The sequence below is a fragment of the Acinetobacter sp. YK3 genome, from assembly GCF_001729365.1.
Taxonomy (GTDB): Bacteria; Pseudomonadota; Gammaproteobacteria; order Pseudomonadales; family Moraxellaceae; genus Acinetobacter; species Acinetobacter vivianii.
The window spans coordinates 57,672-102,170 of record NZ_LZPJ01000013.1; the positions used below are offsets into that span (position 1 = coordinate 57,672).

The following is a 44,499-nucleotide window of genomic DNA, read 5'->3' on the forward strand; positions in this document are numbered from 1 at the left end:
TAGCGAATAAATAAACCTAGTCATTTTTAGAACTTTTAACTTATCGCCTCGTTCTGAAAATCCTTTCAAAATAGGACAAAACATCACCGACAAGTTATGACGTATCATTGCTTTTAAATGCTGTAAATATGAACACTTCGACACCATATCAATAAGGTGAGTTCCAAAAATACATTTCTCTCTCCCATGATTTAATCTTCGACAAGGTACAACTTCGTCAACTCACATCTCTGAAAATTCATTTATGGAGCATGTGATGCAAAAGCAACGCTATACAACCCCTTTCGCACAATACATGGGCAAAGATATCGATGGCTTCTACCATGTGCGTTTAGGCCCGAAAATCTATCTACTTAAAGTTTCATTAAATTACACACCTGAATTTAATACTGAATTTTTTGGTGGCGTTCAGGCTGCTCCTTTTGATTGGCATTCCGTTCTGGTCAAGGATACATCTGTCAGTGAACCTCGTCCGATTACTCCCGATGAACTAGCAATCAAATGGCTTAAAGGTAATTTGAAGAAAATTATTAATTATCAACGTGCCATAAAGCGAAATGCCAATAGCCAAACGATGCGCTTAAAAAAATCACAGTAGATATTTCCCTGCGCTATTAAATATTAATCAATATCACTCTCTCAATATCTGATTGACATAAAGGTATATTTTTATTGACATCTCAGGCTTTTTTCTAAAATTCATTATTCTTTTGCCGCTTTATAATTTAAATTTTCATTCAAGATAAATCTATTATGCTCTGTTTTGGCCTTTTACATTGATCGCAATAAATCAGTCATCGAATATTTACAATCAAATTTGTTAATACGAAAATATTTAGACTAATCTCTAAATAGTTTTATAAAAAGAGCGACTTAGAAGTCAATCAAGTAAAATGGTGTACAATGAACTGCCTTATAATTATATGTTTTAGTTAAAATTATTAAAACGTATTGATATAAAATGATTTTTACAACTATAAGGATAAATTATGGAGTAAAATTACACTCAAATAATAGAGTTTTATTGAAATTTTATTAAGAAACCTTATATTGGTATATACGTAGCGACCAACTGCCATATGGATCTATCTTCATAAAGCGTCGGTTTATACCTTTTTGATTAGAGGAACACCTCATGAATAAGTTAACAGTTGCAGTTTTTGCAGGCTTAATGACCCTAACTGGTTTTAGCGTACAAGCGGCAACCCCAGAACAAGAATGTAAAAAGTTACAGGATGACTATAACCTCATCTATGCATCTAAAGGATTCTGTTTTAAAGATGCTGATGCTAAAGCAAAATTTGGTAATGAAAACTGCCACACCACTAAGCCGAAGTTCTCTGACAAAGAGCAACAACGCCTTGATGACATTAAAGCTCGCCAAAAAGAGCTAAACTGCAAATAAGCAAATCTTTGCGAAGTGTTCAGCGCTCCGCTTTAGGCTATTTTATTTAATGCCTAAATTCTCAATGTTAAAGCACATACTCCCTATTTAAGGATGAATCATGGCATACGATGACCAAAATATTTTCGCACGTATCTTGCGTGGTGAATTACCTGCAATCAAAATTTATGAAGATGATCAGGTACTCGCTTTCATGGATATCATGCCTCAAGCTGATGGTCATGCTTTAGTTATCCCAAAAACACCAGCGGTAACTTTACTTGATTTGCCGGCAGATGCAGCGGCTTACACGATTCAAATCGTACAAAAAGTTGCTCAAGCGATGGAAAAAGCGCTGGATGTTAAAGGCATTGTCCTGATGCAACTTTCTGGAGCTGCGGCGGGCCAAACCGTACCACACGTCCACTTTCACCTGATTCCAAGTTCAATACATGAGCTTGGTCGCCATGCTGCACAAATGGGTGATCAGGAAAAAATTAAAGCATTTGCTGAAAAGATCAAAGCTGCTCTTTAAACGTCAGTTTTGTCAAAAACGGAGTTGTTACTCCGTTTTTTTATTTTCTAAGCCATTAAAAATAAATAAGAAATATAATTATTACCAAATATGAATCGTCATCAAACTGTCATTTTTCTTTCACTTCTCTGTCACAAAGTTTACCGATACTGCATACAAGTCAGTGAGCTGTGTAACTTTATGTACACAAGCAAGCTTATAACAGTAACTAAGGCATCGGCCATTTACAAAAAAGTGTTTTGGAGAAATCTCAATGAAAAAATTGCTTCTTGCTGCTACTGTAGCAACTTTAGCCATGAATGCAGCGCAAGCAGCACCAACATTGTATGGTAAGCTCAATGTGACTTTGGATCAAATTGATAAAAATGGCTTTAAAGACGAAAGCGTAACTAAAGTAAACTCAAACGCTTCTCGTATCGGTGTAAAAGGTGAAGAAAAACTGACTGAAAAATTAACAGCAGTTTATTTAGCAGAATGGGGTGTTTCAGCTGACGGTTCTGGTTCAGATACTGACTGGGGTATGCGTAACCGTTTTGTAGGTCTTAAGTCTGACGGTATTGGTACTTTAAAAGTAGGTCAATTCGACTCTTACCTTAAAACTGCTGCGGGTAACAACCAAGATATTTTTAACGATCACACTGAACTAGATATGACCAAAGTTCTTGCTGGTGAAGATCGTTTAAGCAACGTAGTTGGTTTTGAAACAGACAAGAAGTTACTAGGTGGTCTAGCATTCAACATCATGTTCCAGCAAGGTGAAGAATCTTCAGCTGTTAAAAATGATGCGAAAGGTCAAAAAGGCAGCCGTGATGGTTTTGGTGACGGTGTTTCAACATCTCTTACCTATGAAAATAAAGACTATGGCCTAGCAGCAGCTGTTGCAGGTAACTTTGGTGTAGCATCAACTTATAATGCTTATAATAAAGAACTTGGTGGCAAAATCTATTCTGATGCAATCCGTGTAACAGGTTCTTTAGACTTGGCTCCAGCTGGTGTTAACGGTTTAGTATTGGGTGCTTTATGGCAAACTGCTCAACCAACTGACGATACAGTTGTTGTTGCTGGTACACCAGCTGTTTCATACAAAGGCTTGAAAGAAGATGCATTTGGCGTAACAGCTGCATATGCGATCCCTTCTACACCTGTGAAATTAAAAGCAGAATACATCTCTGCAAAAACAGAAGTTGATGGTCGTGAAGATCGTAAAAATGACTTGTATGGTATCGGTGCAGACTACAACATCAATAAACAAGCTCGCTTCTACGGTGTTGTTGCTCAACAAAAAATTGACTGGCAGAAAGATGATAACAAGAAAACTGTTATCGGTTTGGGTATGGAATATAACTTCTAATTTGAAGTTAGCTTCTTAAACAAAAATAAAAGGGCAAACTGCCCTTTTATTTTTTTCATTTATTATTTTTAATTAAAAAAGCTTTTTACCGTTTTACGAAAATTTTGAATCACCAGCTCCCTTGTTCTACCACGCCTAAAAATAAGAGAAAATGGCGCGCAATAACCAAACATTGCGGGTAATAAGACTTTTAAACGTTTTTGCTCCACCCAAAACTGTGCAAAATGTTCGGGTAAATAACCAATGTATTGCCCAGATAAAATTAGAATGAGTTGTGCTTCCATTGAGTCAACTGTCGCAAATGAATGCTTAAATCCCTGTTTTGCCAGTTCAGTGTGACTCCAGTAACCACGACTCACCATTTTTCCTTGTCGAATAACGTCAGCAGTCAAATTCTGGTGTGCGAACATAGGATGTTTATCACTACAAAATAGCCACTGTTGTTCTTTATGGAGAGGCTGATACATCACCCCATTCATTTTCATAAAGAATGAACCAATCGCGACATCAAAACGATTTTCCAAAATTCCCATTTGCAACTCATACGGCGACTGCACCTGAATTTTGATATAAATATGAGGGTTTTGTTTTGAAAACTCACGAATCATTTGATCCAGAGGAATATTCTGATCCGTCACCATAGAATCTAGCATACCGATTCTCAATGTACCGGTTAACTCACCTTTAATCTGGGCAGTATGTCTGGAAAAGTTTTCCAGTTCATGCAAAATCCGTTTGGCCTCCTGTAGAAACATCTCTCCTTTTTGGGTTAAAGAAAAACCACCACGCCCTCGTTCACATAACTTAAAACCCACGATTTGTTCTAGTTGAGTCATATAGGTACTAATTGCGGAGGTTGATAGATTCAACTCCTGTTGAGCATTTGCAAAGCCTTTATTCCTTACAACGCTGACAAAAATTCGAATCAATTTAATATCAGAATAGGCCACTTCTTCCATCATATTTTCCTTATTTTCTCTACATTATTTTAAAACATCCAACATCAGATTAGTTTAGAAAAATCTGAACTAAGTTTTTTAAAAAAAGGATTTATTCCTACCTGAGACTGGTTGATAAATAAATAAAAGGAGAAATAAATGAACAAGATGTTAAATCAACCACTCGGTGGGAATGAAATGCCACGCTTTGGTGGGATTGCCTCGATGCTACGCCTACCAGTGGTAGAGCATGATGCAGGGCTTTCTAATCTAGATGCAGCTTTCATTGGCATTCCTTTAGATATTGGCACCTCCTTGCGTTCAGGTACCCGTTTTGGTCCTCGTCAAATCCGTGCTGAATCAGTCATGATACGCCCTTATAACATGGCAACTGGTGCGGCTCCCTTTGAATCCTTGAATGTTGCAGATCTTGGTGATGTTCCTATTAACACCTTTAACCTAGCTGAAGCGGTACGCATTATTGAAGAATATTATGACCGTATTCTGGCACATCCTATTATTCCGCTCACACTTGGTGGCGATCACACGCTGACCCTTCCCATCCTCAGATCTATCTATAAAAAACATGGTCCAGTTGGCCTCATTCATATTGATGCTCATGCCGATGTCAATGATGAAATGTTTGGCGAAAAAGTCGCACATGGCACCACTTTTCGCAGAGCAGCAGAAGAAGGCTTACTCGATTGTCAGCGTGTTGTTCAGATTGGCTTACGTGCTCAGGGCTATAGTGCAGACGATTTTAACTGGAGCCGTCGTCAGGGTTTTCGTGTCGTTCAGGCCGAAGAATGTTGGCACAAATCGCTTGCCCCTTTAATGGAAGAAGTAAAACAGCAAGTCGATGGTGGGCCTGTTTATCTCTCCTTTGATATTGATGGTATCGATCCTGCATGGGCACCCGGTACAGGTACACCGGAAATTGGGGGCTTAACCACAATTCAAGCAATGGAAATTGTCCGTGGTTGTCAGGGTTTAAATCTTGTTGGATGTGATCTTGTCGAAGTATCGCCACCATACGACACCACGGGCAATACATCCTTATTAGGTGCCAATTTACTTTATGAAATGTTATGCGTTTTGCCTGGAGTAAAGATACATAAATAATTGTATTTGCAAATGATAATAATGAAATAAGGGAATATTCAAGGATCTTATCGGATGAAGATAGAACAATCACAACGGGCTGCTGCGGCAGCATTTATTGGCACAACCGTAGAGTTTTATGATTTCTATGTATATGCCACCGCCGCAGCCTTAGTACTCGGTATCGTATTTTTTCCTCAAACTGATCCTGTCACTGGCACATTGGCTGCCTTTGCAACCTTTGCAGTGGGTTTTATTGCACGCCCTGTTGCAGCACTTATTTTTGGACATTTGGGGGATAAATTCGGCCGCAAAAAAATGTTGCTATTCACAATGCTATTGATGGGTGTTGCCACAACAGGAATTGGACTCATACCAAGTTATAACAGTATCGGAATTTGGGCACCTGTACTGCTGATTGTTCTACGATTTATGCAAGGTCTATCTGTCGGAGGTGAATGGGGCGGCGCCGTGTTAATGGCAAGCGAACATGCCCCCGCTCATAAGAAAACCTTTTTTGCTTCTTTTGCTCAAATGGGCAGTCCTGCTGGCCTGATTCTTTGTTTACTCGTTTTCAGAGCCATTACCTCATTGGATGAAAAAGACTTATTCACTTGGGGCTGGCGTATTCCGTTCCTGTTGAGCTTTGTTTTTATGCTGATTGGTCTTGCAATACGTCTAGGGGTTGAAGAATCTCCTGAATTTAAACAAATGCAGGAGAAACAGGAAATCGTCAAATTTCCAATTAAAGAATTGCTCAAAAATTACTGGCCTCAAGTACTTTTTGCGGGACTCTCTATCACAATCGGTACAGCAGGTTTCTTTTTTACCAATACATTTATGATTACCTACGTCACCCAATATGTCGGGATCAGTCGCCCAACTATTCTGGATGCATTATTTTGGGTAACTGTATTTGAATTTATCGCGATGCCAGTTGCTGCATGGTATGCCAGTAAAATTGGTTCTCATCGTTTTTTATTCTGGGCTGCCATTTTATGTATCGCTGTTCCTTATCCAATGTTTATGCTGGTCAGCACTAAAAATATTTATTTAATCGTTTTAGGCATTACATTGGCTGTGATTGCGCTGTCTTCACTGTATTCAGTCGTCGCTGGTTTTATGGCCGAAGCTTTTCCTGCCAAAGTTCGTTATTCAGGGATTTCCATTTCCTATCAAATGATTGCGGCGATCACAAGCGGTACTACTCCAATCATTGGGACTTTGCTTGCACAGCACTACGCTGGTGAATGGTTACCTTTAGCGCTTTTATTCAGCTTCCTATCTTTGCTTTCTTTGATTGGTATCTGTGGCATTACTCAGCTCAGAAGACAACAACTCCAAACACCGCAACCTACTCAGAAACAGGAAGCTTCAAGAGAGGCCGCTTAAAATTACAAACTTTAGAGACAAGGATGTCTCTTATAAATAAACAAGGAAAATCAAAATGAAGAAAGATCATTCTAAATCCATTACACACATTGAAAGTTATGGTATTGAAGAAATACCAACTTACGCGCGTACAGCAACGCCATTTGATCTATTCCGCCTGAGTTTTGGTGGCGCCAATACCTTTTCAACCTGTGTCTTGGGAAGTTTTCCCATTGTATTTGGTCTTTCTTTTCAAGCAGGTTTATGGGCGATTTTGTGTGGTGTTCTATTCGGTGCATGTATTTTAGCGCCTATGGGAGTTTTTGGTGCACGCACAGGAACCAATAACGCCGTGGCTTCAGGAGCACATTTTGGCATACACGGCAGAATTGTAGGCTCATTCCTATCCCTACTTACAGCCATTGCATTTTTTTCTCTATCGGTTTGGAGTTCTGGTGATGCACTCATTGGTGCAACTCAACGTTTGTTTGATCGTTCCTATCAAAATAATTGGGTTTATGGATTGGTGTATAGCGGCTTTGCCTTGCTGGTACTGATTATTTGTATCTATGGTTTCCGTTTTATGCTATTGGTCAATCGAATTGCGGTGATTACCTCAAGCCTACTCTTCTTTTTAGGCCTTTTTGCTTTTGCTCAACAATTCGATTCAGCTTATGCAGGACAGATTCAATTAGGTGAAACTGGTTTTTGGGCTGCTTTTACAGGCGCTGCGCTGATTGCATTTAGTAATCCAATCTCCTTTGGAACTTTCTTAGGTGGCTGGTCACGTTATATTCCCAAAGAGACCTCATCCTATAAAATCATGCTGGCAGTTTTTACTTCCCAGCTTGCAACCTTGATTCCCTTCCTATTTGGTCTTATGACAGCGACGATTGTTGCAAATCATGTACCTATCTTTATGCAACAGAATAATTATATTGGTGGGCTAATTCACATAGCACCTACCTGGTATTTTATTCCGCTGTGTTTAATTGCGCTTATTGGTGGTTTATCTACTGGAACTACCGCCTTATATGGTACAGGATTAGATATGTCGAGTATTTTTCCGAAGCTGCTTAGCCGTGTTAAAGCAACAATATGCGTTGGTGTCCTCTCTATCATATTTATTTTTATCGGTCGTTTTCTGGCAAATTTGACTCAAAGTGTCACGACCTTTGCTACCCTCATTGTCGTGTGTACCAGCCCATGGATCATTATTATGATTATTGGTTTCGTATCTCGTAGAGGCTATTATAAAAATGATGATTTACAAGTATTTGTAACTGAAATAAAAGGTGGCGTGTATTGGTTTCATCATGGTTGGAACTGGCGTGGTCTCATTGCATGGATTCCAAGTGCATTCATCGGCCTATGCTTTGTGCACTTACCTCATCAGTTCGTCGGGATCTGGGGAAATTTTTTTAATGGCCTCGATCTGAGCTTACCTATTAGTATAGTACTGGCGGCACTGCTTTATACTCTACTGCTCAAATTCTTTCCTGAACCAAGCTCAGTGTATAGTCCAACATTAACTGCTCAAAGCGCAAAACAGCAAACCAATCCATCACTGGTTTCAGACTAAGCATAATAAAGCAGATAGAGGGCTTAACCCATAAACATTCAGCCAGAAAAAAGCCTGCTCATATGAACAGGCTTTCCATTGAGATTAATTTATTTCTTTAAAAAACCACTCACAAGATTCAACACTTGCTGAATATCCTGATTGGCTTCTTGAGGATTGGTACTGCTGCCTTGGGGCGTCAATGAATCAATCACTTGTGGTAAAACCGAAGCAATGGCACCATAAATTGCCTGTTTAGGCGCTTGAGTTTGCTGAGCGACCTGTTCGACATCCTGATCATCAAATAAGCTTTGAATATTCTGCTCTGGCACATCTTGGGCATTTTGCTGTTGTGGATCAACCCAGCTTTGTACCTGATTGCTTAGACCAGCATTTTTCAATTTATCCAAAGCACCTTGTAAACCACCTTGTTTTTGAATCCACGCCAAAACTAAAGGTAAAACTGCAATCAACAACGTTTGTGCCGTGTTTCCACCCGTTGCATTACTTTGAGTTGAACCTGCACCACCGCCTAATTGACCCAACACAGAACCTAAGATTCCGCCTAGACCACCTTGCTGGTTTTGAGTATTTTGCTGTTGCCCACCCAACTGACCAAGTACCGAACCTAAAATCCCACCTAAACCGCCAGCTTGACCTGACTGTTGTTGACCGCCACCTAAAGCTTGCTTCGCTAAAATTTCAACAATATTGGTTAAATCTGTCATAACCTAAACTTTCCTTTTGGAATTATTTATTCCAAAAGCATACGCTGCTTTGAAAACACAGCACAAAGATAAATTGTTAAATTTTGCAAGGCTTTGCTGCGAATCTCCGACCGAAATCTCAATCAGATTTAAATCGCAGCATTCATCGTTTACCAGCGGAATTTATCCCAGTTTTCAGGATTGGCCCAGAACTTGGAGTTAAACCAGTCTGGTACATGTTTATAAGTTAAAATATTAAATTGCCATAATGCAAAATCGCTGTCATGAGTAGTTTTATCAATCAGTTGAGTGAAACCCAGTGAACGCAATAGCTTTTCATCTTCACGCTTACTCACTACCACAATCCGCTTCGCCATCAGGTCACGCAGCTTCACCAAAAGCTGCGCTTTTTGTGTTTCGGTAATATTTTGCATTTCTTCGGTATCAAATAATACAAAACCTAAATCATAACGTTGCGTAAATGGCAGACTTAAAAAGTCAGTTACGTTAAAATAATGCCATTGAATTGAAGCATTTTGGTCAATCTGCTGACCTATACAAAGTGCAGTATGAATGGGCTGTTCTTGAGATAAATCGTCTAGCATAGAAGTGATGACATTTTGTTCAGCCATAACTGCAACCCTTGATTGAGAAAGATGAGAGTTTATTAATGGAACTACAAGGCATTTGTCATAAAATGCATGCAGCGCTCAAAACGCATAGTGTAACTGATCAATCAACAAGCAAGGCAAATGTTGAATATAAATTTATATTAGATCGTACAGAAACTGACCTACCTTTTGTTTTAGGGCAGGAAATCGAGATCGAATGGACTGGTAATATTTTTTGTACCTCTTGCGGCTCAAAAACACCGAAGTCTTATTCCCAAGGTCATTGTTTCAAATGCTTTAAAACAAAAGCAGAATGTGATCTGTGTATTATGAAGCCTGAAACCTGCCATTATCACTTAGGCACTTGCCGTGAAGACCAGTTCGCTCATGATGTCTGCTTTCAGCCGCATATTGTTTATTTAGCCAATTCAAGTGCCTTGAAAATCGGGATTACCCGTATCGTGAATATGCCAACCCGTTGGCTGGATCAAGGTGCAACTCAGGCTTTACCGATCATGAAAGTGGGCTCACGTCGTTTGTCAGGCCATCTGGAAACTTTAATTGGGACACAAATCGCAGATAAAACTGATTGGCGTAAACTTCTTAAAGGTGAAGCTGAGCCATTAGATTTGATTGAAAAACGTGATCAGATTCTGGAAGAATTTGCGCCTAAGATTCAAAGTATTCGTGAAGAATTTAATCAAAACCTTGAGTTTAACGAGAATCTGGAATTTCTAGAGGACGAAAAACCAAGAGAGTTTATCTACCCTGTTGAACATTATCCTGAAAAAATTAAATCACTGAATCTGGATAAAACACCTAAAATTCGTGGTGTGTTGCAAGGCATCAAAGGCCAGTATTTGTTAATGGATATTGGTGTGATCAATATCCGTAAATACACGGGCTATGAACTGATCCTTCGTGCCTAATCCGCATCATAAAAAAGGTGGCTTTCAATGCCACCTTTTTTATTTATCCCGTTTTTAAACAGTTCAAAATTGCCTGTACAGGATCCTCGGTATTGCCTGAGATCAATTGTTTATGCATGCTTAAATGTTGCATCATTTGAATATGCGCTGTTTCATGATCCATTAAACGCTCAATTTCAGTGGCTAAATGCTGTGGTGTTGCATCGGCCTGAATCAGTTCCTCAATGACTTTTTTACCTGCAATAATATTAGGTAAAGAATAATACGGAATCTTGACCAAGAATTTGGCAATGATATAGGTCAGCCAATTCAACTTATAGAAGGTTACCATTGGACGATGCAATAACATTGCCTCGAGTGTCGCGGTACCAGAAGCCAAAGCCACAATATCACTGGCATTCATGACCATACGGCCAATCTTCGATTCTGCATCGCTATTTTCCAGCACATGAATTTTCGATTTTAAACCAGCATCCAAGTGTTGAATGCCCTGTTCAATCTGATGTTTACGTGCATCATTGATCGCAGGAATTAAAAACTCGACTTCAGGATGCTTGCGATGCAGGATGTCAGCAGCACCAGTCAACAACGGCAGTAAACGTTCGATTTCACCACGGCGACTGCCAGGTAATAAAGCGATGTGAGTCTTATGTGCGGATAGACCCAGTTGATGCTTGGCTTCGGCAATTGGATTTTTTAACGGTAACTGCTTTGCCAAAGGATGCCCGACGAATGCCGCAGCAACGTCATAATTTTCATAGAACGTTTTTTCAAATGGAAATAAACAAAGGACCAGATCGATACTGCGTTTAATGCCATGCACACGGCCTTGACGCCATGCCCATACCGATGGACTGACATATTGCACGGTTTTTATTGGTAAATTCTTTTCTTTAATGGTTTTGGACAAACGCAAATTAAAATCTGGCGCATCAATACCAATAAATATATCCACTGGATGCTCGGTCCAGCGCTCGACTAGACCATCACGGACAGCAAATAACTTTTTCAGGTCTTTTAAAACTTCCACGATTCCCATGACGGATAAAATTTCCATTGGATAGTAGCTATGGAAACCTTCCGCAATCATTTGTGGTCCACCAATCCCTTCAAATTCGACATCGATGCCTTGTTCACGAAAACTGCGCATGAGTTTCACCCCTAGCGTATCTCCAGAAACTTCTCCCACCACGATGCCAATTCTTAGTTTTTGCTTTGACAAGACCCACGCCCCACAGAAAGATTTAAATGATTCTAACAAAATGATTTTACACTGAATCAAACATGATCTGGCAATTTGTTCACGATTGGTGAACATCATTTCTCATCTAAGATGTCATTGTTTTACAGAAAACCTATCTAGATTTACGATGAAATGGCAATTGATTGAGATTGCAGGAATAGCTAATATGAACAAGAATCATTCCCATATGTGATTTATTTCTCCCTTCCTCCGTATCAAGACCCGTTATGGCTAAATCAACCTCGCTTACCTTTGTCTATCGACTGAGTATTTTCTATCGCTTTGCGTTGACCTTTGTACTGGGCTACCTCTGTATGATGTATTTAAGCCTTAGCCTGACCTCATTATTTGTCCGTGTACTTGATAAAGCAGAGGCGATTTATCTGGCGGCTTTTATCGCGATTCTCTTTTATCTCATTTTCATCATTATTAGTTTCTGCTCACATTCATTATTGAAACTCACGTTGATCAGTCTGGGCTTAACAGGCGTATTGTTTGGCTTATCTGTAGGTTTAAATTAAAAATGCAAAATAAAGGTGTTCGCCAATCAATGGCATGGTTACATGCATGGACGGGTCTGATTTTTGGCTGGCTTTTGTTTGCTATTTTCTTAATGGGCACAAGTTCATATTATCGACATCAGATTAATTTGTGGATGCAGCCGCAACTGGCTCAGGTTCAAGTGAATCAGGATACAGCCATCACAACTGCTGCCGATTATCTACAAAAGCATGCTGACGATGCCAAGTCATGGTATCTCAAAGTGGCAAATCACGAAGAACCTGTCAATAAAATGTATTGGCAACAAGCCAGCGGCAGTTATGAAAGTCGTAGTCTGGATGCCAATACTGGTCAGGAATTAAAATTGTCGGCAACTCAAGGTGGAGAGTTCTTTTATAACTTCCATTTTCAGTTGTATGGATTCCCGATCATGATCGGGCGTTTGATTGCCTGTCTTGCCGCTTTCGTTATGCTGGTGGCCTTAGTCTCAGGCATCATTACCCATAAAAAGATTTTTACCGATTTCTTTACCCTAAGAACCTTTAAATCGCAGCGTTCCTGGCTGGATTTTCATAATGTTTCTTCGGTACTCGCACTTCCCTTTTTCCTGACCATCACCTTTACAGGCTTGGCGATTTTCTTCTATCTCTATTTACCATGGGGAATGCAAAAACTTTATCCAGAGAATCCTTATCAGTTTTTCACTGAAATTAGAACGACTGAAAAGAGTGCCACAAATCAAACCGAGCCTCATAAAGCTGAGATGCTACCGATCAGCACCCTGCTGGAAAAAGTAAAACAACAATGGGGCGAACAAGCACTGGCATCAATTGAAGTCAAAAATCCGAATACTGACCAAGCAGTGATTACCTTTAAGCAGTTAGAAGATCGATCAATCACCTTAAATCAGGCACAAATCACCTTTGATGGCACAGGCAAAATTCTCGGCAATACCCGTAATGAAAGTGCAGTTGCCACCCTAAATGCAGGTGTCTATGGCTTACATATGGCGACCTTCGCCCAACCTTTACTGCGCTTCGCATTCTTTTGTTCAGGTATTTTGGGTTGTTTAATGATTGCTTCAGGCCTATTGCTGTGGAGCTTAAAACGTCAGATCCAAAACAAATCTGATCAATTTCATTTCGGTTACTATCTGGTTGATCGTTTGAATGTCGCTGCATTTATTGGTCTGCCCACTGCAATGCTCAGCTATTTATTTGCCAATCGATTTGTACATGTGACCGAAACCACGCCCAATTATGAAATCTATACATTTTTCAGCGTCTGGGGTTTAAGTTTCATTGTCGCCTTATTGACGAAAAAGCAATATTTATGGAAATCACAGGTAATAATTTTTGGATTAGTGGCTTTGATTCTCCCTCTTTATAACTTGCTCTATCTCATCAATCATCAGTTCATCATAGATCTGCAAAGTTATTGGCTATTTTTACGGATTGATTTATTCCTACTGGCCTGTGCCTTGTTTGCTGTATTTATTTTTAGAAATATCCAACCGATTCAGGAAAAATCCGCTCAGAAGATCAAAGCAAAATTAGCCAAAAATGAGGTGAAAGCATGATTCTTTTGAGCCTTGTATTGATACTTGTTGGAATGTTCCTGCTCTATAAATGTAGTTCTAAGCAGATGAGTAAATCAAAACAACAGTTTGTCATTCGCTATCAAATACAGCTCAAGGTACTGGCTTATCTATGCTTTTTGCTTGCAGGTAGCCTGCTTTGTTTAGAATATGGAAGTTCGATTGGGTTCGTAAGCTGGTGGATTTTCGCAACGCCCGTGACTTTCTTATTGGTACTCTGGGTTAATGAGCTTAAACCCGTAAAAAAATAAAATGAATCCGTCAGGCAACTTTTAGCTCCACTTGTAAAAAGTTGCCTAAAAAACCATAACTCAGTGATATATTTTATTTATAAAAATCATTATCCCTTTGCTGACAACGTCCAAACAGATTCCAGCCTGCTTTATCTAAATAAAGCTTTTGGTATTTTTATTCTGTCATTGCACCCTTATCTCTTAATCCAAAATAAATTTTAAGAGAACCTATCTTTTTCTTTAGCGTTTTTTTGCATAAGTAAATCACTATTCATCACAACGAGTTATCTAAAAAAAGCATAAGATATGCTGATTTTTGCATATTTAGGCATATTGTCGATGTTTGGTCCTATTGAATTTATTATGGCTGGGGTATTGGTTGGCTTCTGTGTTGGTATCACAGGTGTCGGCGGTGGTTCTTTAATGACCCCAATCCTGATCAGTCTATTTAAAATCGAACCTCATATCGCGATTGGTACAGACTTGTTATATGCCTCGATCTCTAAATTTTGCGGCTCTATTGTCCATGCTAAAAAACTCAATATTGTCTGGCCGATCGTACTCTGGCTAGCATTAGGCAGTATTCCAGCATCATTTGCGACCTCTTGGGCACTCGAACATTACCTAAGTCAATCCACGCATTATAAAGCTGTGCTGACTATGGTTTTAGGCTTTATGTTGACCTTGACCGGTATTTCAATTGTCTTTCGTGCACAAATTGAAAAATTCTTTGACCGTTTCCGTAACCGTGAACAAGCGAATATGGAAAGCGAACAACATGCTTTGCAACACAAACGTCATTACATTGTCATCATGGGAATCGTATTAGGTATCTTTGTTACCCTTTCATCAGTGGGAGCTGGTGCCTTTGGTATCATGGCTTTAGTTCTAATGTTTCCTAACTTGCCGATGATCCGTATTATTGGTTCAGACGTGGTGCATGCCGTTTTACTTACAGCAGTTGCAGGCCTTAGCCATATGTCTTCAGGGAATGTCGACTTTAGCCTGTTGATGTGGTTATTGGTCGGTTCTATCCCTGCCATTATTGTCGGGACTTTAATTAGTTCACGTATGCCAGAAAGGCTGATTCGTAAAATTTTAGGGATTACCTTATTTGCTTTGGGCGTGAACTTTATTGTGAACCCTGTGAAAGCCAAACCGAAGCCAGTTGAGACTCATCAGGCTGTCGTTGTACAGCAGACAAGTCATTCAACAACAATTGTTTAAGCCAACAAATGCCGCTGCTTTCTGCATAAATTATCGTTATTGCTAGTTAATCAGTCGGCATTTCATGCTATATTCGCAGACAAAATAACCTCTTTTTTCGATTGAATTTGTGACAGCAATGAATACTCTACAGTCAAATCCAGTTTCTCAGCCCGATATCGATGATGTAAACATTAAAAGCATTCAAACGCTGATTACACCAGCAGAATTGAAAGCTGATCTTCCATTATCTGAGGCTGCGTCTCAAACTGTGTTACAAGGACGTGCTACTGTACGTAATATTTTAGATGGCAATGACAAACGTTTGTTTGTCGTGATTGGCCCGTGCTCAATCCACGATCCTAAAGCTGCACATGAATATGCTGATCGCCTGAAAGTCCTGAGCGAAAAAGTAAAAGATACTTTATATCTAGTGATGCGTGTTTATTTTGAAAAACCGCGTACCACTGTGGGCTGGAAAGGTTTAATCAATGATCCAGATATGAATGACTCATTCAATATTGAAAAAGGCTTGCACATTGGTCGTGGCTTATTGATTGATTTGAATGAAAAAGGATTACCTTGTGCAACTGAAGCACTTGATCCGAACTCACCACAATATTATCAAGATTTAATTTCATGGTCTGCAATTGGCGCACGTACCACTGAAAGTCAGACTCACCGTGAAATGTCTTCTGGTCTTTCATCACCTGTTGGCTTCAAAAATGGTACCGATGGCGGCTTAACCGTTGCAACCAATGCGATGCAATCGGTTAAACATGGTCACAGCTTTTTGGGCCTGAATGAAAATGGTCAGGTTGCGATTATCAATACCAAGGGTAACCCATACGCACACGTAGTATTACGTGGTGGTAATGGTAAGCCAAACTATGATGCAACATCTGTTGCAGAAGCAGAAGCTGCTCTAGCAAAAGCGAAAGTGAGCAACAAGATCATGATTGATACCAGTCATGCCAACTCAAACAAAGACCCGTACTTACAGCCTTTGGTTTTGAAAAATATTACAGAACAAATTCTGGATGGTAATAAATCAATCGTTGGGATTATGGTTGAGAGTCACTTAAAAGGTGGTCGTCAAGATATTCCAGAAAATCTGTGTGATCTTGAATACGGCAAGTCAGTGACTGATGGCTGTATTGACTGGGAAACAACTGAAAAAGCATTGCTAGAAATGCATGAAGCGTTAAAAGACGTATTACCAAATCGTTAATCTTTAAATAGATGTAAAACAGGCTCTTATGGGCCTGTTTTTTGTTTTGAATTACACTGATATCTTTTGAATAAGCCTCTTTTTTTCATTATACTGCTGCCACATTTCCCCTACGACGTATCGCTGATATGAAGTCCAGTTTTCGTCAACATTTGCTTAAGTGGCGTGCCTCTCTTGGCGCGGTGACTTTGCTGTGTTTACTCTGGCATATCTTCTTACCAACGATGGTCCATACAGGTATCGTACCTGCACTTTATGCAATGCCAAGTCATTGTCAGGTGACAGTGATTCAAAATGCATCATTGATGACTCAGACTCACGCAGGCCACCAGTCACATGCAATGCATGACATGCACCATACCCAGCAACTGCAAAGCTCTAAACATGCACATCTTAGTGATCATGCACAGGAAGTTTTTGCGCTTGCCAGCCAGATCATGAAACATTGTCCTTTGTGTACACATGGCCTTGATGCTGCTGTTCTCATCCCATTGATTGCATTTATTTTTATTTTTCTACTGGCTTGGTTTAGTCGTGTACGCTGCCTCTGCTATTCGTGGACAGAAGATCTGCATATCCCCCGCATCTTTTATATTTTCCCAACTAAACAAGCCCCGCCACTCACTTTATAAATCGCAAATTTTACTTCGTGCCCAGTTACAACTACGGCGCGTCCTTATGTATTGCTTTTTATAGAGTTCAAAATGAATACTCAATTCCGTTTGTCTGTATTAGCGGCTGCTTGCCTTTCTGTCAGCTATAACTCCGTTGCTTTTGCTGAAACTGTGCCGTCTGATACGACCAAAACCTTAGCCACCATCGTTGTGACCGCCAGTCGTGAAGGCGAATCAATTAATAATACCCCTGCTGCGATCAGTAAAATCGGCAGTCAGGATATCGAAGATAAACATGCAACATTCATCGGTCAACTGGTCAATCAAAGCCCTGGTGTTTTGATGAATGATCTGGGCAATGAACAGCATATGATGTCGATTCGTCAGCCAATTACCACAGCGGCAGTTTATCAATATCTTGAAGATGGTATTTCAATTCGACCTGTGGGCGTGTTTAACCACAATGCCTTGTATGAAGTAAACCTTGCTGGAATTGACAGTATCGAGATCTTGCGTGGTCCAGCCAGCAGCTTGTACGGAAGCAATGCCATTGGCGGAACTATCAACTTCCTGACCAAAGCACCGAGTGCAACACCAACAGCAAATATAGGAATCAGTGCAAGTTCAGAAGGTTATCGCCGTCTGGATATTGATGCTTCTAATACCTTCGCAACTGAGTATGGTGAACAGGGTTTGCGATTATCTGCCTATGCCAGTGATCGTGGTGACAGCTGGCAAGACCATGCCGAAAGTAACAAGCAAAGTGTTACCTTACGACATGACTGGCGTATTTCTGATGCGACGCAAATTAAAAATATTGTGAGCTACAATCACCTCAAAGCAGACATGACAGGCAATTTAAGTCTGGAAGATTACCGTAAACGTCCTGGATATAGCTATCAGACCTTTACTGATCGTGAGGTTGAGGCCACCCGTATTTCTTCACAGCTGAATCACCAATGGAATGATCAGCAACAAAGCCAGTTCACCGTGTATTATCGTGACAATACCACGGAACAAAATCCAAGCTATAGCATCCGTACCGATGTCAAAAATGGTAAACCGACTGGCACATATAGTGGACAGACCACATATAACGCATTTCAGTCTTATGGCTTAAATATGCAGCATTCTGCCACATTGGATCAGGTCAAACTGATTGTTGGAGCAATGGCAGATTACTCACCAAATCAGGCCAAAACCAATGATATTGAGGTTTTTCGTGATCCAGACAGCCTGATTTATAAGGGTTATAAACAACGCCAGTTACTACGCGATTTTAATGTTGACGTCAATAATCAGGCCCTCTATGCACAAGCAAACTGGCAGGTTATTCCGACCTTAAATCTGGTTGGTGGTGCTCGTTATGACTGGATCAGTTATGACTACAGCAATAAATTAACCCCATCAAAAGTAACAGGTGCGCCTGATGAAAAACGTGATTTCCATAAAGCCAGCCCACAAGTCGGTTTTGTCTGGAATATCACGCCTGCTATGGATATTTATAGTAACTGGTCGCAAGGCTTTGTTCCGCCAGAAGTAAGCAGCCTGTACGGCGCAAATCTGGTCACGCCAAATCTGAAAGAAGCGACGTTTGATAATATTGATGCTGGTTTACGCTTCAAACTGCTGGATGACCGTGTCGATGGGGAGATTACCTTATACCGTTTACAAGGCAAAGATGAAGTCATCAATTACACCAAGCCAGATAATACCCGCGAACCACGTAATGCTGGTAAAACCCTGCATCAAGGGATAGAAATTGGCGGCACATGGAAGATCAATGCACTTTATGATCAGCGTTTAAAAGTTTCAGGTAGCTTTGCAAAACATGAATATAAAGCGTTTCAACCCTCAAGTTCACTCGATTACAGCGGCAATACCATGCCAAGCGCACCAAAAAGCTTTGGCACAGTTGAATATCAGATCAAACCGGTTCCTGAATTATTACTTGCTGTAGAAGGTGTCTATGTCGGATCTTACTGGATCAATGATGCCAATACAGAAAAATATGATGGCCATACCTTGCTGAACTTACGCGCTAACTATCGTAAAAATGCTTATGAAGTGTTTGGTCAAGTCATTAATGCCACCGATGTGCATTATGCCGAAAGTACATCTTTTAGCAATAATCAGGCAAGCTACACACCTGCCGCACCACGAACCTATTTATTAGGTTTGCGCTATCATTTTGAAAAATAAAAATGACTGAATAAAAGATATGGCTTCAACTGAGGCCATATCTTGAGGCTTAAATATAAAATGAGACAATAACAAAGCTCAGCATCAAACCCGTCTCACTCAATTCAATTGCAGCACCCACCGTATCACCCGTAATCCCGCCAATACGCTTGATAAAAAGCCCACGTAAATAAAAAATAATGATCAAAAAACTGAATAAGGCGACTAAACCTTTCCATTTGAATGCACAAAGCAATGCTATTGTAATGACAAAAATCATCCATATTGCTAGTCGTGGCATATTCTCAAGCATTGAACTTGCCAGTCCCTGCGCACGTACATAGCGTGTCGTGAGAAATAAAAATAGTGGCACACTGCGTCCAAGCATGGGCAATACAATAAGAAATGCTTCAAGCTTTTGTTCAAGCAACACATAGAGTGCGACAAATTTAAGCAGACATACCGCAATCAGGCTTAATACCCCGATCGGGCCACACGCTGGATCTTTCATGATTTTCAGGGTTCGTTCTGGATCACCAAAGCCACCCACCCATGCATCTGCGGTATCCGCGAGTCCATCAAGATGTAGGCCACCAGTCAGCCAGATCCATAGCACCAGAATGAGCCCTGCACTGAACACAATAGGAAGTTTTGCCAATATAAGCGCGAACGCAAATAACATCAGTCCAATCAATAAGCCAACGACAGGATAAAACAGCAATGCCTGACTATTTTGCTTTGCACTTGGCATATTTTTTAGTTCGATCGGCAAAACCGTCAAAAATTGCAAGGCAATCCAGAAAGGTGTCATGCGAAACAGCTCAATTCAAAAGATTTATCATGAAATGATTATGAAGAAATAAAATTGGGAATAGCAAGCGATTCCCAAATGAAAATATAGAATAAGTCAGCTTATTGAATTTGATAACATTGTTTCAGCTTCAAATAGTCATAATAGAAGCTGTTATTGCTATAACGCGCATAGTTACAGTCTGGCTTAAACAAGGTCTCTTTTTCGTTATAGAACATCTTCACCAAAGTTGTTCCTTGTGTATTCTGGTAAATATCCCACTGTAAGTTTGCAGCCATTGGCGACACAAACTCACCACGCCATTTACTATGGGTATAATTATAAGTTTGACGTAAAGGCAGCGGCTGCATCATGTCATGCAATTCCAGACTGGTTGCCAAAGGAATGATGATTTCGGCATGTGCAAAACGTAATACCGCACGATGCGTTTGCTGCTTATCAACTATCGCATCGACCTGTTTAAATAGATCCTGTTTTAAGCCTTGGGCAATTGCACTAGTGACATTCTTCGATTCAGTAAAGCTTGGCCCTTTGCTATAAAAATCATTGGCATCGTTAAATTCAGCGTAAAATTTTGCGGCTTCTAACGGCATATATTTATCAAAATCAATATTTTTTAGCTCTGTTTGCATGCCCCCAGCAATTGAATATAACTCATACACATACGCAGCGGCATCCACAGCACTGGCAATGGTATTTTTGCCTTTACCTTTTTCGGTAATGCTTTCACCATTTGGCGCTGTCACCGTATAGGAACCCGTATTGCTAAAAAGATATCCTGCCGAGCCTAATTTTTGAATAAATTCTGATTTGAAAATAGGAGTAAGCACATTCATGGCAATCTGTTCAGCTTTGCTATTTTGGGCAAGTTCACTTAGTTTATTTGCCAAATCAGCATCATCTTCCTCAAACTGCTGATAAGCCTGACTTGCATCATAGATTGCCTGTTGCTGTGTAGATAAGGGTTCAGTTAAATCACTGTCCTTATTCAAGCTGTGAAAATACAGTTTAAAACGATCTACGCCTCCATCTTTAACTGATGGCACACTGCTGCTGGCCAGACTAGTATAGGTCATTGGCGTAATCTGGTTTTTAAGCTGTGGTTGCTGCTGAATCAGTTCAGCCGTAAAGAATTTCGCACTATCCACAGCACGATCAACACCTGAACTTTGCACTAAAATTGAAGCAGGCTGTGTCGAAGCGGTTTTAAACAGATCTGGTAAGCGCTGTAATAGACGATCTGCAATACCTCGATGCTCCTGGATACCTTGCATGCTTTCATTGCCATATCCGAACTGACGAATCCCTTCCACGCCATAGCCCAACAGGATATTGGCCTTCATCATACTTTCCAGATCAGTCCCCAATTGCCCCCCTAACGGCGTTAAGGCGTTTTCTGCTTTGGCCTGTTTCCACAAGTTATAAAGTGCCAAATCATATTTGATACTCGACAAACCTCTAGAGCCATGACGTGCAACTAGCTCAGTAAAGACGGGTTGAAAACCTTGTGGAATAGCTTCGTATTTTTTCAGATCTTGCTGCGGTTGATACGGTGTTTTTGTTTGATAATATTTTGATTGTGGCGTGGTTTCAGGTGATGGCTGACTTTGTTGATGATCATCGTTATTACAGGCTGCCAATAAAATGCTTACGCATAACATACTGCTTTTAAATAATATATTCATGAAGGATTTGATTATAGGTCAAGAAATTGACCTGTATCATAGGCAGTGGCAATGACAGTTCGATTACAGCTTTCTGCTAAATCATAGCAACGACTGGCAAAGTCATTTTCCCATTCATTTATTTTCTACAAAATGAATCTCATTGTCGCGATGGATCATCAATTCGAGTGAGTAGATCTTTCCAAGCTCTGCTGGCATTTTTAATAAATCATCTAGCGCCTGTTGACGTGCTAAGCAGGTCAGTAATTTAATTATCCCGCCATGTGTCACAACCAGGGCCCTATGCCAATGATTCTGCTGCATTTCGGTATAAATATGATTCACCCCATACATGACTCGCTGCTGGAACTGGGCAAAGCTTTCCCCATTCGGTGCATGATATTGCGTGGGAAATTGCCAGAAATTTGCCAATAACTCAGGCTCTGTTTCATAAATGGTTTGGGTTGAAACACCTTCCCAATCACCAAAGAACATTTCCTTAATGTCGGAATGAAGCAAAAGTGGTCGTTCTAACTGCTGGGCCAATGCAACCGCAAACTTTTGGCAACGCTGTAAAGGTGAACTGATAATCACATCCCAATGCATCTGCGCATTCAGAGCTTGCTGAGTGGTCGTTTGCATCTGCAACCAACCCTGTTCTGTCAGTTCATCATCCAGATGACCACGCAATGTATGACTAAATGTCGTTTCACCATGGCGTAGTAAATCAAGGCGCAACTTTGTCACCTGTCACGGCTGCTTCAGCAAAAGTCGCCATTTGACTATGTAAAACACAAGCAAGCTGGATCATGGATAATGCAGCACCTGCACCACTGCCTTCCCCCAGACGTAAGTTCATTTTCAAAATAGGCTGCGCATTTAGTTCTTGTAAAACACGTTGATGTCCATACTCAGCTGATTGGTGTCCGAATAACATCCATGCCCGACTCTGGGGTTGAATACGGACTGCGCATAAAGCAGCAACTGAACTGATAAAACCATCCACCACGATTGGTAAGCCAATTTGCGCGCAACGGATATAGGCGCCTGTCATCGCGGCAATTTCCAGACCGCCTACCGCTGCCAGAATGTTTAAGGCATCATTTTTAGCTTCTGTATGATGAAGCTTTATCGCTTGATCAATCACATTGATCTTATGTTGTAGTTGCTGATTGGTAATGCCAGTTCCAACACCTGTGAGTTGTGCAGCATCTTCATTTAACAATAAACAGGCCAAGGCTGAAGCAGAACAGGTATTACCAATCCCCATCTCACCTGCAATAAAAATATCAGCAGCTTGTGCTTTGGCGCGTTCCACGCTGGCCTTACCCAACTGTAAAGCCGCTAAACACTCCTGCTCTGTCATTGCTGCCTGTTCAGCAAAATTGGCGGTGCCTGCACGAATACAATGACGCTCCACACCTGCATATTCATAAGCATCACCGACCGTACCGCAATCAATGACTTGTAAATGTGCTTGATGATGTTTGGCAATGACGCTAATCGCTGCACCACCAGTCGCAAAGTTCTGTAGCATTTGACGGGTCACGGCTTGCGGGTAAGCCGAGATATTTTCAGCAACTACGCCGTGATCACCTGCAAAAATCGTGATCCAGGGTTGCTGAATCTGAGGGTGAACTGTTCCTTGCAAAGCAGCCAGATCAATTGCGATTCGTTCCAGATCACCTAACGCTCCTGTAGGCTTGGTCAGTTGAAGCTGACGTTGTTCAGCTTGCTGTTTTGCATCCAGATCAGGTTGTTGAATCGCCGCTAAAAACCATTGCTCATGTTCAGTCATATTATTTCTCATCTTTTAAAATCATTGGGAAGCCTGCGACACAAAACGTGACCTTATGGACGAGTTGACCCAGTGCCTGATGCAATCGCCCCGCTTCATCCACAAAACGGCGGCTGATTTCTCCCATTGGAACCACACCAAGCCCAGTTTCGTTACTGACCAGAATGACTTGAGCTTGCAGTTGAGCTAAGACTGCCAAAAGTTTTGCGGTTTGTTGCTGTTGTAATGTCGTATCTTCAGACAATAATAAATTGGTCAGCCATAAAGTCAGGCAATCCACCAGAATCAGTTGATTGGGTTGGTCACATTGCAACAGTCGATCAGCCAGATAAATCGGTTCTTCGCACACTTGCCAATGTTCAGGACGTTGTTGCCGATGATGCTCGATACGCTGCTGCATTTCGTCATCCAGCGCCTGCGCTGTGGCAATATATACAACCAACAAGCCAGAATCCTTGGCGATTTGTTCGGCCAAACGACTTTTCCCAGAACGTGCGCCGCCTAAAATCAGTTGCAACATATCTAACCCAATTCAATTTGCTGATAAGGATACAGTAATCCTTGTAAAATCTGTGCCTTATAATAGCCGAAAGTGAGTTGCTTCACTTTAACTTTCCACTTTTTAACGGGCAATTGCTGAATCCGCTCTAGCACCCGATCACTCTGCCATGCTTCGCGATACAGGCCTAAAGTAATATGCGGACAATACTCAAGCGCAGCAATTTCATCTGACACTGAAGCCAGTTGCCGACGAATTTTTTCCAGAATTTGATCCGTATCTTTCACTTGCAAAAATAAGGCACTGCTAAAGCTATCCAGTTGGGCAATCTCTAACTCGAACGAAGATAGCTCCAGATTTTGCAGTTGCTTCATCTGTTGTTGTAATTGTTGAATCTGAAAATCATCATTGTATTGCTTCTCTGCGGATGTCAGAAACCCACATACAAACAAGGTAATATGATATTGACGTTGATTGGCAGGAATCAGTAAATCCGAAAAATCTGCCCGAATCTGGTCTAAGTATTCAATTAGTTCAGGCTGATCAATTTCAAAATACCATAACCCATAGTCTGAACGGCCACGATGCCACTCAGAATAGTCTCGAACGACGGTCGGACACAGTTGGGTTGATGGTTTCAATAACACAAAATATAGATTCAACAAAATATGGAATATGCCATTAAAACATAAGCATAGACTGAATTAAAATAATTGTTTATCTCTCAGCCTTGTCAATCTTTCGAAAATAAAATTAGGAAATATCAAATGATATGAGCACATAGCATTATTAAATTGTAGTTTAGTCAACACTAAAACCTTCTAGATATAAGCTGATACGATACTGACCTCAAATCAGAACTATGCCACAAACTCGGCGTATCCAGCGCATTATTCAATGCCTAAAATCTATATCAGAGATAACACAACTTTATCGATTTAAAGCTGTGTTATTCAATGCAATGTATACTGCTAAATATCTACACCGCCTCAGATGGGACTTTAAGTCCATCCAAATGGTAAGTGAAGGTTTCCCCATGCATTTCCGACTGGATGCCCTGATAAAGCATATCCAATAAAGCTTTCTTTTGAGTTGAAGTGAGATCCATCATTTCCACGTTCTTACGGATATGCTGAACAATCTCCAGCTCCTCAATTTCAAGCTGTCTTAATGCATAAACATAGCCATAAATCGCGCCTTGCAAGATCTTTTGATAAGGCAATTGCTGCTGAATATGATTTTCCAGACTGCCAAATACGCGCTCATTGAAGCCTAGTTTTCTCAGCGGATCGCGAGCCACCCGTTCACACGTATCTTTATAGGCCGAGCGGCACGAATGTAGAAAACTCTCCGCCATTCGGTCTAGCTCTTTGGCCTGATTCGGTACAATATTCGCCAAACCTAGTTTTACTTCCTCAACTACCTGCTCCACATACTTCTTGATCTTGGCATCCGCTAACGCAATCCCGATCATGTCGTGGTCATGCATACTGGCGTACCAAGCCGTCATGGCATGGCAGCCATTCCATAAACGGTTTTTAATGATCTGAATATCAGAAATCTGCTCAACCAGAATCATTTGGCGCATTTTATTGAGGATCGGGCTACGATTTTCCACATAAATCGGCATATCTGTTTCGCTATGGAATAGGATCAAATCCATATTCTGCAAAAACTGACCCGCCTGAAATTGACCACGCATATCCGCCAAACAGTTGGTGATTTGCTGTTCTTGTTTCTCGGTCAACGCGGTTTCATCTGACAGCTCGATGGCTTCATCATTCAGATCGGATTGATATTGTTTAAATAAACGGTGCTTGATATTCAACTGACGATATAAGGCTTGATCGGTCAGCTTTGCCACCATTCGGTTAACGACGGTATCGCAAAAATAGTGTTCACTTAGAATATGCTCCGCAATATCCTCATCGGTGATCTCAAGCAAGGCTTCACGGATATTTTTCAAAACCAGATATTTTGCACAGACTTTATTCAGAATAATCAAGAAGGTAATCGGCTCATGCTGTTCCGTATCTTGCGACATAAAACGCGCCAATAGTCCTCTTGCAATTGTTTTTGCTTCCGATGCAATGGCCTGTTCAGGCAAACACAGCGCAATCAGACTTGAATGCATATACATCTCGAGCATCTGCTGTTCATTGTCTGCATCGATTACGGTCAGATTCTCAATCCGTTCATCATACGAGGATTGTCCATAACGGATACTGTAGCTGCCAAAGCTATTGACTGATTCCAAGTACAAGCGATTTCTGGTTGAAGCGAGAATGCGTTTGGGTCTGGTAAAACCATCCCAATGTGACAATACCTGTGCGATATAACCACCACCGATGGCGCCAAAACCATGAATCCCGACGGTCAGTTGATTGATACTTTGCGGAAATGGTTCTTGTAACTGTGGCATTCCCATTTCAGGAATATATTGATCCAGTGCATTTAGGCACTCATACATATCCTGATAATAGAAATTTGCTTTGGCAAGCATGCTGTCATTGGGTTCTTTTATATCTTTAAATAAAATGGTGATCCCGCCCGCATCATAGGCTGAGCAGATCCCGTTTTCAGAATCTTCAAACATCAAACATTGTTGAGGCTGCAAATTTAATTTTTGCGCAGCTTTAATAAAAATTTCAGGATGTGGTTTACCTTTTTCGACTTCGTCACCACATACCAGAAGATCAAAAAATTTATAGACATTGGCATTGATCAGGTATTCTTCGGCAATTGCCCGACGACTTGATGTCGCGACAGCCATTCTTAAACCAGACTTGCGTAAACGTTCCAGTACCTGAATCAGGCCCTTTTTGATCGGAACACCATTATGACGAACTGATTCCAGTTCAAGTTCATCTGCACGTTTTCGGATTGCTTGATAAGGAACATCTTCACCATAAAAAGTTTGGGCAAGCTGTTCAGCAGTTTTTGCACTGAGTCCAAGACACTGCATTAAATATTCATCTGAAAATTCCTGTCCAATGAGTTCTTGGGACGCCTGTTTTAATGTTTGAAAGCGTAATCGCTCAGTATCAAACATTGTGCCATCCATATCAAAAAGCGCTCCCTGAACAGGATAATCATGAAAAATCAGCATCTTTACTCCTTTGTTTTGTTATTGCGCTTATTAGATTAACTAAAAAATCATGACAAAATTTAGACTGTAAATAAATGAAATAAATTTGATTAAAAAATAACCTTAAGTTGTTTTTTTCAGCTTATAGTTGACTAAATTTGTAAAGATTACTTGCATCCCCAACAAAACAATGATTGATTTTTAATCAGCAACTTTGATGATATAGAATAAACCCGACTTATAATTAAATAGGAAATAGACAAATAAAGTGGAAAAATAGAATATTTTTAACTATTTATGGATATCAAATCGAGTACCCATTTCGGTAATAGAATGAAATAGCAAAAAAAAGCCGCAGAACGCGGCCTTGAAATTCAAAGATCTACTCTATATTTGGCCTGCACCAGCAACATGAAAATCACACATAGAGATGGAATGGCTGCAATCACAAATAAATGGGTAATGACCAAAGATTTAGCCAGATATCCACCGAATAATGGCCCGATCACTGAACCTAAACGGGCAATCCCAATACTCCAGCCCACGCCCGTTGTACGCAATGAAACTGGATAATAACTTGCAGATAATGCATTAATGGCAGGTTGCCCACCAACAATCGCAAAGCCCGCAATAAAGATAACCACAAACAGTAAGGCAATATGACTGACCGAATATCCAATCAAGGCAACACTAACAGCAGCCACTATAAACACTGGAACTAAAACCTTATAAAAACCAATCTTGTCAATTTTTAACCCCATCACGATACTACCAATGGTACCGCCCAACTGTAGCGTTGAACCAATCATCAGCGCCTGATTCAAAGAAAGGCCAGACTCTTTCGATAAGGTTGGTAACCAGTTGGCGAGAAAATACAGACTGATCATATTTAAGATACTGATCACCCAGATCGAGTAGGTAAAAAAAGCCCGCTTATTTTTAAATAACTCCAATGGTGACTTTTTGATTTTAGGGCCGACATTGCCAATGATTTGAGTTGCTGTGTTGAGTTCCAATGCTGGATAAAATTTCTTCAGCCAGAATAGAATCGTTTTCTCATTCTTTTTGTTTTCGCCTAAGAAATACAATGACTCTGGTAGCTTAAACAGCATAATAAAGAAAATGATCAGAGGAATAATGCCACCAAAATAAAATATTGCCTGCCATCCGCCTATGGGCGTAAGTAATGCAGAAATTCCTCCCCCCAGCATGGCACCGACTGTATAACCACAAGAAATCACCATCATGGTCAAAATACGATATTTGTTGGGTACAATTTCAGAGCTATAAGCCATGGCATTCGGCATGATACCGCCTAAGAAAATTCCCGTGATAAAACGTATAACAGCGAGTTGTTCAATATTAGCGACATGCGGTGTCCACAACATCAGTACAGAAAATATCAACGTTGAGATCAATAAGATTGGACGTCGACCAAACCGATCAGACAGTGAACTTAAAACAAATGAACCAACAAACAATCCAAATAAACTGGCGCTAAACACCACGCCTAACATGGTTTTTTCGACACCCCACGCTTCTATAATCATCGGCGCGGCATAAGCCATTGCCTGAATATCATAGCCATCCATGATCATCAGCAATAAGCAGGTAAATAGAATAAATTTTTGATAACGCCCAACGCGCTGCTGGTCGATTAAATCATTTAATGCAACTTCTTTCATGGTGATTCCTTCTCCATGTTGCTTTACATATAATTTTGCAATCCACAATTACTTTATTCGTAATCTATTTATGATATTCGTAAATTCAGCAAATAACAATATGTTGTTTTGTTAATCAAAAACCTTTTTTTAATTTTACATATCAATATATTATTTATTTTTAAAATGATGTTTTCTATATAAAAAAACCTCAACACAAGTTGAGGCTTATCTTCAATCTAAATCTTAAATTCAGTTTAAGTCAGGCTTAAATCTTGAGACTGCTGCTGGGTACATTGTTGTTGTGAGGCAGCATAATATTCGCCAAATTTGTCGTAAAATGTTTCTCTAAAACAGTAATACAACATCGCCGTTTTTTCAGGCATTGGAATTAAACGCTGGTTCTCATAGCACAGATCCGCCACCACTGCTGCATAAGGTTTTACGGTATGGTCTGGCTCGCCTACAATTTTTTTCGCTTCAGAATTCTCAAAAATATAAAAACTCAATAAACGGATGGTCGGTCTTAAAAAACCTTTACCAAAAACGGATTTATCTCCAAAAAGCAAATGCCAGCCAAGATCGTGCTCATCACCCTCGTAATAACGCCCTAAGCGATCACGTTTCCCTTCATAAATTTCGGTATATCCCACATCCTTGCCATCTACACCGACAATCATTAAACGTTGATGGTCATCGGCCAGCATTTTGTCGAAATAAACTTGTAGTTCAAGTTCAGACTTATTCAGTTGCCATTGGGGAATTACGTGTGGCTCATGCATCCATTGATGCAATAAAGGAATATCCTGAGGATATTGGACTTGGCGGACATAATATTGTGTCCCATCTTCATAATACTCAAAATAATCAGGGAGTTTTTGTGACAGTGTAAGCATTAAGATATTCCTTGCCTTTAATATTAGATGATAATGATAATCAATTTTATTAAGACAAAAAGCGTTCTTTTTCTTGTTTTTTGTTAATGAACTGCATCTGGCGGAGATCACTAAACAGCAAACAGCCGTAAAATGCCTTATGAATTTAATCCACCAACCAAAGTAAAGATGAATGCGGCTAACATTGCGCCCCACCAGATCTGTATAAAATATTTTCTAAACAAATAAAAACCAAGCACTTGTAAAAAGAAGGCCGCTGGCAAGATGACAAATAGCCAGCTCAGTGGGCCAACTGAGCTGCCTTCATATAGATAATTCAACACAAAAGAGAATGTTAAAAATATTACGGCAGAAAAAGATAAAAGCTTTTTCCAAGTAGCATTTAGCCAAGCATATTGTAGTTGTTTCTGCCCATATTGGCTGAGCATGCAAGCTTGTATAAATGCGACGAAGGCCCAGAATAATGCTGCAAGACTCATTTTAAAGCTCCTGCAGGCTTGAACTTATTCAGATAAAAATAAATTGCGCCGAGATAAAGCACCCCAATCGATAGCAATGCCAAATCCACCCCAGCCAACGACCAGCGTGAATGAATGATGCTCTGCCACAAAGATGCCTCAGACACCACAACAAAACTACTTAATGGAATGAGAAATAGAGTCAAAGCTGTACTTGCCAGTAATAGCAATACAGCCGCTCGCGTATTTAGTGTCAAACTGATCAGTAAACTTAATAGCCAAGTGAGGTAAAAGGCCGAAACTTCATAAGTACTTCTTGGCTCGAATACTGCAGGTAACAGTCGTGCTGCCAATAAATAACCAGCACAGGCAAAAGGCAACCCGAGAAAAGTAAAAAAGTTGAGATGCTGTACCAGTTTATAGCTGAAACGATGTTGCGCTTTAATACGTTTTTTCTGCCAGAGCAACGCCCCTGCGGCCAACATCACACATCCAATAATGCCCATAACAGACAAAATCAAACGCATCCAGTAAGAGGCAAAATAACCCAGATGAATACCATAAGAAGATGAAGCCAACTGGGCAATTGCGCTTAAATTTCGAGGTTGATCCAGCTGCTCGGCAGTATTGGCAGCAAAAATATATTGTGGGGTATTTAAGGTAATAATATTTTTATAATTATAGTCAAAGGTGATCATCGCCTCTGGTGTATTGGGTTTCTGTACTTCAAACTTATCAAGTATTGCGCCTGTTTGTGACTGCGCTGGTAATTGTTGAATAAATCGGTCAAATGGCTGCATGTTGCTCTGAGATGAGGATGGTTGCGGTTTTGCCATCTCTAGAAACTGCATCTCATTATAAAATTGGGGTATCCCATCTTGCGCATAGTGCTTGGATAGTCCCCACGGCAACACCAGATAAAATAAAATCAGCAGCCCTGTAAAAGCCATCATCAGATAAAAAGGAAATGTAATCACTCCCGTTATATGATGCAGATCGAGCAAGGAACGCTGGCCTTTAAAGGAACGAAATACAAAAAACTCTTTAATGATCTTTTTATGCGTGATCACACCTGTAATCAAACTGATTAATAAGATCAGGGCAACAATGGCAACGATGAAACTCCCGATCTTGCCAGGCAATGGATAGAGGGTGTAATGCAATTTAAAAAAGAAATCACCCGCCAGAGTCTGTCGTTCAGGATTGAGCAATTCCCCTGTCATGGGATTCTGTAATTGTTGGTGTTTCCCTGTCTGATCCTGCCATTGCAGCAAATTGACTGGCATGCGTTCATTTGCAACGGTCACACGCCATCTTTTTGCATCTGCGGCGTGCTGGTTTAAATAATTAAACGCGGTTTGAGCTGAGGTTTGGGCAGTTGGTAGCGTTTGAATCTGGCTCATCGCCTCGGGTTGCGCCCAGACATTAATTTCAGTACGGAAATACGCAATCGACCCGGTTAAGAAAATAAAGAAGATGATCCATAAGACAATAATGCCAAACCAGCTATGCAGAATGGCCTGAATTTGACGAAAGTTCATCTTAACTCATCCCCCACTTATGCATGAGCCCGTAGCCAGCCAGTAATAACACGCCTAAGCCATGGATGATCCAGAACCAGCGTTTAGACATAATTGCACTGGTCAATATCACGTAAAAAATGAAAAAGATGAAACTCAGAAAGACAGCGAAATAGACATTTTCAGCTTTAGCAAAAGGCAACCAATCCACCAAAACCAGACTCAGCCACGAACTATAACAATAGGCCGCCAAACAGATAAAAAATACTCTGCGATAGCTTAACTGAAAGGTTTCTTGTTTTTCTGAGGGGCTCATCCGTATTGCCTTAGCCTGTAAAATCCAGAATAAAAATGAAGAAATATCTGCATCTTCACAGATATTTCTTCCTCTGTTTTAATTAATAGCTGATGGTATAACTTAAGCCATAGGTACGACCTTCAGCAGGGATCGCCAATAATGGATTCCCGTTTGAAACAGCTGCTTGCTGGGCAAATACTGTCTCGTATTGAAGTCCCCAAACATTATATACACCAAAGTCTACACGACCTTTCCAGGCTGGAACATGCCCTAACACATCCATAGTTGCATAGCCTTTAATTTTTGCAGCGGTATTGGCATCTGCTTTCACAGCCGCTTTAAATTCAGCATCCTGACTAGCGTTGGCACGCGCAGCTAAGTCACGATCATCATTATAGGCTTTATTGGTCCCTTTAATTGCCTGCATCTGTACGCGAAGACCATAGCCTTCATCATTTTCCCACTCAGCAAATAAAGTACCTTTTACTGGTGCGACAGCAAGTGAATTGAGCTCATGCCATTGGTTTGCAGCGTCTTTATATTGACCACGGGTATAGCCTAAAGTACCACCAACCTTGTAATGATCCATAAATGGATAACTGGCCGTTGCTTCCGCACCATAGACACGTTGGTCGGTATCTACAATCTGGGCTGCTCGGTTATTAAACTGAACAGTTTTATCAGAAGTATTATAGAAACCTGTTAAACCAAGGTTCAAACCATCATCCTGATTTAAACGCCAGCCCAATTCATAGCTGTTTACAGTAATCGGTTGCAAGTTCGAGGTTGAAACGGTAAAGGTCGATACATCACGCAGCATGCGCTGCACATCTGGGAAGCTGAAACCTTGTGAAAAGTTCGCATAGACTTGCTGTGCATCATTTAGCTTATATACAGCACCTAAATTAAACAGGGGTTTATCATCATGAGTTGAACCCGCAGGAACCATGGTTGATTCACGACTCGGAATATAGGCATCAGTATCCGCTTGGATATATTGATAACGAACACCCGCCTGAATATTCAACTGATCATTAATGGCGTAGTCACCCTGAGCAAAAGCACCAATATTTTGGATTTCAGTATTTGGACCATAGCCCTTACGCTGGCCTGTTGGAGTGTAGACTAAATAAGGGTATTCAGTTGCGAGAATATCAATATATTGCTTGTCTTTTTCCCAATCATAATCAAGACCATAGGTTAATTTCAGATCTCGGTCTGCAATATTAAAGTCAGATTGCATAGTTGAACGTAAACCTGCAACTTCGATTTCAGATTGCGACTGGTTTACAGTTTTGACTGTTTTAGTAGTTAAACCATAAGGGAAAAATCTTGATTTTTCATTACGATAATAGGCTTCTACATTCAATATCTGGCCTAAGAAATCTTGATTTTGGTATTGCGAATTCACTGCATAGCGTTCAGTAAATAATGGATTGCTCAGCTTCAAACCTTTAATGGCTTTATAGCTTGGCGTCCCCATATCATTACTTGTTGCTGTAGTCGGCAAATATGAATAATCTGGGCCGTAATCTGTATCTTGTTTATCTTTATAGTATTGCGCACCAAAGCTCAGGCTTTGTTGATCTGTGAGATTGAAGTTCAAACGACCATTGACATCAATCGTATCGCTGTCCATGGTACTACCTTGCCAAGGACTTAGAGAAATACGATCGCCGTCTCCATCAAACTGCGAACCACGACTGGTGAAGTTCGCCCCAAGGAAACCATCGACATTTCCCTGACTAAATGAAACCGATTGTCCAACTTCATAAGCCAATCCATCCCCACGGAAGGTGTCTGAAGATGTGATACCGACTTTACTTTCAAAGCTGAGTGGTTTTGAGGTATCAGCACGTTTGGTGATGATATTGATAATGCCACCTGTTGCACCAGAACCATAAATACTGGTTGCGCCAGAAATAATCTCAATACGCTCAATCATGCTTGGACTAATGCTATTGAGCTGGCGTGACACATCACGCGAACCCGTTTGAGATACCCCATCAATCATAACCAGCACATTTCGGCCACGCATTGTCTGACCATAGTTACTGGTCGTTCCACTACTTGGTGCCAATGACGGAACCAGTTGCGCCAAAACATCCGCAACCTTACGCCCCGCAGTTGCTTGCTGTGCAATTTGATTACGGTCAATGGTCTGCACAGTCCCTGCAATTTCTGCAATATTTTTTGGTGTACGCGTCGCTGTCACCACAATTTTCTCTAATTGTGCAACAGGTTTCTGTGTAGGCTCTGCCGTTACAGCCGCATTTGCTGAAACAGTTTCTTCTGCATAAACATGTTGAGCGAACATTGCCAGTACCGCAAGGCAGCATGGCGTCATTTTAAACAGTACTTGTTTTGCCCTAAACTCATTATTGACTTTCATTTTCTCTTTCTCCAGAGCCCTTATATCACTCAAAAAATATCCAAAAGGCAGGCCATCATACTAAATTTAAATTTTAATGAGAATGATTTTTATTAAAAATAGTATTCATCTCGACGCTGCTGTTTAAAAAAATGGTCTTTTTTCAATTTTTCTGCCTCCTCAAGTTGCTGGAACTGTTCCAGATATTCATGGGCAGTCTCTGGTTTTAAGATAAAAACACCATCTGCATCACCAATCAGCAGATCACCTGATTGCACCGTAAACTGGTTCAATTCAATGCCAATATCCATTTCGACGAGACTTTCGCCTTCATTTCGTGTGGTTAAACAACTGACTGACTGAGCAAAAATAGGCAATTTGAGTTTAAGTAAGGCCTGTCGATCGGTGACAGCTCCTAGCACCACGACTCCCGCCAAACCACAATGAATCGCGGCAACACTTCTCTGCTCTCCCCAACATGCACGTTGCAGATCATATCTAGCGTCGATGAGCAATACTTCATTGGGTTGGCAACTCAGCAACACCTGTCGTAACTGGCTGGCATTCTTTGATTGCAGCCGAACAGTTCTGACCAGACCGACCAGTTGTTGCTCAGGTGACATGGGGAAAATCTGCGGGACATGCCCTAGATCCAATACATGACCAATGGTCGAGGTTGCAATTTTTTTATAGGCTTCGACCAGCAATTCTGGCTGGATAACTTGACTCATGATTTTATCTCTGTTGATTTTTTTAGCTGTAATGGGCAATTTCGACACAGCTCCTGTCCTGCTTCCTCTAGTTGAAAATAGAAGCAGCACTTTTGTCGCATATAGGTATTGAATTCGGGATGCCAGTTATTCCACAGCTTTAAAAAAGGGTTTTCCTGCAAGTTAAAACTTTTTGCCGATTTTGCTTTTAACAGTTGTCGTTGCTGTTGGAGTTGGGCATGCATGTCTTTGCTTAAATTTTGCTGAGCCAAAGCATGATAAAATTGCACCACGCGCACAGCGACATTTTCCCAAAGTAATGTATAAGAAACGCGCCCAACGTGGGCAATCTGCTGCAATAGTTCATTGAACTGTAGCAATATGACGTCAATTTCTTGTAGAGACATCACCTGAAAAGAATACATTGCCGAATCAGTTAGTTGCAGTCGTCTTTCCCAGTTCCATGTTTCAGGTAGCTCTACGATAAAGATCGAAGGCTGCCATTTTACAAAAGGAAGCGATGCCGCCTGACAGTACAAAAAAGGCAGCATCCACAGCGTGGCCCAATATTTAATAAAAAGTGAAGTGGCACATCTCTGATTCTTCGCATGAATACGTGTCGCAAAATCCTGTAGCACCTGCCGACAAATCGAGTCATCGAATAGATCTGCCAGCGTGATTGCCTGCTGGTTGGAACAATGTATTTCCAGTTTCAGATGCTGTTGCAGCACTGAAAAAGAGCTTTCCAACTCTGCTTGAAAATAGTGACACATATTCATTGCAATTTACGCAGATTGAGCTAAAACATGCCAAAGTGGATTTCGGGTTTCCCCGATTCCTGAGGGCATGCTGCCAATACGAGTATCCTGTTCTAGCAAAGGTCGAATCAACTGTTTATAAGGCCAGTTGGGTGACTCAAACAGTAAGGCCCGCAATTGGCTATGAATCTCAGGCTGAAAGTCCAGTTTTTCCAGAATTTGTTGTAATTGTTTAGCTAGTACTTGCCACAGTTGATCTGCTGGGATCTCATAATATTTTGCCAGCGTTTCGACAATACAACCTAAATTAACCTGAATTCCTAGCGTCTGGATATAAAACAGCAAAGCCTCAGCTGAATCATGATAAAGCGTATTTCTAAAATCATGCGGGCTTAAATAATCTGGATCATCCAGACCACTTTGCAGCACCCACGGTAGATAAATGCGCAGTGAATCATGATCTCTAAACATCAGACCATCAAATTGACCATTCTTAAGTACCAGACATAGGTTTTGTCCATGAATTTCTCCCATCAGCCCCAAGCGGAACAGACGTAAATTCACCTCAAAGAAGCATGTACATAGTTTGGCAAACTGATCCAAAACCTGTGCAGCATCATTCTTTAGCTGTTGAAGCTGTAAAATATAGTCAAAAACCGCAGGTTGACCTGAAATGGTATGTCCCAGACTGGCCATCGGAATCAGTTGATAAGGTTGCTGCAATAATTCAACTGGAATATGGCGGCGTTGGGCTGCCAAATGGGTTGGCTTCTCTACAAAGAGCCATTCATTGTCCGCACTTCGATCCTGTTGTTTTTCAGGTAAATAAGACCACCATTGCGTTTCCTCACATAACCATAATTTTTGCTGCAAAATCGGATCTTTGTGTTGGGCTTGGCGTAACAACTTCTGGTTTTTTTCTCCATTGATCATTTTTACGATCGGAAGAAAACGCAATGAACCCAGCGCTTTAATGCCTATCGGCAATTTTAGGCTTTCTTGTGGAATTTCCTCAGACAAAAGACTGCGCATCGAGGCACTGGCATACATGCCTTTTGAAACAAAATTCAAGGGCTGACAAATTCCCGCCGCGATATCTTCCGCGAAGAATTGCTGAAATAAATGCTGGAATTGCCACGGATGTATAGGCATGGCGATATGCGTTTCGCTTAATCCGCGCTGGAACATTTCCTGTTTCAGTTGGTAGCGTTCAGCACGATTAATAAAAATCTGGCTAGGTTGTTGCCTAAAAATATCCTCAACACCTACACCAAACATCATTTTATCTTTATGCACCGCAACCCAATGAATAGTCAGTTCTTGAGCAAATTCAGGACAATATTGCAGATACTCTTGCTGACTCAATCCTTCCTTTAACTTGGATAAAGGATGATAAGGACGATCCCGATAACCCGCATATTGCTCTAAAATGCGGAACACCTGTGCTGAACTTTGATGAATCAGCTCATGAGCATTGACTTGATGCTGTTGTAGCAGACGATATTGCTGCAAACATTTCTGGATTTGCTCTGAAAAAATTTGAAGCTTGTCGGCCTGACAGTGTTGAAATAACCCAGTCTGTTGCAGACATTCAAACAACTCAAATAATTCAATCGAGTGGATTTGTGTTTGCTGATCGCCTGTTTCAACTCGCAAAATTTCCGACTCGGCCGCAAAAGACCACGGTTGTGCAATGCCTTGCTGTACTGGAAAAATAACAACATATTGTGAATGTTGCTCAGGCAACAGTACAAAGTACTGCTGCTCAAGCGTGTTGTTAAATTGCTGTTTCAAGTCAAAACCGAATGTATCCAGCTTGGCCTGTGCTGTTGAATCATCCACAACAAAGTGCTCAGGAATCAGTGCCTCAACCAGTAAGGCATTTACAAAGTCTTGTAAAATGGTTCTGTCCGTCAGTTGATAGGCAGGTTGAAGCGCATTCATAAATAATCTCACTTCCCCTGCGCTTTAAACGGCGCCAATGGGTTATCAACAAACTTGATCTGAATACGACCATCACCAAACAAACGGCGTTTGGTCAATGACTCAATACGTAACTTTTCCGCAAAAACATCAAAAATTTGATAGCGCTGATGATGTTCAGGATGTTGTTGTTGATATTCCTGAATGACTTCTGCGACCCATTGCCAGAAATCCTGTTCTGCAACTGAATAAGTCTGATTGAGGAAAATCGCAATATCAGTCAATGCCACAAAGAACAGGCAGGCACAGCTAAAGTCTCGAATCCCATCCAGATCATCAGTCAAGATAAAGGACATGCTATTGGTTTTGGCATGTTCAGGCGGCAACTGATCCAGTTCAGGTGCCAGCTCTGGATGAGCCAGATGTGCTGGACTGTAACGTACGCCGTCATGGAAATCTTTAAGCAATACACGGGTTGGCCAACCTTGTTGATGTACCAGAATAATATTTTGCCCATGCGATTCAGTCGCGATCCCTTCGGCAAATAGCAAATGGATCAATGGGGTAATGACCACTTTCAACAATTGACGTGTCCATTGTTCAACCCCATAGTGTTGTAACCACGGTGCAATCAGAGCCTGACCATCTTTTTGAATATGACTCACCCCATTCAGTGGAATCGCATCTTCACCTTCACGTAAATATTGATGGACACTTTCACGCCATAAGCATCCGATCGTGCCATAAGCCTGCTGCGCATGCGAAGCAGGTAAACGGGTGAAATCAACGCTCAAACCATAGACTTCACGCAACACTGCAAAATCGAGTTGTTGAGCAGTTTCACTTTGATCAATCAGGCGTTGCAACCAGTCAGTAATAATCGGCCCGTTCATGACCGTATGTTTTGCCAATACTCGAGAACTTGAGGTATTGGTCAAACTCATTGATAGCTTGATATAGGGTTTTTCTGGATGCTGTAAATTGGTGACTGTACGCAAGGACTGCTGTGCCAGATAACGGTCTTGGCTATGACCTAAATAAATAATGTCCTGATCTGCAATTTCTTCTGCAAAAATCGAAATCAAGTGATTTTCCCATTGCCAAGGATGGACTGGAATCCAGACATATTCAGCGGCGTTCTGAGTTTGCTTGTCCAGTTGTTGCTGAAACTGGATCAAATCCTGTGGATTTAATTGTTCTTTAAAAAATGCTTCTGTTTCAATGTGACTCGAATGGTTTTCTGCAACAAGCTTTTGATGTACAGCCAACCAGACCAAAGCCATCGGCTGGGCAAACTCCACCCCATAACGGACATTATCTTGCAGACTAAAGCCAACACGGGATTTATAACAAGGATGATATGGATGCCCATCCATCAAATAAGATTCCAGAATATCGTATGGATATTGGATTGCTGGCAAGGCATAGTTTTCAAAGCAGACTTGTGATTGCACATCGTGAATATAAGTCCGCTTTAATTCAAAAATAAAATCTTCCACTTTGGTTGCATCGGCAATCGAGCGCAGGATTTCATCGATAACCTGATTCAGACGAGCCGGTTGCAGGTTATTACCTTCAGCATCCTGACGGAGCACATCCTGATCACGCGCCAGACGTACCAACTTATAACTGTATTGGCGTTGCCCTTTGGCAATATACTGAACCGCTTGCTGTTGGCGATCCTGCACCTGAACAATAAAATTTTCACCATCATGCTCAGCGCAAATAATTTCTTCGAAAATCAGGGCTTGTAATAATTGCTTGATGACACGTTGTTCAACATGTTTGGCCTGCTCAGACTGTGGTTGTTGCCAGGCTTGAAAGGTATTCTGAATCACATGTGTATTTGCTAAAACTGGATGTAATTGTCCCATGTTGCTCTTCCTAATTATTTAATTCATTCATTTTGTGTTGATCTGGAAAGCGCCACGCATAAGGCAGAGCGCACAAGATAAGAGCCGTACAAAAAATAAAGATTTCCTGAATGCCCTTAAATGAATCCAGTGTTGTATGAGGACTGGTTTGAAAAAGATCCTGACGTAATTGCAGATATAGCGCAGCAAGCACCACTGCAACTGCGGCAAACAGCCGACGGAACAGATTATTCAATGCAGCCGCCTGAGTGACCAAATGTTGTTGTTGCTGACGTAAGCTGTTAAGCCCTGCTGTGGTCGATGGCATATAGGACAATCCCATGCCCAGACCATGCAACATCATGCAGAAGATGATGAACCAGACATTTTTCACAGGCGCCCATGCCAGCAAGGCGAAGGCCAATGCAGTAATCAGCAACCCCAGACTCATAATTTTTGCGGCGCCGTAACGATCAAGATATTTGCCAGCAGGTTGACTGCATAAACCTGTCACCAAGGCACTGCTCATCAAAGCAAAACCCGTCCAGAGTGGGCTGAGTTGCAAACGCTGTTGAATCCACAACGGCACCAGCAACATGCCAATAAATAAGCCTACCGTTTGCGCCACACAGATCATCAAACTGAATCGAAAACCTTTTGCAGCAAATAAGGCTGGCTCAATCAATGGACTGATCTGATTTTTTTGTCTTCTGGCAAACTGCCAGAATGTGAAAGCACTTAATGCAAGCAATAGCCAATAGACAGGTTGCGCGATATCTTCAAGTTGATGAATCTGACTCAAGGTGCCTAATAGCAAAATAATACTCAGGCTCAGGCAACTAAAACCGATCCAGTCAAAGGACTGATTGCTATCTCCTTGTTCTTTAGGCAGATAAAGATATCCCAACACCAGCGCGATACAGGCAATTGGTAAGTTAATGAAGAATAAAGCCTGCCAATCGAGCCACACCAAGACCAGCGCGCCTAACATCGGTCCAACCGCCAAAGTCAGCATAATCATCGCGCCCCACAAACCTGTGGTACTGCCCCGTTGTTCGCTCGGCGTGACTGAAAAAATCAGACCAAGTGACAATGGAATCATCAAGCCACTACAAAAACCTTGCAAGGCTCTTGCAATCAGGACGGACTCAAACTGATTGAATAAACCGCCCACTGTTGAAGCCAAAGCAAAACACAACAATGCGGTTAAATAAGTTTGTCGTTTACCAAAACGCTGGCTGAAATAACCCGCCAGTGGCAAGCTGATACTCATTGCCAGTAAAAACGCGACCACCACCCAGCTTGCCCAGATTTCACCAATCTGGAAATACTGCATCAGCTGGGGGATGGCAGGATTAAAACTACTGTTGTTTAAACTGACGGTCCCTGTACCTAACATGACCGTGAGTAAAACATAACGCTGCAAACCGACTTGTGCCGCTTGATTGATGGGTACAGAAGACCGTTCCATACGTGCGATTCCTCTGTTGACCTTAGTCAATGTGCTCTGACAACTTTACTTGTGCATAAAAAGCGGGAGAAGTATGCCGAAGCTGTCCAGATTTATGCGTCACACGGGATAATCCTGAATCGGCCAGTTGCACAGGGTTTCGTGCAGGTTGTTCTGACGGTATAGAGGGTGCCACACCAAATTGTTGATAAGACTGGGCCTGATCCAGCTTAAACAGTTGTCTGCCTAATAACTGATTGGCAATGGTGGCTGCCCGATGAGCACCTAAACCCAGATCTGGCGTGCCAACACCATGATGGAAAACTTCCATATTTTGCAGGAAAATTCGTCCATCACCTTGATAGTTCACTTCAAAATCTGCGCTGACTTGCCAGCGTTGAGTCTGATCAAGCGGAATCAACGTTTGCAGATTTTCCAAGAAAGCGGGTTTTGGATAACGATAGCCAGTAGCCGCAATTACACTATCGGCATCCAATAGATAACGCTCGCCTTGCTGCTGGTGCTCGAAACGCAAACTAATTTTCTGATTTTCCAGCACTTCGGCATGCTGTAACTGATGATGTCCTGCGAGTGTGACCTCTGTTTCCTGCCCGCCGATACTACGGTGATACAGTCGCTCGTAAATATCACGAATGGTTTTGCTACTGATTCCCTTATAGAGATTGGCCTGTTGGGCTGGTAATTCAGCCTTTAATCCAGCTGGCAAATGATAGAAATACTGCATATAGTCAGGACTAAAATGCTCGAGTCCCAACGGTGTATTCTCCATCGGGAAAAAACCCGCAGAGCGTGTCAGCCAATGCAAATGAAAATCAGGTGTTGTTTTTCCTTGCGTATATTGACGGTCAAATAAATCGATAAAAATTTCCGCAGCTGATTGGCCTGAACCAATCAACACTACATTCCCTGTTAACTGCACAGGACATTGCTTTAAATATTCAGCCGAATGTAAGCATTGCTTTGTTTTCGGATATGCCTGTTGCAAACTTTCAGGTAAATGCGGAACTGTACCAATCCCTAAGACCAATTGACGCGTTTGATAGCGCTGTTTCGTGCCATTTGCCAGAACTTCAACCTCAAAACCACCTTTAATCGGCTGAACATCCAGAACTCGGCTATTGAATTGAATATGCTCTAACTGCTGCACCACCCACTGACAATAGTGGTTATATTCCTGACGTGGAATATATAAATTTTCACGGAAGTAAAACTTATATAAACGCTGCTGATGCTTTAAATAATTGAGAAAGCTATAGGGACTGGTTGGCTCAACCAGACTGACCAGATCCGCTATAAACGGAACTTGCAGCAAGGCATTGGGCAATTGCATGCCCGCATGCCAGTCAAAACCATCTTTTTGTTCAAAGAACTGATAGTTAAGATCACTTTTATTTTGCAGCAAACTGGCTAGACTTAAATTAAAAGGCCCTAACCCAATGCCAATAAAATCAAGCATAGCTCACATCCTTCTGTTCAATAAACAGAGGATTTTGCAATTGCACATAGACCGACTGATGCTCAACTGGAGCAATCAACTCATCCAGCTCATGCAAGCGTGTCAGCAAGTTACCTTTATATGGCAAGGTTTCATTAAACAATAAACCCTGTAGCAAGGTACTGTCAGGATACTGCTGCAATAGGTCCTGCAAGAAGACTTTTAAATGCTCAAGCAGAACATCTTCGCTAATGTGGCCCGTTGCACCAATCGCATTGATAATGCCGAACAAGGTATTTCCAAAGAAATAATAACTGAAACGCTCATCAACGAAATCTTTCGGCCCGACTGCAAATGCTTTTTCTTTTAGCTCAGGTAAAGCCTTTAAAATCTCAGTGGCAAATTCTTCGATATAGTAGAAGCCTTGATTGTCACGTAGCCACAAAGTCTTTGGAAAATGATTCTCCATTTCCAGCAACACATTTTGCTGATGAGATTCGAATGCCATCCCATAACGATGATAGAGATACATTAACGGCTGCAAACTCACTTCAAGGAAGCGGTTAAACCAGTCCAGTGCAATCTCTGAATGATCCATTTCAGGATGTGCTTTGGCAATTTTTGCGAAAAGCGCATTAAAACGATTTAAATCCTTGCTTGGATGATCCTGACATAATGAGGCAATACAAGTGACTTGTTGTTGTGGACTAAAAGGTTGATCACGGAAAATACAGATACTTTCATTGACCACTTCACCCTCAATTTGCAAAGCCATCCATGCAGGATCATTAACAGCTTTTAAACTTGGACAATGTTTTAAAATATTTTGACCAAATTCACTGTGCCATAAACGATGGGTCAGTTCACCACGATGACACTCTTTTGCCAGATTGACACGGATTGAATTGGTAATCATCACAGAAAGTGATGGTTTCACCATCCACGGCGCATTAAAACTCGCCAGTGTACGAATCGAAGTCGTCGGTGAAAATTGCCAGCCACGTAAGCCAAGATCAATCAGTTGTCCAGTTTGTTTTAAACGCTCAAACCACGGCTTGCTTTGTAAATAACGTGCCTGCCAAGGATGTAAAGGCAGCAATTTATACTCGCTATGCGTGTTGAGCAGCTTGAGATCATTTTCAGATAAATACCATTGCAATGCGCTTTTAAGCTGGGCTGAAATTGCTTCATCGGTCGCACTGCCCTCAGCAATATAATCCCGATGCACAAACCAGTAATGTAGTTGAGTGTGGCCTTTATGTTCAGGAGAAAACTTGAGCCAGTCCTCATGCACAAAACCTGTTCTACTCTTTGGTGCAGGGTGCATACTGTGCCCGAGCACCAAAGCCTGTTCAGATTCAATAAAATTCTGACCTGCTTTGACCAGATCATCAAAATCATGTTCACGTTGTACTAAAAACTGCTGTAAAGCATCACGGCTCTGAATCCATTTTTCGACTAAAGAAGCAGCATCTAAAGGAATATCAGATTCAAAAACCAGTTCTTCCAGCAAAAGACCAACGATTGCAACGGGACTGAATGTTCTTACTTGTCCTTGAATAATAATTTGCGGGAAATCGGCTAAACGATGTCGCCCGACTCGACTGACATACGCTAACGGGAAATAGCACTGTGCTTGAATGGAATGGATCGGAATGGTTAACAGCGTCAAACCTTGGCTAAACGCGTGTTGTTGTGGACTTTGCTGATTTTTATTAAGCAAGTGACCTTTGCCTGTTTCTTGCGTATAGGCGTTGACGAAGTGTTGTATCGCCAACCGATTGGCAAGTGATTGCATCCGATTGTATCCTCTATCCAGAGATCTGATTTATTTTTCGAAATGTTTTAGGCCATAAACATATCCTAAGCGGAACTAAGTTACGTTTAAGACGAAGCTAATGATAATTATTATCATTTATATTTTCAATTCAGTAACGCCCGCAAAAATTACAATCTAATTGCTTGAATTAACTTACTTTAGAGATGCT

At 41.2% G+C, this 44,499-nt stretch carries 39 protein-coding genes; 15 read left to right on the forward strand and 24 right to left on the reverse strand.

Annotated features, from left to right (window positions below):
* The first annotated feature begins 256 nt into the window (after positions 1-256).
* From A9Z07_RS01950 to A9Z07_RS01965, 4 genes are all read left to right on the forward strand, one after another.
* The gene (locus A9Z07_RS01950; protein ID WP_069576477.1) at positions 257-598 is read left to right on the forward strand and encodes a hypothetical protein; all 342 of its coding nucleotides are present in this window, start codon (positions 257-259) and stop codon (positions 596-598) included.
* Between the two features lie 537 nt (positions 599-1,135).
* Positions 1,136-1,405 (forward strand): YARHG domain-containing protein, encoded by a 270-nt coding sequence (locus A9Z07_RS01955; protein WP_004772091.1) that lies wholly within the window; start codon positions 1,136-1,138, stop codon positions 1,403-1,405.
* Positions 1,406-1,505: 100 nt separating this feature from the next.
* The gene (locus A9Z07_RS01960) at positions 1,506-1,919 is read left to right on the forward strand and encodes an HIT family protein (RefSeq protein WP_004772089.1); all 414 of its coding nucleotides are present in this window, start codon (positions 1,506-1,508) and stop codon (positions 1,917-1,919) included.
* A 253-nt stretch (positions 1,920-2,172) separates the two neighbouring features.
* Positions 2,173-3,270, forward strand: a complete 1,098-nt coding sequence (locus A9Z07_RS01965) for a porin (RefSeq protein ID WP_069576478.1) — start codon at positions 2,173-2,175, stop codon at positions 3,268-3,270.
* Between the two features lie 68 nt (positions 3,271-3,338).
* Here the strand turns inward: A9Z07_RS01965 and A9Z07_RS01970 are convergent, their stop codons facing one another.
* A complete protein-coding gene (locus A9Z07_RS01970; protein WP_069576482.1) occupies positions 3,339-4,229 on the reverse strand; it encodes a LysR family transcriptional regulator in 891 nt (296 codons plus the stop codon).
* 138 nt (positions 4,230-4,367) lie between these two features.
* Between A9Z07_RS01970 and speB the strand changes: the two genes are divergently transcribed.
* The 3 genes from speB to A9Z07_RS01985 are packed head-to-tail and all read left to right on the forward strand — an operon-like array spanning position 4,368 to position 8,262.
* Entirely contained in the window at positions 4,368-5,330 is a 963-nt protein-coding gene (gene speB / locus A9Z07_RS01975) for an agmatinase (protein ID WP_069576485.1), read from the forward strand.
* A gap of 54 nt (positions 5,331-5,384) precedes the next feature.
* Complete coding sequence (locus A9Z07_RS01980) at positions 5,385-6,701, forward strand: MFS transporter (RefSeq protein WP_069576491.1); 1,317 nt, start codon at positions 5,385-5,387, stop codon at positions 6,699-6,701.
* A 55-nt stretch (positions 6,702-6,756) separates the two neighbouring features.
* On the forward strand, positions 6,757-8,262 hold the full coding sequence (locus A9Z07_RS01985) for a purine-cytosine permease family protein (protein WP_069576497.1): 1,506 nt from the start codon (positions 6,757-6,759) through the stop codon (positions 8,260-8,262).
* A gap of 89 nt (positions 8,263-8,351) precedes the next feature.
* Here A9Z07_RS01985 and A9Z07_RS01990 read toward each other — a convergent pair whose 3' ends face one another.
* Both A9Z07_RS01990 and A9Z07_RS01995 read right to left on the reverse strand, forming a co-directional pair.
* Positions 8,352-8,969 (reverse strand): YidB family protein, encoded by a 618-nt coding sequence (locus A9Z07_RS01990; RefSeq protein WP_069576499.1) that lies wholly within the window; start codon positions 8,967-8,969, stop codon positions 8,352-8,354.
* A 149-nt stretch (positions 8,970-9,118) separates the two neighbouring features.
* Positions 9,119-9,580 carry a DUF6231 family protein gene (locus A9Z07_RS01995; RefSeq protein ID WP_004772084.1) on the reverse strand — a complete coding sequence of 154 codons (462 nt, stop codon included), beginning with the start codon at positions 9,578-9,580 and terminating at the stop codon, positions 9,119-9,121.
* A gap of 38 nt (positions 9,581-9,618) precedes the next feature.
* On the opposite strand from A9Z07_RS01995, the gene A9Z07_RS02000 reads away from it, so the two are divergent.
* A complete protein-coding gene (locus A9Z07_RS02000) occupies positions 9,619-10,488 on the forward strand; it encodes a DUF2797 domain-containing protein (protein ID WP_005257426.1) in 870 nt (289 codons plus the stop codon).
* Positions 10,489-10,531: 43 nt separating this feature from the next.
* Here A9Z07_RS02000 and lpxB read toward each other — a convergent pair whose 3' ends face one another.
* A complete protein-coding gene (gene lpxB / locus A9Z07_RS02005) occupies positions 10,532-11,806 on the reverse strand; it encodes a lipid-A-disaccharide synthase (protein WP_413772615.1) in 1,275 nt (424 codons plus the stop codon).
* A gap of 152 nt (positions 11,807-11,958) precedes the next feature.
* Here lpxB and A9Z07_RS02010 point away from each other — a divergent pair, with 152 nt between their 5' ends.
* The 7 genes from A9Z07_RS02010 to A9Z07_RS02040 all read left to right on the forward strand — a co-directional run bounded on the left by A9Z07_RS02010 (position 11,959) and on the right by A9Z07_RS02040 (position 19,315).
* On the forward strand, positions 11,959-12,252 hold the full coding sequence (locus A9Z07_RS02010; protein ID WP_047427297.1) for a hypothetical protein: 294 nt from the start codon (positions 11,959-11,961) through the stop codon (positions 12,250-12,252).
* A gap of 2 nt (positions 12,253-12,254) precedes the next feature.
* The gene (locus A9Z07_RS02015) at positions 12,255-13,811 is read left to right on the forward strand and encodes a PepSY-associated TM helix domain-containing protein (protein ID WP_069576503.1); all 1,557 of its coding nucleotides are present in this window, start codon (positions 12,255-12,257) and stop codon (positions 13,809-13,811) included.
* Positions 13,808-14,080, forward strand: a complete 273-nt coding sequence (locus A9Z07_RS02020; protein WP_069576509.1) for a DUF1634 domain-containing protein — start codon at positions 13,808-13,810, stop codon at positions 14,078-14,080. Before A9Z07_RS02015 ends, A9Z07_RS02020 begins: the two co-directional genes overlap by 4 nt.
* 321 nt (positions 14,081-14,401) lie before the next feature.
* Positions 14,402-15,289, forward strand: a complete 888-nt coding sequence (locus A9Z07_RS02025; RefSeq protein WP_004772078.1) for a sulfite exporter TauE/SafE family protein — start codon at positions 14,402-14,404, stop codon at positions 15,287-15,289.
* Positions 15,290-15,407: 118 nt separating this feature from the next.
* A complete protein-coding gene (locus tag A9Z07_RS02030; RefSeq protein ID WP_004772077.1) occupies positions 15,408-16,499 on the forward strand; it encodes a 3-deoxy-7-phosphoheptulonate synthase in 1,092 nt (363 codons plus the stop codon).
* 128 nt (positions 16,500-16,627) lie between these two features.
* Complete coding sequence (locus A9Z07_RS02035) at positions 16,628-17,131, forward strand: hypothetical protein (protein WP_069576511.1); 504 nt, start codon at positions 16,628-16,630, stop codon at positions 17,129-17,131.
* Positions 17,132-17,203: 72 nt separating this feature from the next.
* The gene (locus A9Z07_RS02040) at positions 17,204-19,315 is read left to right on the forward strand and encodes a TonB-dependent receptor (protein ID WP_069576513.1); all 2,112 of its coding nucleotides are present in this window, start codon (positions 17,204-17,206) and stop codon (positions 19,313-19,315) included.
* Between the two features lie 49 nt (positions 19,316-19,364).
* Here A9Z07_RS02040 and A9Z07_RS02045 read toward each other — a convergent pair whose 3' ends face one another.
* From A9Z07_RS02045 to A9Z07_RS02140, 20 genes are all read right to left on the reverse strand, one after another.
* Positions 19,365-20,105, reverse strand: a complete 741-nt coding sequence (locus A9Z07_RS02045) for an adenosylcobinamide-GDP ribazoletransferase (RefSeq protein WP_069576515.1) — start codon at positions 20,103-20,105, stop codon at positions 19,365-19,367.
* 101 nt (positions 20,106-20,206) lie between these two features.
* Positions 20,207-21,790, reverse strand: coding sequence for a histidine phosphatase family protein (locus A9Z07_RS02050; RefSeq protein WP_069576517.1), 1,584 nt, complete (start codon positions 21,788-21,790; stop codon positions 20,207-20,209).
* A 114-nt stretch (positions 21,791-21,904) separates the two neighbouring features.
* A complete protein-coding gene (locus A9Z07_RS02055) occupies positions 21,905-22,507 on the reverse strand; it encodes a histidine phosphatase family protein (RefSeq protein WP_069576519.1) in 603 nt (200 codons plus the stop codon).
* Positions 22,497-23,567 carry a nicotinate-nucleotide--dimethylbenzimidazole phosphoribosyltransferase gene (gene cobT, locus A9Z07_RS02060; protein WP_069576521.1) on the reverse strand — a complete coding sequence of 357 codons (1,071 nt, stop codon included), beginning with the start codon at positions 23,565-23,567 and terminating at the stop codon, positions 22,497-22,499. The genes A9Z07_RS02055 and cobT overlap by 11 nt, the downstream gene beginning before the upstream one ends.
* A 1-nt stretch (position 23,568) precedes the next feature.
* Entirely contained in the window at positions 23,569-24,087 is a 519-nt protein-coding gene (cobU, locus tag A9Z07_RS02065; RefSeq protein WP_069576523.1) for a bifunctional adenosylcobinamide kinase/adenosylcobinamide-phosphate guanylyltransferase, read from the reverse strand.
* 2 nt (positions 24,088-24,089) lie between these two features.
* Positions 24,090-24,713, reverse strand: a complete 624-nt coding sequence (locus A9Z07_RS02070; protein WP_069576525.1) for a 2'-5' RNA ligase family protein — start codon at positions 24,711-24,713, stop codon at positions 24,090-24,092.
* A gap of 332 nt (positions 24,714-25,045) precedes the next feature.
* Positions 25,046-27,175, reverse strand: a complete 2,130-nt coding sequence (gene mtlD, locus A9Z07_RS02075) for a bifunctional mannitol-1-phosphate dehydrogenase/phosphatase (RefSeq protein ID WP_069576527.1) — start codon at positions 27,173-27,175, stop codon at positions 25,046-25,048.
* A gap of 353 nt (positions 27,176-27,528) precedes the next feature.
* Positions 27,529-28,839, reverse strand: a complete 1,311-nt coding sequence (locus A9Z07_RS02080) for an MFS transporter (RefSeq protein ID WP_069576529.1) — start codon at positions 28,837-28,839, stop codon at positions 27,529-27,531.
* Positions 28,840-29,075: 236 nt separating this feature from the next.
* A complete protein-coding gene (locus A9Z07_RS02085) occupies positions 29,076-29,714 on the reverse strand; it encodes a GNAT family N-acetyltransferase (RefSeq protein ID WP_069576531.1) in 639 nt (212 codons plus the stop codon).
* Positions 29,715-29,851: 137 nt separating this feature from the next.
* Positions 29,852-30,193: a hypothetical protein gene (locus A9Z07_RS02090; RefSeq protein ID WP_069576533.1), complete on the reverse strand. Its 342-nt coding sequence runs from the start codon at positions 30,191-30,193 to the stop codon at positions 29,852-29,854.
* Complete coding sequence (locus A9Z07_RS02095; RefSeq protein ID WP_069576535.1) at positions 30,190-31,713, reverse strand: PepSY-associated TM helix domain-containing protein; 1,524 nt, start codon at positions 31,711-31,713, stop codon at positions 30,190-30,192. Before A9Z07_RS02095 ends, A9Z07_RS02090 begins: the two co-directional genes overlap by 4 nt.
* Position 31,714: 1 nt before the next feature.
* Positions 31,715-32,008 carry a hypothetical protein gene (locus A9Z07_RS02100; RefSeq protein ID WP_069576537.1) on the reverse strand — a complete coding sequence of 98 codons (294 nt, stop codon included), beginning with the start codon at positions 32,006-32,008 and terminating at the stop codon, positions 31,715-31,717.
* A gap of 82 nt (positions 32,009-32,090) precedes the next feature.
* Entirely contained in the window at positions 32,091-34,382 is a 2,292-nt protein-coding gene (locus A9Z07_RS02105) for a TonB-dependent receptor (RefSeq protein WP_069576539.1), read from the reverse strand.
* Between the two features lie 92 nt (positions 34,383-34,474).
* Positions 34,475-35,092, reverse strand: a complete 618-nt coding sequence (locus tag A9Z07_RS02110) for an RraA family protein (RefSeq protein ID WP_069576542.1) — start codon at positions 35,090-35,092, stop codon at positions 34,475-34,477.
* Entirely contained in the window at positions 35,089-35,850 is a 762-nt protein-coding gene (locus A9Z07_RS02115) for a (2Fe-2S)-binding protein (RefSeq protein ID WP_069576544.1), read from the reverse strand. Before A9Z07_RS02115 ends, A9Z07_RS02110 begins: the two co-directional genes overlap by 4 nt.
* 6 nt (positions 35,851-35,856) lie before the next feature.
* Positions 35,857-37,773: an IucA/IucC family protein gene (locus tag A9Z07_RS02120; protein ID WP_069576546.1), complete on the reverse strand. Its 1,917-nt coding sequence runs from the start codon at positions 37,771-37,773 to the stop codon at positions 35,857-35,859.
* Between the two features lie 8 nt (positions 37,774-37,781).
* A complete protein-coding gene (locus tag A9Z07_RS02125) occupies positions 37,782-39,626 on the reverse strand; it encodes an IucA/IucC family protein (RefSeq protein WP_069576548.1) in 1,845 nt (614 codons plus the stop codon).
* Between the two features lie 10 nt (positions 39,627-39,636).
* Positions 39,637-41,076, reverse strand: a complete 1,440-nt coding sequence (locus A9Z07_RS02130) for a DHA2 family efflux MFS transporter permease subunit (RefSeq protein ID WP_069576550.1) — start codon at positions 41,074-41,076, stop codon at positions 39,637-39,639.
* Positions 41,077-41,098: 22 nt separating this feature from the next.
* The gene (locus A9Z07_RS02135) at positions 41,099-42,532 is read right to left on the reverse strand and encodes a lysine N(6)-hydroxylase/L-ornithine N(5)-oxygenase family protein (RefSeq protein ID WP_069576552.1); all 1,434 of its coding nucleotides are present in this window, start codon (positions 42,530-42,532) and stop codon (positions 41,099-41,101) included.
* On the reverse strand, positions 42,525-44,309 hold the full coding sequence (locus A9Z07_RS02140) for an IucA/IucC family protein (RefSeq protein ID WP_069576554.1): 1,785 nt from the start codon (positions 44,307-44,309) through the stop codon (positions 42,525-42,527). The genes A9Z07_RS02135 and A9Z07_RS02140 overlap by 8 nt, the downstream gene beginning before the upstream one ends.
* Between the last annotated feature and the right edge of the window lie 190 nt (positions 44,310-44,499).

Excerpts from the sequence above, each read along its gene's own strand:
- A9Z07_RS01950 (WP_069576477.1), top strand. The coding sequence starts at position 257 with ATGCAAAAGCAACGCTATACAACCCCTTTCGCACAATACATGGGCAAA.
- A9Z07_RS01955 (WP_004772091.1), top strand. The coding sequence starts at position 1,136 with ATGAATAAGTTAACAGTTGCAGTTTTTGCAGGCTTAATGACCCTAACT.
- A9Z07_RS01960 (WP_004772089.1), top strand. The coding sequence starts at position 1,506 with ATGGCATACGATGACCAAAATATTTTCGCACGTATCTTGCGTGGTGAA.
- A9Z07_RS01965 (WP_069576478.1), top strand. The coding sequence starts at position 2,173 with ATGAAAAAATTGCTTCTTGCTGCTACTGTAGCAACTTTAGCCATGAAT.
- A9Z07_RS01970 (WP_069576482.1), bottom strand. The coding sequence starts at position 4,229 with ATGGAAGAAGTGGCCTATTCTGATATTAAATTGATTCGAATTTTTGTC.
- speB (WP_069576485.1), top strand. The coding sequence starts at position 4,368 with ATGAACAAGATGTTAAATCAACCACTCGGTGGGAATGAAATGCCACGC.
- A9Z07_RS01980 (WP_069576491.1), top strand. The coding sequence starts at position 5,385 with ATGAAGATAGAACAATCACAACGGGCTGCTGCGGCAGCATTTATTGGC.
- A9Z07_RS01985 (WP_069576497.1), top strand. The coding sequence starts at position 6,757 with ATGAAGAAAGATCATTCTAAATCCATTACACACATTGAAAGTTATGGT.
- A9Z07_RS01990 (WP_069576499.1), bottom strand. The coding sequence starts at position 8,969 with ATGACAGATTTAACCAATATTGTTGAAATTTTAGCGAAGCAAGCTTTA.
- A9Z07_RS01995 (WP_004772084.1), bottom strand. The coding sequence starts at position 9,580 with ATGGCTGAACAAAATGTCATCACTTCTATGCTAGACGATTTATCTCAA.
- A9Z07_RS02000 (WP_005257426.1), top strand. The coding sequence starts at position 9,619 with ATGGAACTACAAGGCATTTGTCATAAAATGCATGCAGCGCTCAAAACG.
- lpxB (WP_413772615.1), bottom strand. The coding sequence starts at position 11,806 with ATGTTCACCAATCGTGAACAAATTGCCAGATCATGTTTGATTCAGTGT.
- A9Z07_RS02010 (WP_047427297.1), top strand. The coding sequence starts at position 11,959 with ATGGCTAAATCAACCTCGCTTACCTTTGTCTATCGACTGAGTATTTTC.
- A9Z07_RS02015 (WP_069576503.1), top strand. The coding sequence starts at position 12,255 with ATGCAAAATAAAGGTGTTCGCCAATCAATGGCATGGTTACATGCATGG.
- A9Z07_RS02020 (WP_069576509.1), top strand. The coding sequence starts at position 13,808 with ATGATTCTTTTGAGCCTTGTATTGATACTTGTTGGAATGTTCCTGCTC.
- A9Z07_RS02025 (WP_004772078.1), top strand. The coding sequence starts at position 14,402 with ATGTTTGGTCCTATTGAATTTATTATGGCTGGGGTATTGGTTGGCTTC.
- A9Z07_RS02030 (WP_004772077.1), top strand. The coding sequence starts at position 15,408 with ATGAATACTCTACAGTCAAATCCAGTTTCTCAGCCCGATATCGATGAT.
- A9Z07_RS02035 (WP_069576511.1), top strand. The coding sequence starts at position 16,628 with ATGAAGTCCAGTTTTCGTCAACATTTGCTTAAGTGGCGTGCCTCTCTT.
- A9Z07_RS02040 (WP_069576513.1), top strand. The coding sequence starts at position 17,204 with ATGAATACTCAATTCCGTTTGTCTGTATTAGCGGCTGCTTGCCTTTCT.
- A9Z07_RS02045 (WP_069576515.1), bottom strand. The coding sequence starts at position 20,105 with ATGACACCTTTCTGGATTGCCTTGCAATTTTTGACGGTTTTGCCGATC.
- A9Z07_RS02050 (WP_069576517.1), bottom strand. The coding sequence starts at position 21,790 with ATGAATATATTATTTAAAAGCAGTATGTTATGCGTAAGCATTTTATTG.
- cobT (WP_069576521.1), bottom strand. The coding sequence starts at position 23,567 with ATGACTGAACATGAGCAATGGTTTTTAGCGGCGATTCAACAACCTGAT.
- cobU (WP_069576523.1), bottom strand. The coding sequence starts at position 24,087 with ATGTTGCAACTGATTTTAGGCGGCGCACGTTCTGGGAAAAGTCGTTTG.
- mtlD (WP_069576527.1), bottom strand. The coding sequence starts at position 27,175 with ATGCTGATTTTTCATGATTATCCTGTTCAGGGAGCGCTTTTTGATATG.
- A9Z07_RS02080 (WP_069576529.1), bottom strand. The coding sequence starts at position 28,839 with ATGAAAGAAGTTGCATTAAATGATTTAATCGACCAGCAGCGCGTTGGG.
- A9Z07_RS02085 (WP_069576531.1), bottom strand. The coding sequence starts at position 29,714 with ATGCTTACACTGTCACAAAAACTCCCTGATTATTTTGAGTATTATGAA.
- A9Z07_RS02090 (WP_069576533.1), bottom strand. The coding sequence starts at position 30,193 with ATGAGTCTTGCAGCATTATTCTGGGCCTTCGTCGCATTTATACAAGCT.
- A9Z07_RS02095 (WP_069576535.1), bottom strand. The coding sequence starts at position 31,713 with ATGAACTTTCGTCAAATTCAGGCCATTCTGCATAGCTGGTTTGGCATT.
- A9Z07_RS02100 (WP_069576537.1), bottom strand. The coding sequence starts at position 32,008 with ATGAGCCCCTCAGAAAAACAAGAAACCTTTCAGTTAAGCTATCGCAGA.
- A9Z07_RS02105 (WP_069576539.1), bottom strand. The coding sequence starts at position 34,382 with ATGAAAGTCAATAATGAGTTTAGGGCAAAACAAGTACTGTTTAAAATG.
- A9Z07_RS02110 (WP_069576542.1), bottom strand. The coding sequence starts at position 35,092 with ATGAGTCAAGTTATCCAGCCAGAATTGCTGGTCGAAGCCTATAAAAAA.
- A9Z07_RS02115 (WP_069576544.1), bottom strand. The coding sequence starts at position 35,850 with ATGAATATGTGTCACTATTTTCAAGCAGAGTTGGAAAGCTCTTTTTCA.
- A9Z07_RS02120 (WP_069576546.1), bottom strand. The coding sequence starts at position 37,773 with ATGAATGCGCTTCAACCTGCCTATCAACTGACGGACAGAACCATTTTA.
- A9Z07_RS02125 (WP_069576548.1), bottom strand. The coding sequence starts at position 39,626 with ATGGGACAATTACATCCAGTTTTAGCAAATACACATGTGATTCAGAAT.
- A9Z07_RS02130 (WP_069576550.1), bottom strand. The coding sequence starts at position 41,076 with ATGGAACGGTCTTCTGTACCCATCAATCAAGCGGCACAAGTCGGTTTG.
- A9Z07_RS02135 (WP_069576552.1), bottom strand. The coding sequence starts at position 42,532 with ATGCTTGATTTTATTGGCATTGGGTTAGGGCCTTTTAATTTAAGTCTA.
- A9Z07_RS02140 (WP_069576554.1), bottom strand. The coding sequence starts at position 44,309 with ATGCAATCACTTGCCAATCGGTTGGCGATACAACACTTCGTCAACGCC.